Here is a 57,671-nt window from a genome sequence, read left to right as displayed (position 1 = left end):
ACCTGAGAGATATTGATAACAACAGGCGCATGAGCGAAGAAGGCAGGAGCTTGTGCCACTTTTTCTTTTAAAAATTCGATACTACTATTAATGTCACTGTCCGTAAGGTGTAACACTGACAGCGTAAAACTGCTACCTTTTAAATCAGGTGTATTTGACATTGAAAACTTATAACCTCGGCGCTTACAAATGGCATTGCCTGTGACTAGGGGTGTCATGTTATAGTCATGGAGTGCAGTCAGCAAGTTATCTTACTTTTAATTGACTGTTTTCTTCGCAAATTTACGCTAAATTTACGTTTTGTAACGGTATATTTAGCGATGTTTAAACTGTATTTTTTAAAAGGCGTATTATGCTTTGTTCTATTTACCGGAGTACCAGGAAAGAGGGTGCCTATTTGTATATCCTGAAGAGAGATGATTTCTCTCAGATTCCTGATGCATTGATGTCTATGTTTGGTAAGCCGGTTCTTGCTATGACAATGAATTTGGATAATAAAAAATTAGCAAGAGTTGACGTTCAGAAGGTGAAAGAGTCTCTCAGTGAACAAGGCTTTTTTTTGCAGTTACCGCCAGAGCCGGAAAATGTGTTAGAAGAATTTAAAAAAATAAACGCAAAGCAATAGAAGACGATTGATCAAACGATTGTTGAGTGTTTAGGAGGAATAATGAAAAAAATTATGTCAGTTGGTATCGGAATTCTTCTGAGCTTTTCATCTTATTCAAACCCGGTGAGTTTTGATGAGTATGTTCAGGGTCTGAAGCAAGAAGCGAAGGCTAAGGGGATTTCTGACCAAACACTCGATGCTGCGTTTGCAAATGTGGAATACAAACCAAGGGCGATTGTCGCAGATAAAAATCAGCCGGAAAAGAAACTGACTCTGGATGAGTATATTCCAAGAGCCGTACCGGACTGGAAAGTCGCGCAAGCAAAAAAACTCTATACGAAGTACCATAAAGAACTGACTCGTATCGGTGAACAGTATGGTGTTTCTCCCCGTTATATTTTGGCGCTTTGGGGAGTGGAAAGCAATTTCGGTAAGTTTACTGGTGGCTACAAGGTGATTAATGCTTTGAGCACTTTAGCTTATGATGGCCGAAGGGAGGCGTTTTTCCGTAAGGAGACGATGGCGGCGTTAAAAATTATCGATCAGGGACATATTTCTGCCAGTGAAATGAAGGGGTCTTGGGCTGGTGCGATGGGGCAGTGCCAGTTTATGCCCTCATCTTTTTTGTCATTTGCGGCGGATGGTAACGGTGACGGCAAAAAAGACATTTGGAATACCCCTTCTGATGTTTTTGCTTCTACCGCCAATTATCTGGCAACATCCGGGTGGGATCAGCATCATACGTGGGGTCGTCAGGTCCGGCTTCCAAAACATTTTGATATGACGTTGGAAGGGCGGAAAAAGGGCAAGCAAAGAACATTGACGCAGTGGAGTCAACTGGGAGTAACCCGGTATGATGGCCGAGCCTTACCGAAATTAAAAAAAGACATCGATGCCTGGTTGATCGCACCGGATGACGCCAGTGGACGTGTCTATCTGATATACAATAACTACAATGTGCTGATGAAGTGGAACCGTTCTTATTATTTCGCTCTTGCCGTGACGCATCTGGCGGATCGGATCATCTGGTAGACGCTAATGAATATGAAGTAAAAAGGACCGTAAGCCGGTCCTTTTTCGTTTTTGCTATAAGCACCGATTATTTTGTATGGTACTGTTCACAGGCAAATAACGTGTTTTCAATCAGAGTTGCAACAGTCATCGGGCCGACGCCGCCGGGAACCGGGGTAATAAAGCTTGCTTTTTCTTTTGCATTTGCGAAATCGACATCGCCGATTAATTTACCATTTTCCTGCCTGTTAATACCGACATCAATGACAACCGCCCCTTTTTTTATCCACTCTCCGGGGATGAAGTTTGCCTTACCAACAGCAACAACAACGATATCTGCCTGACGAACGTGAGATTCCAGCTCTTTGGTAAAACGGTGGCAGGTTGTTGTCGTACACCCGGCAAGCAGCAGTTCTAATGTCATAGGCCGTCCGACAATGTTTGATGCACCGACAATTACTGCGTGTTTGCCTTTGATATCAACATTGTAACGCTCCAGCAGAGTAATGATCCCTTTAGGGGTACAGGAGCGAAGTTTTGGGATACGTTGTGCGAGACGGCCGACGTTGTATGGATGGAAGCCGTCGACATCTTTTTCTGGATTGATGCGTTCAAGGATGAGTGTAGAGTCCAGCCCTTCAGGTAAGGGTAACTGAACCAGAATACCATCAATTTCAGGATCATTATTCAGCGTGTCAACCAATGACAGCAATTCATTTTGTGATGTTGTAACAGGAAGGTCATACGATTTAGAAACAAACCCTACTTCTTCACAAGCCCGGCGCTTGCTTCCGACATATACCTGTGATGCCGGATCTTCACCGACAAGAACAACAGCTAACCCGGGTGCTCTGAGACCAGATTCAACGCGGGATTTTACTTTCCCGGCAACTTCTGCACGGACAGTTTTGGAAATCAGAGTTCCATCAATGATTTGAGCAGTCATGACTTTCCTTTCGAAAAATAAGTAACGAAAATTTTTGAGCATTGTCGCAGATTCTACAGCTAACTTCTACAGGCAAACGTTTGCCTTGAGGTGTTTTTCGGCACTCAATTTTGTTTTGTTCCATTTTTAAGCATTTAAATCATAATATTATACAAATGGATTGATTTCGTTATTTTTACTCGTATAATTCATCCCCGTAGCGCGCTCTTAGCTCAGCTGGATAGAGCACCTGCCTTCTAAGCAGGTGGTCGCAGGTTCGAATCCTGCAGGGCGTGCCATTATTTCTGGCGTTAGCAAGTTAGTACTTGCTAACGCCTTTTTTGTATGTCTTAAAAGGATTGATTTAAGGGCTAGGTTAGGCTATTAGGTCATTCTTTTTATGAAGTAACACGAAAATGGTAAAAACATCCCGATTCAACGGGATGTTTTATCTATAAAATTTAGCTTAACAAGCGGCAACTTTTTTATTTGACATCAGGCTAAAGAGTGGGCCAATACATATCGCGGAAAACATAATTATCACGCCGGTTAATTGCTCAGGCGATACATTCTCACTGTTAACCAACCCAAATATCACTGCAAATACTAAATCCATATTTAGTATCAAGGCTGTTTGGATATTTCCCACTCTGTTTTGATATTTGATTTGGAGAAATAGGCAAAATGCTGACGATAAAACGCCAACAAATAAAATGGTAAGAAAGACAGGAGCCGACCCCAAAGATTGAATATCACCTCCGCTTAAGGAACAACTCAAAACAGCAGAACCAAAAAACAACTGATAGAAAACAAGGGTCACTCTGTTTACCTTTATATTTTCAGAAAGCTTGCCTGTTAATACAATTGAGCAGGCTATTGCTAAAGCTGATAATATTCCCCAGAAATATCCCGATGTCATTGAACTTGAATCATTTCCCAATATAACCCAGGTACCAATTAAAGCGAGTATGATAGCAATTGAGTCAACTTTACTGCTTTTTTTAATTCTAAATACAAATTGTACAACAGGAACGAAAGCAACATTCAAAGAGACACAGAAAGCGGTTGTCGCTGAGTTCAATGTTTTGAGTGCGATGGCTTGTGAAACCAAAGAGCCTGTACTTAGTAACCCAAGTATCAAACAGATAACGGCGGTATTACGATCTATTTTTGTCAAAAATCGCCATGTGAAAGGCAAAATGACGATCGTTGCAATCGCCATTCTTCCCCAAATATAAGCCAAAGGTGAGATATTGGAAACGATGTTGTGTGTCAGTGGAAAGCCAGCGCCCCAAAAAATAGGAATTAATAGAAGTGAGAGTAATGCTTTGATATCTAATGTCATAATTTTATAACCTCCTGTCTACAAAATCTGAACATTGAATTTGCCCATATGTGCAATAGAAATATCACTGGCATTAGTGCACAGAGAGCATTGTCTAAACTAACAATAATGGCTTTTATCTTTACCGAAAGAAGCTTTTCTCAAACCACGAAACATCAAGTAGTCAGGCATACAGGCTGATATATTCATTATGCAAATCTGGTAATATATCTGAACTTTCTGAAGAGACGCCTTTCCCACTACCATTGCCCGGTCTCATATTAGCAATAACTGTCCTGTTTCGTTCTTTAATATAAGGGAATGGTTTTTCGAGAAAGCACAATGTCATCATGTAGAATTCACTATAAAAGATCAATGTTTTATTTTTAATTTCAATGTCTTCCAGGGATATGACCGCGAATCTCATATTGACAGGGCACTCATGCATCTGTATAGGTATACAGTTGTATGGGTAACCAGCTTAATACCGGATAGGTGACGTATTATTATGACGATAAGATATTTGGAACAAGGGATCAGAGAACTGGTCGATGGCTTTATTTCGGCGGGTTGCCCTTCGGTAAGGGAACAGACGATTGCTGAGCGGCGTCAGGGATACCTGGACAGTGTTTATCTGGCCGGAGAAAAAGAGGCTGTTTTTCAAATTCAGGAAATCACCATTGATGGTATTACACTGAGAATTTATAAGCCATCGGATAAAAAAGGGCTTCCTGTTGCTGTTTATTTTCACGGTGGCTGCTTTGTTAGTGGTGGGTTTGATACTCACGACAGTCAGTTCAGGGCATTGGTAAATAAATCTGGTTGTATTCTTATTGCGGTAAAATACCGTTTAGCTCCGGAGAACATTTATCCTGCAGCCCATGATGATGCTTACCTTTCTACGCTACTGATACACAAACATTGCCAGGAATGGGGGGGCGACCCGGAGAATATCATCTTGGTTGGTGATAGTGCCGGAGGCCATTTGTGTCTTGTTACCTCTTTGCGGTTAAAAGAACGTTCCGGCTGGCTGCCGGCAAAACAGATTCTTATCTATCCGATGCTGGATGCTACTGCATCCGGTCAAAGTTACCGGGACAATGGTAGAGATTACATTATTACCAAAGATACGTTAATGACAGGTTATGAGATGTATTTTCAGGATACAGAAAAGACGCATCCGGAAGCCAGTCCGCTATTCAGAACGGATTTGGCGGGGCTTCCCGAAACTCATATTCTTACGGCGGAGTTTGATCCTTTGGTTGATGAGGGCGAACAGCTATACCGCCGTCTGATTAGTGCCGGAGTAAATGTCCAGTGTCGGAGATATTTAGGCGTCATTCATGGTTTTTTCCAACTGGCAGGGGTCAGTCAGGCCGCAAAAGAATCCATCACTCATGTAGCTGAAATTCTTAAGTTCAGATAATTACTGAAACCGGCAAAAGAGAGCTCTATTGATTATCTCAATATTCCGTGCTGAGTTTTTTTTGTATGAATTCAATGAAGACCCTGACTTTTTCCGGTAGGTGCTTTCTTTCCGGATAAACGGCATAGATCGCATGATCAGGCAGTGTATATTCAGGAAGCAGTGGTATCAGCGTTCCGTTAGCCAGATAATCTGAGACGATAAAGGTCGGCAGTTGTCCAATACCCAGTCCCTGAAGCAATACCTCAGCAATGGCATCGCTATTGTTAACGATAAAGTTTCCTTTCGGCTCAACCTTAAACGGCTTTCTATTTTTGTAGAATGTCCATTCTACGCCTGCCTGAAATAAGCTGTAATAGATGCAATTATGTTTCAATAGTTCTTCAGGATGAAGTGGTTTATTGTTTGTGGCAATATAGCTTGGTGAAGCACAGAGAACACTTTGACAGTCTGAGAGTTTTCTGGCGATAAGTGACGAATTTTTCAGTTCTCCTATTCGTATTCCAACATCAAATGCGCCTTCTATCATATCGACAATCGCATCGTTCATACTCAGAGAAATGTGAATATCCGGATAACTTTCAAGAAACTCCTTAATATGAGGAACAAGATGAAGGCGTGAGAATGTCATTGGCGCATTAATTTTTAATGTTCCTTTGGGTTTTCCCTGATATGCAGATAATTCGGAAAATCCGTCTTCGGCAAGGGTCAGTGCATTTCTTGCGTAATCTGAAAAGCGCTCACCGGGTTCGGTTAGGGTCAGTTTCCGGGTGGTACGGTTGAACAGCCGGACACTCAGGTTATCTTCCAAAGCCGATATTCGCTTACTGACCGCCGATTTTGTCATACCAAGCCGGATTGCAGCAGAAGAGAAACTGCCACATTCGACAACAGCGACAAAAACCGGAATGGCTGAAAAACAGTCTTTCATTGCCAATGTTTCATCTCTGAGGGAAATCTGAGGAAGATAGTATCACTGAATCATAAAATAACTGAAGAAATCAGAGAAACAGTTTCGGATGTTACAGGTACTGATTTTTCCTGGTAAATAGAAAGTGAATGGTATTAGACAGGCTGGTTTGATATTTCAGTTTGGTATATTCAATCACTTCAGAATTAACACTATGCTGTGTCATCAGCTTTGCGGCGATAAATAAGTCATTTGTATTTCCCAGTTTATTTTGTGCAGCTTTTAGTGTTTTTAGCCTAGTATTTTTCTTATTAAAAAGATGAGCTTCCAGTTCCAGAATGTAACGGTATTTTTTTAGTTTAACTCTGGTTTTATGGAAAGACTCAGGATGGGTGTTCAACCGATTCAACGATGCTTTTAGTTGTTTCCGTGTCTTTTTGTATTGCCGGTGAATTTCCTCAACCAGATATTCTCTTTTGAATTTGTAGGATTTTAGCGATTGTTTTAGTGCTGTAATTGCAGGAACTATGGGTTGCTGATTTATCGTATTAATAAGATGCCCGGTCAGAGTTCGTTCCTCGTTACGTAGTTTGTCAATATAAAGAGTGATATCTGGTTGTCGATGGTCTAGATTCGTCTGAATTGATTGTGCTAGCCTTATCTGAACCTCAAGGTCTCTGGGGTGCGAAAGTGTTTCAAATAAGTGCTTTGAAATCTTCTGATAGTTTTTGAGTATTTCTTTATTTTTTTCTGAAATATCGGTTTTATACAATATACATCTGGTTGCATTAAGGTGACGTATGGAAACCCTGATTTGATGAATTGTTTCGGAATCTGACTGGTGATTGCATAAGTTGCAATATTGCAGATGTACGATATCCAGATGCCCATTAATGAACCGCTTGATTGATTTCATTCTCATTTGTGCTATCAATTGTTAACAGTAATAGTGTAGTTTATCTTTTCACTCAGTCTTTATATTTAGGTGCCGGAGGCGGGAACGAAACATTTCGGGCAAAAAAAACCCTAATTAGTAGATGGAGTAATTAGGGTTATTAGTACGTTATAGCAAAGATCGAGGGGAAAACTCTTTTATTGCATAACGAAAAGTTATGTTTCATGCTGTAGGTTCTGAGTTTTCATTGCTTTTAAAGAAAATATTCAGAACCTTAAGGAGATATATTAGCTAATCTATAAACTCCACGAGAAGAGGTTAAAAAACAAACGTATTAAATTCCGTGATTAAATTCTCATTTACTTATATATGCTGTCCAACTGGATAATTAATTTTTTAAATTGTGGACGAATTCATATTTAAGTTGTTTTCCGTGTCGATCTGTTATTTTTCTCTGCTCAGAAGTGGTTTTACTTTTTTTTGGGTCAAAATTGCGATAAAAGTTCCTGTGCCCATACCAATCAGATTGATAATAATATCTTGTATTTCGAGATGATGATGATGTCCCCATATTTCGCATATTTCATGTGCCACCGGGATCATTGTGATAATGGAATAAAGTAAGTAGAACGCGAGTTCAGATAATGTCCAGTAAGTAATAACGCCAACAATTGCGTATGTCAGAAAATGAATTTCAATATGCCAGGGGGCCGCTTTTACACCGATAGCAGGTACGAAAGCGGCACTGAATAATATGGCAATGACAATCAGAAAAAGGGTCATTTTCCAGCGTTGAGGCAATAAATATGAGGTCAAAACTGTTTTTACCCGTATGTTAATTACTGTTCTGACTATAACATCTGGTGGAGTAATATTACAGATTCTTCATATTTCTCATTGTTTCTGAGCAATAACCTGTACTACGTGGCTTGGACCATTGTGTTTTATGCCTTCCTGAATATATCGTTCTTTTTCCATAAGCAATCGGAAGTGTAATGCAGGGAGCTCCTGCTTAATGATTTTGGATGAAATCATCATATTGATATTTGCGGGGCCACCTGTTTTAAAATTCAACTGTTTAGGTGTGTAAGCTTCAGCCAGATAGATACCATTTGGTTTTAAAGACTGTTCTATTCTTTGATGAAGAGATGAGCGTATTGTTTCCGGAAGATGACAAAAGATCGAAACAATGGCATCCCAACGGCTTTTACCTAAGTTGAAGTCCTGTAAGTCAGCCTGAATGAATTCAATATTAACATGATTTTCATCGGCTAGCTTTTGGGCTTTCTTGATGGCAACTGCGGAGAGTTCGACTGCAGTAACATGGTATCCCTGCTTTGCCAGAAAAACAGAATTTCGGCCCTCACCATCTGCCAGACAAAGTATATTCCCTTTTGGTATCATGTTGATATTATTTCGCAAAAAATCATTTGCACACCGGCCATATACGTATTCGTCAACGTCGTAAATATTATCCCACATTTGTCTGCACTCTATTGTTTTAGTTTTTTCTAATATATATTTTAAACGTTGTTGTATCAATCATTTCAGTTTTTGTACCATTCAGTTGGTCGGTTAACTTATCCGAATGAGTGAGAGGCTCAGTGTTTATTTCTTCGATATTCTTCACACTAAGTCTGATTAAGTTGAGGTAGAGTTAGCTTGTGTCGAGTGTATAAAAATTTAAAGCAGTGTTAGCTGCGCCACATGTTCTACCTATAATATCAATAATATATAAACTATCTTTTTTGACGCGACAATATAAATCTACGGCAACTTAGTGTTGTCATTCTGTTTGCCTGAGGTTTCCCCGGGGTAGAGTTGCGATAATTTTTCTATGCCATCATTTGAACCAGACTCGTCTTATTGAACCCCAAACGCTAAACAATGTTAACGGAGCACATCTATATGACGTTACCAGTCTCAGAAATAAGAGAACTGATTTTGAATGGTCAGGCTACTTTAGGAATTGAGCTTGGATCTACACGGATAAAATCCGTACTTCTTGATACCCAGAATAATCCAATAGCGACTGGTGGACATAGCTGGTCAAGTGAATATCACGATGGTGTCTGGACTTACTCCCTAAATAATGTCTGGAATGGAATCCGGGAAAGTTACAGGACAATGGTTGATGATGTTAAAGCAAAATACGATGTTGAGATAACGAAGCTGTCTGCTTTAGGAATCAGTGCGATGATGCATGGATATCTGGCTTTCAGCAAAGAGGGGCAATTACTGGTCCCATTTCGTACATGGCGCAATAATTTCACATTTGATGCCACTCAAATTTTAATGGAAACATTTGACTATCCGATCCCGCAACGCTGGAGTATTGCTCATTTGTATCAGGCCATATTGAATAACGAGTCACATGTTAATGAACTTAATTTTATGACGACGTTATCCGGATATGTTCACTGGCAGCTTACCGGTAAAAAGGTGCTTGGTGTCGGAGACGCATCGGGAATGTTTCCTGTTGATATCGAGATTAAAGATTTTAACCGGAATATGCAGACACGGTTTAATGAACTGATTAAAGAACATGGCTATCCCTGGGCAATCGAAGAGGTTCTGCCAGAGGTGTTATTAGCGGGGGATGAAGCCGGATATTTAACGGATGAAGGTGCAAAATTGCTTGATCCGGATGGTCGGTTAGAATCAGGATGTGTTTTGTGTCCTCCGGAAGGCGATGCCGGAACTGGGATGGTAGCGACAAATAGTGTTGCAGAAAGAACCGGTAATGTGTCTGCCGGAACATCCATTTTTGCAATGGTAGTACTGGAGAGAGAATTATCAAAAGTTCATCAGGAGCTGGATTTAGTTACGACTCCAACCGGAAAGTTGGTTGCCATGGCGCATTCGAATAATTGCTCTTCAAATATTGATTCATGGATTAAAGTGTTTAAAGAAGCGGTAGAATCTTTGGGTTTTAATGTTGAAATGGATACGCTTTACAGCACTTTGTATAATAAAGCACTGGAAGGTGATAAAGATTGTGGTGGACTTCTGGCGTATGGTTATCTTTCGGGTGAGCATATGACGCATTTTGAAGAAGGAAGGCCATTGTTTACCCGAACAGCTGAAAGTAATTTTAATTTGGCAAATTTTATCCGGGTTAATCTGCAGACATCACTTGGCGCAATGAAAATGGGTATGGATATTTTGCTAAAAGAAGAGCAGGTTAAGTTGGATAAAATGCTGGGTCATGGCGGGCTGTTCAAAACCAAAGGTGTCGGACAGCGATTTATGGCTGCGGCAGTGAATGCGCCGGTCGCAGTGATGGATACCGCCGGTGAAGGCGGCGCCTGGGGCATTGCTTTGTTGGCAAGGTATGCCATTGATAAAGACAAAGGACAAAGTCTGGAAGATTATCTGAATCAGAATGTTTTCCATAACAGTAATGAGTCCGTTATTGAGCCGGATTTGGCAGATGTCGACGGATTTGAAGTCTTTATGGAACGTTACAAAGCCGGTTTGCCCATTGAGCGTGCCGCGGTTGATCATTTAAATTAAAAATGCCGCAGAGCGGTTTGTAAGTTCAGTGCGACCAAAAGAGAAATGATTCTGATACTTCTTTTTTGGTTGCCTGATTGTGATTTCTGTGACTCAATTTCCTGACTCCTGACTCCTGACTCCTGACTCCTGACTCCTGACTCCTGACTCCTGACTCCTGACTCCTGACTCCTGACTCCTGACTCCTGACTCCTGACCCTTGACCGGTTTCTCTGTGGTGAGGCGCGGTAAACTTTGATCAAATGTTTAATAACCTAGTAAACTACTATGGTATTTGGTAATGTTTTACTCTGCACTCTTAGTTCGTGAGAAAAATTCTGGTTATGTCATTTGATCAAGTTATTTCCCATCGTCGATATGCGTCACTTCCCGAGTCTTTTTATACACGACAGTCGGTTAAGCCTCTTTTAAATCAGAACTGGATTGTCTGGAATCGCTCTCTTGCCCGGACGTTGCGCTTCCCTGAACAGCCGGATCATGTTTTATTAGAGAAACTGACAGGGATAACAGCAAAGGAGAACTTTTCTCCTTTGGCAATGAAATATGCAGGTCATCAGTTTGGTTTTTATAATCCGGATCTAGGCGATGGGCGAGGGCTTCTGCTCACGGAAATTGAAGACATCGCTGGAGACATATGGGACTTACACCTTAAAGGCGCTGGAACGACGCCTTATTCCCGGATGGGAGACGGACGGGCCGTATTACGCTCTACTATTAGGGAGTACTTGTGTAGTGAAGCTCTGCATTTTTTAGGAATCCCAACCACCCGATCTCTGGGGATGATTGGTAGCGATACGACAGTTTACCGGGAAACGGCTGAAACCGGCGCATTCCTGTTACGCATCGCCAAAACGCATGTCAGATTCGGTCATTTTGAGCATTTGTTTTATACGCAGAAATATGATGATTTGCGTCTTCTTACCGATAAAGTTATGAATTGGTATTTTCCCCAATGCCAACATCAGGAAAACCCCTATCTGAACATGTTTGGGGAAGTTATCAGACGAACTGCATCAATGATTGCGTTTTGGCAGGCGTATGGCTTTTGTCATGGTGTAATGAATACTGACAATATGTCTATTGTGGGTGAAACCTTTGATTTCGGACCGTATGCTTTTATGGATGAATATCATTCCGGTTTCATTTGTAATCATTCTGATTATGAAGGACGGTATGCATTCAATCGTCAGCCTCAGATCGCTCTCTGGAATCTTACTGCACTTGCTCATGCTCTATCACCACTTATTGATAGCGGTGAACTGGAAGAAAGTCTGGCTTCCTATGAGCACATATTGAATGAGAAATACAGTCAGTTAATGAGACGAAAGTTTGGATTAATGATGAGCATGAAAGGTGACAGCGGCCTATTTCAACATGCTCTGGAATTGCTGGAGAGTAACCGTGTTGACTATTGCGTTTTTTTTCGAACGCTTTCATCATTGGATTGTCAACCTATTGATAAAGTTATTGACTTATTTGTGGATCGTATCAGTGCAGAGCAATGGATAAAAAGGTATATTCTGCGCTGTGAGCAAGAAGTTGATTCCAATGGGTTCGTTGTTTCTGCTGAGTTAAGATGTCAGCAAATGAGGAGTGTGAACCCTAAGTATATTCTGAGAAACTATCTTGCCCAACAAGCCATTCAGGCAGCCGAACAGGGTGATTACACAGAAATTCATAATCTGCTCAAGGTATTGTCTCATCCTTATGATGAACAGCCTGAGTTTGAAGATTATGCCAAACTTCCTCCTGAGTGGGGAAAGCATCTTGAGATCAGTTGTTCGTCATAGCCGTACTGGCAGATGTGTACGTAACAAAAAGCAAAGGGTTTCAGATGGTGTTAAATGCTCGGGTTCTGGTTGTTGATGATGATCCTGATATATGTGAATTATTACAAGAGTATCTGACTCAGGCCGGTTTTTTTGTTGATGTTGTAGCTGACGGGAAGTCGCTGTTTCATTATTTAGAGCATAATGAAGAGCCGAATTTAGTGTTGCTTGATGTTATGTTACCGGACTCAAATGGTTTTCATTTGTGCAAGAAAATCAGAGAAAACTCATTGGTTCCCATTATTATGCTGACTGCTGTGTCGGATGAGGCGGATCAAATTGAAGGGTTGGAAATAGGGGCAGATGATTACATTGCTAAACCGTTTAATCCAAGGCAGTTAATTGCCAGAATGACGGCGGTGTTGCGCCGGGTTCAGTTAATGAGTGACAAGCGTGAGATTGAACTGCCGAAGCAGATTATTTTTGGTGACTGGGTATTAGATACACTGTCACAAGTTATTACTCATAGCGTATCAAAAGAAAGTTATTCGTTATCAGGCGGTGAGTTTTCACTGCTTATTCTGTTTCTTACGCATCCTAAAGAAGTATTGGATAAAAATACCATATCCTATACAACCCGGGGTCGGGAAGCACTACCGACTGAGCGTGGTATTGATGTCCAGATTAGCCGGTTGAGACAACGGTTGGGTAACAGTAAGGACTTCCCTGTTTACATAAAGACGATGAGAGGCAGCGGCTATATTCTGGCGGTTCCTGTGAGTTATGAACGATAACGATGCTTTCTAAATTTAAGATACTGCACGTCTTTAACCCTAATTTTTTGGTTAACCGAACTTTGTTGTTAACTCTGGCTGCGGTAATCTGTGCTCAGGGTATTGTTATGACCGTAATGTACCGGGATGCAAAACTTCAGCAGGTTGAAGGTATTCAGTCTGTTTCTTCAAATATGGCCGGAATGTTTGCCTCAACGGTAACGTTCTTTCAGTCACTTCCTGTCCGGTACCGGCATATTATCCTTGATCAGGTGAGAAACATGGGGGGAACCCGTTTTTTCGTTTCGATTAATAAAGAAAAACTGATTGTAGAACCAGTACCGGATTCTTCGCTTAAGAGGGCTTCTGTTCACACCGTAAAGGATGTTCTGAAACATAAACTGAATAATGTTCAATCAATACATGTGGATTTTTCTAAGCCGGAGCGGCTACGTTTAATAAAAAATGATATTTTTCTTTCTGATCTGCCAAAGTCATGGGCTTATCAGACATTGACGTTAGAACCACTGAATCCTCCTGTTCTGGTTGTGCAGATTGAGCTTAAACCGGATGAATGGATCTATATTGCGTCTTTATTACCTTCTCCTTATATCAATCTGAATATTCCGTTTATTAATAAAGAGCAGCTTTTCTCTTTGATTATGTCTACCATTCTTCTGTTGATGCTGACTTTCTTCCTGATGAGAAAACAGGTCCGGCCGTTGAATAACCTTGCCCGGGCAGCTAATGAAATGAGCATGGTTGATGAACCAAAATTGTTAGTGGAAGAAGGCGCAGAGGAAGTTGTCATTGCAACACGGGCGTTTAACCGGATGCAGTTACGAATTCGACGTTATATTTCTGATCGAGAACAGCTGTTTTCGTCCATCTCTCATGATTTGAAAACCCCTATCACAAGGTTAAGATTAAGGGCTGAATTGCTTGATGATGATACGAAAAGAACCAAGTTTAACCATGACTTAGATGATCTTGAAATGATGGTCAAAGGCGCATTACAGTGTCTCAGAGATACGGACCTGCATGAAAACGATGCCCCGATTGATTTGGTGAGTGAAATTCAGTCGATTGCCGACGCTTATAATATCGACGCCCAAAGAGTTTTCTTTTACTGCGATACAGAAGTAAGCATCATTGGAAAACCACTCGCGATCCGGCGGGCTTGCGCGAATTTGATAGAAAATGGTGTCAAATATGGTGAGCACGTAGATATTCTGTTGGGAAAAGATGAGGATTGGGTTTATCTTTCATTTGCTGATAAAGGCCCGGGAATTGAAAATTCAAAGCTGGAATCAGTATTCGAGCCTTATTACCGTATTGCAAAAGACGATTCCGGGCATGGGCTAGGGTTAGGTATTTGTCGCAGTATCATTCATGGCCATGGTGGCAGTATTGAACTGTCTAATCTTGAATCAGGCGGTCTTAAAGTAATGATTAAGCTGCCGAACATGTCGTAATAATGGAAAGAAATAATGAGGCCATTTAAGCGCATAATTTATCTGATTGTATTGAGCATTCTCTTATTCGGTCGTGCACAGGCAGGAGAAGTCGAAGTGCTTCACTGGTGGACGTCCGGAAGTGAAGGAAAAGCAATAGATGTGCTTAAAGCCAAGTTAAAACAACAGGGATATATCTGGAAAGATTTTGCCATTGAAGGGGGGGGAGGTGAAAGTGCGATGACGGTATTGGCTACCCGTGCCATATCCGGGAATCCGCCTTCTGCTGCACAAATTAAAGGTCCGGACATTCAGGAATGGGCAAGTCTCGGATTGCTGGCAAATATGAATTCTGTCGCCAGCAGGGAGCATTGGGATCACATATTACCGCCTCTGATTTCCAATACCATGAAATGGAAAGGCCAGTATGTTGCTGTTCCGTTTAATATTCACCGGGTTAACTGGATGTGGGTAAACACTAAAATTTTCAAAAAGTATCACCTCACGGTTCCCCGTACACTAAAACAGTTTTTTGAAGTGGCAGATGTTCTGAAGGCCAAAGGTATTATACCTCTTGCTCACGGCGGGGAACCCTGGCAGGATGCCACTTTGTTTGAGGTGGTCGCTTTAGATATTTTAGGTGTGAAAGACTACCAAAAGGCTTTTGTAGACCTCGACTTATCATTATTAAATAGTCCCGAAATGGTTGAGGTCTTTCGCCAGTTTAAACGGCTTTCTCACTATGTGGATTTAAATTCCCGGGGAAGAAACTGGAATCGGACATCATCACTGATAGCCAGTGGTCAGGCCGCGATGCAGGTTATGGGTGACTGGGTAAAAGGCGAGCTTTCTTCCTTCAATAAGAAAGTGGGAACGGATTATGGTTGTACGCCAGCGTTTGGGACGGCTGGCGCTTATATTTATAACGTAGATAGTTTTATCTTTTTTCAGCTTGAAAATCCGGATGATATTGATGCCCAGAAAGCACTGGCAGCAACAGTTCTGACCCCGGACTTTCAACGTATATTTAACCTTAACAAAGGGTCAATTCCCGTCCGAACTGATGTCAGTCTGAAAGGCTTTGATCAGTGTGCTTTGCAGTCTCATAAGGATTTTATTCAGGCAGCAAAATTGCATACCCTGGTACCAAGTATGGCCCATGGTATGGCAACCACAAGCTATGTCGAACGAGCGATGTACGATGTGATTTCCAGTTACTTCCATGATCCGGATTCCAAACCGGAATTGGGGGCATATCGCTTGGCGAAAGCAGTTCAGGCGGCCATGTAGTTACCCCGTTCTTTAAATTGATGGGATGATGAAAATAAGAGCCAGATCTCTTTTTCAGATTACAGGTAAAAAAATAGCTCGATCATCTTGAAAAAATCGATAATGTCCCCATTTGCTATCAATATGAGTTTTTATTTCCTGTATATTTCGACTTTTTGAGTAATATCGCTTATAGATTCGCCTCAGAGCCGCCTTATGCTCGACAGGTGGGTTATTGGTCGTTAGAATGTCGCGTCTGGAAATTTGTCTGAAGACGATTTGTCATCGTTCGCAAGCGTAATTGTAATCGAAATTGAATTGCATTTTATGTTTTGAGGGCGAGTTAAAAAATCATAATTGAGTACCTTATGGTACACACATGGATGAGGCTTTAGTTAAGTGATGACTAAGGCTCATGATGCTCACATTTATATGAGCGAGTTTTGAGGTTTATATACAATGCAAGTTACTGTTGAAACGCTAGAAGGCTTAGAGCGCCGTCTGAATATTACTGTTCCTGCTGCTAACATCGAAGATGCTGTAACAGCTGAACTACGCAACATCGCAAAAAACCGTCGTTTCGATGGTTTCCGTAAAGGTAAAGTACCTTTGAAAATGGTTGCGAAAATGTATGGTAAATCTGTACGTCAGGACGTTCTGGGCGAAGTAATGCAACGTCACTTTATCGAATCTATCGTTAAAGAAAAAATCAATCCGGCAGGCGCGCCAACTTTTGCTCCTGTAGAAAGCGAAGAAGGTAAAGACCTTGTTTTCACAGCAACGTTTGAAGTATATCCGGAAGTTGAACTGAAAGGTCTGGAAAATATTGTTGTTGAGAAACCAGCAGTGACAGTAAAAGACGAAGATGTGGAAGAAATGCTGGAAACACTTCGTAAACAACAGGCAACCTGGAAAGACGCAGAACAGGCTGCTGAAAATGGCACTCGTGTAAATATTGATTTCCTTGGCCGTATTGATGGCGAAGAGTTCGAAGGCGGAAAAGCTGAAAACTTCAACCTGGAAATGGGTCAGGGCCGTATGATCCCTGGCTTTGAAGATGGAATTGCAGGAAAAGAAGCGGGTGCTGAATTCGATATTGATGTGAATTTCCCGGAAGATTATCACGCTGAAAACCTGAAAGGTAAATCTGCAACGTTCTCAATTAAAGTGAATAAAGTTGAAGTTCAGGAGCTACCGGAAATCAATGATGAGTTTGTTGCTCGTTTCGGCGTTTCTGAAGGTGGTGTTGAGGCTCTTAAAGCTGAAGTTCGTAAAAATATGGAACGCGAACTAACTCAGGCTGTGAAACAGAATATCAAGACTCAGGCTATTGACGGTTTAGTAAAAGAAAACGAAATAGATGTTCCTGCTGCTCTTGTTGAACAAGAAATTGATACTCTTCGTCAGCAGGCTGCACAACGTTTTGGTGGAAATCCTGAAGCGGCTGCTCAGCTACCAAACGAATTGTTTGAAGAGCAGGCAAAACGTCGTGTTGTTGTTGGTCTTCTTCTTGGTGAAGTGATCAAGTCTGAAGAAATCAAAGCCGATGACGAAAAAGTAAAAGCATTAATTGAAGACATGGCGTCTGCTTATGAAGACCCATCTGAAGTGGTTGCTTATTACGAGCAAAACAAACAGTTAATGGAAAACATGCGTAACGTTGCTCTGGAAGAACAGGCTGTTGATGCCCTTCTGGAAAAAGCAAAAGTATCAGAAAAAGAGATGAAGTTTAACGACTTAATGAATTCTCAACCTGCGGCATAATAAGCAATATGTAGCGTAGAAGGTTGACTTTAAGTCACTTATTCTGCTAACAATGGTCCGTATGATACCCATCATCCGGGCCATTTATTTTAGGGACATAAGAATATGAGCTACCAAGAAAAAAATGCGATGTCACCAATTATCGATGCTTTAGTGCCAATGGTGGTAGAGCAAACCTCACGCGGTGAGCGTTCTTACGATATTTATTCTCGATTATTAAAAGAGCGAGTTATTTTTCTTACCGGTCAGGTAGAAGATCATATGGCTAATCTGGTGACTGCCCAGTTACTTTTCCTTGAATCTGAAAATCCAGATAAAGATATTTTCCTGTACATTAACTCTCCTGGTGGAAGTGTCACAGCAGGCATGTCAATTTATGATACTATGCAGTATATCAAACCTGATGTTAGTACAGTGTGTATGGGGCAGGCGTGTTCTATGGGGGCGTTTTTATTAGCAGGTGGTGCTGCGGGTAAACGTTTCTCATTACCGAATTCCCGGGTAATGATTCACCAGCCACTGGGTGGATTTCAGGGACAGGCATCTGATATTCAGATTCATGCTCAGGAAATACTGAGCATTAAGCAAAAGCTGAATAAATTGCTCGCAGAGCATACAGGTCAGCCATTGGAAGTTATTGAACGTGATACTGATCGTGATAACTTTATGTCAGCACAAGAAGCAGCTGATTATGGTTTGGTTGATGCTGTTTTAACTCATAGAGATGATAAATAGATTTGAAATAGAGTGACGCAATTTAGTTTGAATTGTTATAAACTCAGTGTATGAGTGTAAGCTAAGAGGTTAGCGGATGACAGATAAAAGCAAAGAGAACGGTAGTAGTAAACTGTTGTACTGTTCTTTCTGTGGCAAAAGCCAGCACGAAGTTCGCAAACTGATCGCAGGGCCATCAGTCTATATTTGTGACGAATGTGTCGATTTGTGTAATGACATCATTCGGGAAGAAATCAAAGATGTACTTCCTAAGAAAGAATCAACAGCGTTACCAACGCCAAGAGAGATTCGGGAGCATCTGGACGATTATGTGATTGGCCAAGATCATGCGAAAAAAGTGCTCGCAGTTGCTGTTTATAATCACTATAAGCGGTTGCGGAATGGAGATAAAACGAGTGACGGAGTAGAGCTGGGTAAAAGTAATATTTTGCTTATTGGTCCTACTGGTAGTGGTAAAACGCTGCTTGCAGAGACTCTTGCCCGTTTTCTTGATGTCCCGTTTACCATGGCCGATGCGACAACATTAACAGAAGCGGGTTATGTTGGTGAAGATGTTGAGAATATCATTCAGAAACTTCTTCAGAAGTGTGATTACGATGTTGCAAAAGCGGAACGTGGTATCGTCTATATTGATGAAATAGATAAGATTTCTCGCAAATCAGAGAATCCTTCTATTACACGAGATGTGTCTGGTGAAGGTGTTCAGCAGGCGTTGCTTAAATTAATTGAAGGAACGGTTGCCTCTGTTCCGCCGCAAGGTGGTCGTAAGCACCCACAACAAGAATTCTTACAGGTCGATACGTCTAAGATATTGTTTGTTTGTGGTGGGGCGTTTGCCGGTCTGGACAAAGTGATTGATCAACGTGTTGCAACTGGTACAGGTATTGGCTTCGGTGCGGAGGTTCGGTCCAGAGCAGAATCAAAGACTATCGGTGAACTCTTTAGTAAGGTAGAACCGGAAGACTTGGTGAAATATGGATTAATCCCAGAATTCATTGGGCGTTTACCGGTAACGGCAACGTTAACGGAACTGGATCAAGATGCTTTAATTCAGATTTTGTGTGAGCCAAAAAATGCGTTGACGAAACAGTATGCGGCATTATTTGAGCTTGAAGATGCAGAATTAGAATTCAGAGAAGATGCGCTAAAAGCCATTGCTCAAAAAGCCATGGAACGGAAAACCGGTGCACGGGGGCTACGTTCCATTCTGGAAGGTGTTCTTCTTGAAACTATGTATGAGTTGCCTTCTGTTGAAAACGTAAGCAAAGTGGTCATTGATGAAACCGTTATCAATGGTGAATCAAAACCACTTCTTATATACTCAGGCAATGAAAGTCAGGCCGCTGGTGCTGAATAGTTGTACAAAAATTTATTAAGGAGGAATTAATTTCCTCCTTTTTTCATTCTTTCATTGAATCCAGTTAGTTAGCCCCCATATACTTCGATATATACTTAAAGCGGATGAGAGAAGCATATGAACTTGGAACGTTCCGAGCGTATAGAGATTCCCGTATTACCTTTGCGCGATGTAGTGGTTTACCCACACATGGTTATTCCGTTGTTTGTAGGTAGAGAAAAATCCATTCAATGCCTTGAGGCGGCGATGGAAGAAAATAAACAAATCTTATTAGTCGCTCAGAAGCAGGCTGATACAGATGAACCCATAATGGACGATTTATACGATGTGGGTACGATTGCTACTATCTTACAGCTACTGAAATTACCGGATGGCACCGTAAAAGTATTAGTAGAGGGTCAACAGCGCGCCAAAATTGAATCGTTTATTGAAAATGATTTCTTCCTTGCAAATGCACAGTATCTTGTTACTCCCGAGTTGGATGAAAAGGAACAGGAAGTTATTGTTCGCAGCGCCATCAGTCAGTTTGAAGGGTTTATCAAGCTTAATAAAAAGATCCCTCCAGAAGTTTTGACTTCTTTAAATGGGATCGACGAAGCTGCCCGTCTGGCGGACACGATTGCAGCTCACATGCCACTCAAATTGGTCGATAAGCAGAAAGTATTGGAAATTACTGATGTTACTGAACGTTTAGAGTTTCTGATGGGTCAGATGGAATCTGAGATTGATCTGCTGCAAGTTGAAAAACGCATTCGTAATCGTGTTAAAAAACAGATGGAAAAGTCTCAACGCGAGTACTATCTGAATGAACAGATGAAAGCGATTCAGAAAGAATTGGGTGAGATGGATGATGCACCTGATGAATTTGAAGCGTTAAAACAGAAGATTGAAGCTTCTAAGATGCCTAAAGAAGCGAAAGAAAAGACCGAGCAGGAATTGCAAAAGCTGAAAATGATGTCGCCGATGTCAGCGGAAGCGACGGTTGTTCGTGGATATATTGACTGGATGGTTAATGTGCCATGGTACAAACGGTCTAAAGTTAAAAAAGATTTGACTAAGGCTGAGGATATTCTAAATGCCGATCACTATGGCCTTGAGCGGGTTAAAGAGCGTATTTTGGAATATCTCGCGGTTCAAACCCGGATCAGTAAACTAAAAGGGCCTATTTTGTGTTTAGTTGGTCCCCCAGGGGTTGGTAAGACATCACTGGGTCGTTCTATCGCCGCTGCTACGGGGCGACAATACACCCGTATGGCATTGGGTGGGGTACGTGACGAAGCTGAAATCCGTGGTCACAGACGAACTTATATAGGTTCCATGCCTGGTAAGCTTATCCAGAAAATGTCTAAAGTCGGGGTGAAAAACCCATTATTCCTGCTGGATGAGATCGATAAGATGTCATCGGATATGAGAGGCGATCCGGCATCCGCATTGTTGGAGGTTCTTGACCCTGAGCAGAATAATTCATTTAACGACCATTATCTGGAAGTTGACTATGATTTATCCGATGTGATGTTTGTAGCGACATCAAATTCGATGAATATACCTGGTCCGCTTCTTGACCGTATGGAAGTGATTCGTTTGTCTGGGTATACCGAAGATGAAAAACTGAATATAGCCAAACGACATCTTGTGACAAAACAAATTAAGCGTAATGGATTAAAAGAGTCTGAAATTGAAATTGAAGATTCTGCGATAGTCGGCATTATCCGTTATTACACAAGGGAAGCTGGTGTTCGTGGATTGGAACGGGAAATTTCTAAAATGTGCCGTAAAGCAGTGAAGAAAATCCTGCTTAATAAAGGTAAAGAAAATCAGGTTGTTGTGATAAATCAGGATAATCTGAAAGAATTTCTTGGTGTTCAGCGTTTTGATTATGGTAAAGCTGAAGACAGTAATCGTATTGGTCAGGTTACCGGTCTGGCCTGGACAGAAGTCGGTGGTGATTTACTGACGATTGAAACTCAGTCCATGTTTGGTAAAGGTAAGCTCATTCAGACGGGCTCATTAGGTGATGTCATGCAAGAGTCTATTCAGGCTGCAATGACGGTGGTTCGTTCCCGTGCCGGAAAACTTGGTATTAATGAAGATTTCCACGAAAAACGTGATATACACGTTCACGTACCGGAAGGTGCCACTCCGAAAGATGGACCAAGTGCCGGTATTGCGATGTGTACGGCTTTAGTTTCTAGCCTGACAGGAAATCCGGTTAAAGCTGAAGTGGCTATGACCGGTGAAATTACGCTTCGTGGTGAAGTATTACCGATTGGTGGACTGAAAGAAAAATTACTTGCTGCTCATCGTGGTGGCGTAAAAACGGTATTGATACCAAAAGATAATGAGAGAGATTTAGAAGAGATCCCTCAGAATGTTATCGCTGACCTGGATGTGATACCGGTTCAATGGATTGACGACGTTTTGAAAATAGCGCTGGAGAGAGATCCATCAGGAATTGAGTTTGCATCTCAAAAATAGTGATTTACAGCAAAAATAACCAAAACTTTACGCTGATTAGTCGAAAAAGGCTTGTCAGCGTTTTTTTTGGACGCTAACTTTAGCGACTGCGGTTGAAAGCTTGTTATGGCAGGCTTTGAGCTCATATTTAATACATTAATGGAACTATTAGGCACCTTAAAAAATAATAACAGGTTGCCAAAGGGGTATAACAGTGAATAAAACACAATTAGTAGAACAAATTGCAGAAAATGCAGATATTTCTAAAGCTTCAGCTGGCCGAGCTCTTGATGCATTTATTGAAGCTGTTGGTGGTGCACTTCAGGCTGATGATCAGGTTGCGCTTGTTGGTTTCGGTACTTTTAGTGTACGTACCAGAGCTGCTCGTACCGGGCGTAATCCCAAAACGGGTGAAGAGATTCAAATTGCGGAAGCAAAAGTACCTGCATTCAAAGCTGGTAAAGCGTTGAAAGATGCATGTAATCAATAATTCGCTAAAAATTGGATAAATTTATATCGAACCATTTGAAAAAATGCGCATCTTGGTGATGCGCATTTCTTTTTTCTGTTATTATCCTTTACCTTAATCACTTTAATATCGCTTTCAGTTCGGAGAGTAGTCAAATTATGATGGATCGGTTACGCGAGGGCGCTAATAGCATCGCGATAAAAATTATCTTGGGAATCATTATCCTGTCGTTTGTGTTTGCTGGTGTAAGTAGTTACTTAGTCAGTGGTAGTAATAACGCAGCGGCAAAAGTGGGTGGGGTAAAAATCAGTCGAACTGAATTTGAGCAAGCATACCAAAATGAAAGAAATCGTATGCAAACTCAGCTTGGAGATTATTTTTCGAACCGTCTTGCCGATCCCGGTTACGTCGCTTCGTTACGTCAGTCTGTATTAAACCGAATGATTAACGACGTTCTGATAGAACAACATGCTAATTCTCTCGGGTTGAGGGTCAGTGATGCTCAGGTAAGCAAGGAGATACTGGATATCCCTCAATTTCAGTCAAAAGGTAAGTTTGATCAAGATATTTATAAAAATGCACTAGCGAGAGCCGGTTTTACACCAGACTCTTTTGCATCCTATATCCGTAATAACTTGCTGCGTGATCAGCTGTTACAAGCGGTTCAGCGTAGTGAGTTTGCATTGAAAAATGAATCTGAGTCGCAGGCGGCGTTAATTGCCCAGAAGAGAACGATTAGGACGATTACATTGGATGTAAACGAATTTGCGAAAAAAGTGGTGTTGAATGAGGATGAAATTAAGACGTTTTATAACCAGCATAAAGAGGACTTTACCCGTCCTGAACAGTTAAAACTGTCTTACATTGAGCTTTCTGCGGCCAAATTAAAAAATAGTATTGCTGTTAGCGATAAAACTGCCAAAGATTATTATCAACAGCATCTTGATCAGTACTCAACAAAAGATCAGCGTGAAGTAAGCCATATTCTTATCAAAGGTGATGATAAGAAAACAGCAGAAGCTGTACTGAAAGAAATTCAGGATGGTGCGAACTTTGCGGATGTCGCAAAAAAACGCTCTCAGGATCCTGCCAGCGCCAGCAAAGGTGGTAATCTGGGTTGGATCGAAAAAGGGGTTATGGACCCGGCTTTTGAGAAAGGTGCGTTTAGTTTGAAACACGTTGGTGATATGACAGGCTTAGTGAAATCCAGTTTTGGCTATCATATTATCAAACTGGATGCGCTTAAAAAGGCCCAGGCAAAACCGTTTGCACAGGTCAAAGACGAAGTCGTTGAGAGTATTAAACAGGAAAAAGCGGTTGATAAGTTCTACTCTTTGCAGAATGAGCTGGAAAAGGTAGCGTTTGAAAGTCCGGACTCTCTTGACCCATCCGCTGAAAAAATTCATGGTAAGGTGATTCATACCGATTACGTTTCTTTGGACAATCTGCCAAAAATTTTATCGTCGGCTTCTGTGAAAGAGGCAATCAATCACGATGAAGTGAAAAGTGAAGGGTTGAACTCATCTGTTATTGAGGTTGCACCGGAAGATGTTGTGGTTGTTCGTGTGGACGATGTTCGCCCTGAAGCGGTTTTACCACTTGGTGACGTCAAGGATAGCGTGAAAACTAAATTAGCACAGGATAAAGCACAGGATCAGGCGAAAGCTCTGGCAGAGAAAGTGATAAAATCACTTAGCAAAGGAGATACATCAGTTCTCAAAGGAAATAATCTCGATTTTAGTGCTAAAGAAGTTGTGGATAGAAATTCACCTCTGGCTAATGCAGTTTTTGAAATGAAAAAACCAGAGAAAAATAAAGTCATATACCGTCAGACTTCTGATCAAAAAGGCGATGTTGTTATTGTCGAATTGAGCAAAGTTGAATCTCATCCTCAGGAAAGCCTGGTTCATCAGGTCAGGATTCAACTAAACAGACTAAATCAGCAACAGGACTTATCTGGCATTCTTAGCGTTTTACGTAGTAATGCTAAAATAGAGTCTTATATTGCGACAAAGTAAGCAGTTTTCTGAAATAGTACTGTTTATTCCTGCGGGCCGTTTTTACGGTCCGTTGTCTTTTCTGTATCACATTAGTTTTTTTTAGCTTCGATCCTGTTTAATACCTCTGTCCAATTGTTATAGGAGGTATTTCATGTCTTTGAAAAAATTGATTGTAATGGTTCTTTTCTCACTATTCACAGCGGTGTCGGTCCAGGCGACTGAATCACCGGTAAAAAGTGAATCCATTTCTAAATCAGAGTCTGTTCAGAAAAGTATTGAAAGTGTCAATATTAATAAGGCGAGTGCAGAAGAAATGTCCGATAAGTTAAAAGGTATCGGTCAGGCAAAAGCCAAAGCTATAGTTGATTATAGAAATATAAATGGTGCTTTTTCATCTGCTGAAGAGCTAACAAAGGTGAAAGGGATTGGTAAAGCGATATTAGAAAAGAATAAGGGCCGGATTTTATTGTAAAAGATCAGTGATAACAGTCTGATCTCATTTATTTTTGCAGAAATTGAGCGTGATGTTCAATTTCTGTTATTACCCTGTCTTAAATTCCCCCTTCGCTTAATATCAAGTGGTTCAATTGTCCTTATGCGATTATAATTCAGCGTTGAATCTTGTCGGAAATGATTTTCGAAAAATCAAAAAGTGGAGCGAGAAATGTCCTCGAGTACACCTGTTGTTACAGTAGATGGACCTAGTGGTGCCGGTAAAGGTACCCTTTGTATGTTATTAGCTAAGCAACTGGATTTCCAGTTGCTTGATTCTGGTGCGCTTTATCGGGTTTTAGCATTAGCGGCATTACATCATGGTGTCGATATTGAATCTGAAGATGCTTTGGTTCCATTGGCAACACATTTGGATGTCGAATTTATCGCAGAAGGTGAGTTGGTCAGAGTTATCTTAGAAGGTGAAGACGTTTCACTGGAACTAAGAAAAGAAAAAACGGGAATGGCCGCGTCAAAAGTTGCTGCGCTTCCAAGAGTGAGAGAAGCGTTGCTACGCCGTCAACGTTCCTTTGCCAAAGAAAAAGGACTGGTCGCAGATGGACGGGATATGGGAACGGTTGTTTTCCCTGAAGCTCAGGTAAAAATTTTTCTGGATGCCAGTGCTGAAGAAAGGGCAATCCGTCGTCTCAAACAGTTGCAAAATAAAGGGTTAGATGTTACCTTTGACGACCTTTTAAGCGAAATACAAGAACGAGATGATCGGGACCGAAATCGTCCTGTGGCGCCGCTAAGACCAGCTCAAGATGCGCTTGTCTTAGATTCGACACATCTATCAATCGACGAAGTTCTTGAAAGTGCGCTAAAATATACGAAATCAAGGCTTGCCGGTAAGTGAACCTGTAAGTTTGGAGCGTTAGCCGCAAGGATGATGGCTGGCGAAATTCATAACCCCACGTGGTAGGATGCCCGTGGTTGTTTATATATATTGTGAAGATTAATTAAATGACTGAATCTTTTGCTCAACTCTTTGAAGAGTTTCTAAATGAGACTGAATTCCAGGCTGGTACTATTGTTAAAGGTACTGTAGTTGCAATCGAGAACGGCTTTGTTCTTGTTGACGCTGGTCTAAAATCTGAATCTGCAATCCCTGCTGAGCAGTTCAAGAACGCTGCAGGCGAACTTGAAGTTGAAGTTGGTTCTGAAGTAGACGTAGCGTTAGACGCAGTAGAAGACGGTTTTGGTGAAACTCAGCTTTCTCGTGAGAAAGCAAAACGTCACGAAGCTTGGATCGTTCTTGAGAAAGCATACGAGGAAGCTGAAACTGTTGTTGGTATCATCAATGGTAAAGTTAAAGGCGGTTTCACTGTTGAACTAAACGGTATCCGTGCATTCCTTCCTGGTTCTCTGGTAGACGTACGTCCTATCCGTGATACAGCTCATCTGGAAAACAAAGAGCTAGAGTTCAAAGTTATCAAGCTAGACCAAAAACGTAACAACGTTGTTGTTTCTCGTCGTGCAGTTATCGAGTCTGAAAACAGTGTTGAACGTGATGAGCTTCTTGAAACACTACAAGAAGGTACTGAAGTTAAAGGTATCGTTAAGAACCTTACTGATTATGGTGCGTTCGTTGATCTTGGTGGTGTTGATGGTCTTCTGCACATCCCTGATATGGCTTGGAAACGTGTTAAACATCCATCTGAGATCGTTAACGTTGGTGATGAAATCCTGGTTAAAGTTCTTAAATTCGACCGTGAGCGTACTCGTGTATCTCTGGGTCTGAAACAGTTGGGTGAAGATCCATGGGTAGCTATTGCTAAACGTTACCCTGAAGGTCACAAACTAACAGGTCGTGTAACTAACCTGACTGACTACGGCTGCTTCGTTGAAATCGAAGAAGGTGTTGAAGGTCTTGTTCACGTTTCAGAAATGGATTGGACTAACAAGAACATCCACCCATCTAAAGTTGTTAATGTTGGCGACGAAGTTGAGGTTATGGTTCTTGATATTGACGAAGAACGTCGTCGTATTTCTCTGGGTCTGAAACAGTGTAAAGCTAACCCATGGCAAGAATTCGCTGAAGCGCAAGCGAAAGGCGATAAAGTAACAGGTAAGATCAAGTCTATTACTGACTTCGGTATCTTCATCGGCCTTGAAGGTGGAATCGACGGTCTTGTTCACTTATCTGATATCTCTTGGAATGTACCTGGAGAAGAAGCGGTTCGTGAATACAAGAAAGGCGACGAAATCTCTGCTGTTGTTCTTGCTGTTGATGCAGAGCGTGAGCGTATTTCTCTTGGCGTTAAGCAAATGGAAAACGACCCATTCAATGCATATGTTGCTGATAACAAAAAAGGTGCTCTAGTTAACGGTACTGTTACTGCAGTTGATGCGAAAGGTGCTACAATTGAACTAGTAGATGGTGTTGAAGGTTACATTCGTGCATCTGAAGTATCTCGTGACCGTGTTGAAGACGCATCTCTGATCCTGAGTGAAGGTGATAAAGTTGAAGCGAAATTTACTGGTGTTGACCGTAAGAATCGCGTAATCAACCTATCAATTAAAGCTAAGGATGAAGCTGAAGAGCAAGAAGCAATGGCTTCGCTGAACAAGCAAGATGAAGGCGCGTTCGGTAATGCTATGGCTGATGCATTCAAGGCTGCTAAAGGCGAGTAATTACAATCGCTGGAAAGGGAGCCGTCAGGCTCCTTTTTTTTCGCGGAGATACCAATATCGATATTTTAATTGATGAGAGGGAAACTATGACTAAATCCGAACTAATCGAGAGATTGTGTGCTGAGCAGACTCATCTGTCAGCAAAAGAGATCGAAGATGCAGTGAAAGATATTCTTGAACATATGGCTTCTTCTTTAGAAAGTGGAGACAGAATAGAGATTCGTGGTTTTGGTAGTTTCTCTTTGCATTTTCGTGAGCCTCGTGTTGGACGTAACCCAAAAACAGGTGAAAAGGTGGAGCTTGAAGGTAAGTATGTTCCTCATTTTAAACCTGGAAAAGAATTACGGGAACGTGTAAATAGCGAAATTTAATGTCTTATTGGTTTTTAAAAAGGCGGCTAATCTAATTTGATTGCCGCCTTTTTAGCTATACATTATTTAATTTTAAGCATGGTTTCGAACGTTATTTTACTGCATAATCAATGGAGCCAATAACTACAAGGGTTTTCTACACATGAAAGCAATAAAAATTATTCTCCTATTGATTTTATTCGTTATCGCTTTAGCACTTGGAGCCCAAAACCAGGTGTCTGTTGAATTTAATTATCTAATAGCAAAGGGTGAGTTTCATCTGGCTTGGTTATTAGGAAGCGTGTTTGTTTTAGGATTTGTTATATCGTGGCTTATCTTTGGTAGTTTGCACATAAAAGCGAATCTTAAAGCTCGCCGTTTGACAAAAAAACTAAAGCAATATGAAAGTACTACCGTTGCTAAAGCATAAATAGAAGAGTCAGTCGTCTACTAGGTCAATTAGTTAATGTTAGAAATTTTATTCCTGTTGTTACCTATTGCAGCCGCATATGGTTGGTACATGGGGAACAGAAGTGCACAACAGGATAAACAAAAGCAGTCTCATCAACTGTCGCGTCAATACGTGGCTGGTTTAAATATGCTGCTTTCGGATCAATCTGATAAGGCTGTTGACCATTTCATTGAGTTACTCCAGGTCGATAACGAAACCATTGATACTCATCTTGCTTTGGGGAATCTGTTTCGTTCCCGTGGCGAAGTTGATCGGGCCATTCGGATTCACCAAAACCTTATATCCCGGACAGGTCAGAGCGTAGAACAAAAATGCTTAGCTCTGCAGCAGTTAGCGAAAGATTATATGGTTGCCGGTTTTCTGGATCGGGCCGAAAAAATTTTTGAACAACTGATGGATGAGCCTGACTTAAGAGAATCTGCCTTAACGCAACTTGTTATTATTTACCAGCAAACCAGAGAATGGACAAAAGCCATCGAATGTGCTCAGTCTTTGGTTCGTCTGGGCAAGAAAAAAATGCGTTCTACTATCGCTCATTTCTACTGTGAACTGGCTGCCGATGCTAATTCTGTTAGGGAAGAAAGTCGCGCAATTAATTTGTATAAGAAAGCACTGTCTGAAGACAATGCCTGTGTCAGGGCAAGTATTGAGTTAGGTAAACTGTATTTGGAAAAATCGGACTATAAGCAAACAATCAAATATTTGACAGCCGTTTTACAACAGGATGTTGATTTTATATCAGAAGTTCTGCCGACGTTGGCCGATTGTTACTATCATCTGGGACAGGAGCAGGAACTGGTCGATTTTTTAAGAGAATGCATTCAGCACAAAGCGGGTGCTACCGCCGAGTTGATGCTTTCCAATATGGTTGCAAAGCATGAAAATACAGGAGAAGCTTTGGAGCTTATGACCCGGCAGCTGATAAAAAACCCAACAATGAAAGGCTTTTATCGGTTAATGGATTATCACTTATCAGAAGCAGAAGACGGGCAGGCAAAGGAAAGTTTAACCGCCCTTCAGGTTTTGGTTGGTGAACAGTTAAAAGTAAAACCTCACTATCGTTGCAGGCAGTGTGGTTTTTCTACTCATTCGCTTTATTGGCATTGTCCTTCCTGTAAAGGGTGGGGAACGATTAAACCCATCAGAGGGCTTGATGGCGAATAATAATGACAGAAAATTATTAGTTTATTAAAAATTTGGGATTTATCAGGAGTAATAATGAACGACCCAAAAGTGATCGTTGCGCTGGACTACGATAATCAGGAAGAAGCATTGGCATTTGTTGATCGTATCGAGCCATCCTCATGCCGTTTGAAAGTTGGAAAAGAGATGTTTACTCTGTTTGGTCCTGAATTTGTCCGTTCTCTTCATCATCGGGGGTTTGAAGTATTTCTGGATCTTAAGTTTCATGACATTCCAAATACATGCGCTAAAGCGGTAAAAGCTGCTGCAGAGCTTGGCGTCTGGATGGTGAATGTGCACGCCAGTGGCGGCTCACGTATGATGCAGGCTGCGAGAGAAATCCTTGAGCCTTATGGTGATAGTAAACCAGTCTTAATTGGTGTGACAGTTTTAACCAGTATGGAAAAAACGGATTTATCAGGTATTGGTATTGATGATGAACCCCAAAATCAGGTGAAAAAATTGGCTTCTCTGACAAAAGATTCCGGGTTGGATGGCGTGGTGTGTTCTGCTCAGGAGGCAACAATATTAAAAGAAATGTTGGGCAAAGAATTCAAACTCATTACTCCAGGGATTCGCCCGGCAGGTTCAGATGCAGGGGATCAGAGGAGGATTATGACGCCAATTGAAGCCGTAAAGGCTGGTGCTGATTATTTAGTTATAGGTCGTCCAATTACTCAGGCTTCGGACCCTGAAGCAGTACTTAAACGTATTAATCAGTCTCTGCAAGATTAATAAAGTAACCGCATTTTCAGATGCGGTTACTTAATCCTAACAGCAATTTACCATTTTTTCTTCTCGCCAAAGAGCGCTTCCATATCGCTGTCCCTTTCATTTTCGGCTTTAATGTGCTCTTTTTGATCGCCTTCAGCTTTCGCTTGTCTTTTCTTCTCTAGGTCATCGAACATTTCTTGGAGTTTCCCCCGAGCCTGATTTGAATAAGCGTCGTTTTTACTGCTTAACACTTCGATGCCTCTTTTTAGTAGCTGAATTGCCGTTCCCGGTTGTCCTTTACTGATAGATTCGTTAGCACGTTTAATGACATTCTCTATGTTAATCCGAATCTGAATACCTTCCAGTCGGGCATTTTCGGCAACATAACTCTGGGTCTCAAAGCGGCCTTTGTTGTGTTCGCTTCTGATGGTATCTCTGAGTCGCTTGACCAATTTTAGCATCACAATCGCTTGTTTATCATTGGTCGGTGACTTGAACGTTGTGCTTTCGTTGTCGCTCGCTTTTTTTAGAGAGGCAACCTGATTGGACACATCTTCAATTCGTTGGGTCAGAGATTTATTTTTGGGGTCAAGAGAATACATATTTTGTAATGCGTCAAGTATTCGGGTATTTAAGCAGACTAACAGACTTTTGCTAAACGGAATATGATGAGCATTTCCGATTAGGTCTTCTGTTGCATCAATGATAGCAACATATTTGGCGATTTCTTGTTTTTTTGCTGCGTCTGATTTTGCTTTAGACTGCAGCATTATATTGTAGCCCAGTACTAAAACAAGGAGTATGGCTATTAACGCAATTATTAACCCAATATTCATATCAACAATATCTAAATCCTAACTGAATTCATTATGTACATTGTACACATGACCATTTTCAATAAACTAATAAAAATCAAAGTAAAACTAAAACTGATTGTGGCATAGTTTCACGACAAAACGACATTTAAATGCAAAAAAACCATCTAAAGTTAAATAACCTTCACAACTTGGCGACTTTGGGGCTTTGATTAAGCATTACTAGGTTTTATAAGTAATACATGATAATTCATCTGAAGCTATCTTACTAATGCCAATTAGCAAATGAGGTAAATAATGAAATTACAGCAGTTACGATACGTGGTTGAGGTAGTCAATCATCGTTTAAATGTCTCTGCAACTGCCGATAGTTTATATACGTCTCAGCCAGGAATAAGCAAACAGATTAGAATGCTGGAGGATGAATTAGGTGTGCAGATTTTTGAGCGAAGCGGTAAGCATTTGACCCAGTTAACCGAAGCGGGACAAGATATTGTGAATATTGCACATGATGTGCTGACCCGCACGGAAAGTATTAAATCGGTAGCTGAAGAACATATTCATCCGGAAGTGGGAAAATTATCAATATCAACAACACATACTCAAGCCAGATATGCGTTGCCCCAGACGATTAAAAGCTTTACGGAACGCTACCCAAAAGTGTCGCTTCATATGTATCAGGGTACCCCTAAGCAGATGTCTGAAGCAGTATCAAAAGGCATTGCTGATTTTGCGATTGCAACGGAAGACCTCCATCTGTATCAGGATGCTGTTATGTTACCCTGCTATCATTGGAATCGATCCATTGTTGTTCCTCATGGTCATCCGTTGACCCTTAGGGGAAAAATAACCATAGAAGATTTGGCATCTTATCCGTTAGTTACTTATGTATTTGGATTTACCGGCCGGTCTGAGTTGGAGAAAGCGTTTAGGCAAGTTGGATTGAATCCACGGGTCGCTTTTACAGCAACAGATGCCGATGTTATTAAAACCTATGTTAAACTTGGTATGGGAGTCGGTGTTATCTCCAGTATGGCAGTGGATCCGCTTGCTGATAAGGAATTGGTAGTGATAGATGCCAGTCATATTTTTGGTTCCAGTACAACTTGTATAGGTTTTCGGAGAGGCATTTTTTTAAGGTCTTATATGTATGATTTTATAGAGAAATTTGCACCTCATCTGACAAAGGCTGTTATAGAAGAAGCGATGTCTCTAAAATCCGGGACTGAAATAGAAGAAATGTTCAATGATATTGTTTTGCCTTTGCGATAGGCATATGGCATATAGACCGGCCCTAGTGATCTATTTTCCTATTTTTCTCCGGTGTAAATGTCTGGTCAAATAGAGTTTTCTGCTATAAATTAATAACATTATTGCTAATAGTGGTAAGTTACCCATATTATCTGTTACAGTTTCTGTAGCTATTAGATAGCTTTACTCTTGATTCATTGGTTAGTTTGTGGAAAATCAGGAGATGGATGTTGATAATTCACGATTATCTGTCCTTTTTAAGTAAGCTCATTCAACAGCCTAAGGTTATTTTACCTTTACAATCATTGTCTGCTTGCGCTTGTTTGTGTTTTGCAGTGGATAGGATTAACGGATGTACCCGAGGTGATTGTTCATCGTTTTACTTTGGATTATTCCCATTATCATCCTGACTCCTTTGTTTTTTTGGTTGTATTCACTGGATGTTTGGATAAGATAACGAATATATAACTGTAGTAATAATCTTGTAACTTGAGCTGATGTTACTAACAAGTTGTAATTGGATTTTGCAAGGAAGTAATAGTAATAAGGTGGAATAAAATGGCAGACAATTATAAAAAGCCGTCCAAGGATTTAGACCGTATTGACCGTAATATCTTAAATGAATTACAGAAAGATGGTCGGATTTCTAATGTTGAGTTATCAAAGCGCGTGGGGCTTTCTCCAACGCCATGTCTGGAGCGAGTTCGGCGTTTAGAGCGTCAGAATTATATTACTGGGTATACAGCATTGCTGAACCCTCAGTATTTAGACGCTTCTTTATTGGTCTTTGTTGAAATAACACTTAATCGTGGCGCGCCTGATGTATTTGAACAATTTAATACGGCAGTGCAAAAGTTAGATGATATTCAGGAATGTCATTTGGTATCGGGAGATTTTGATTATTTGTTGAAAACCCGGGTATCCGATATGAGTGCATACCGGAAATTATTGGGTGATACATTATTACGTCTGCCGGGAGTGAATGACACCCGGACTTACGTCGTCATGGAAGAAGTCAAACAAACCAACCAGCTGGTAATTAAAACCCGTTAAATGCTGGTTCGCTTTTTATTTGTGCTGCAGAACTTTTTCCTGATTCTGACGTAAGCCAATTGGGTTTTTCTGACCAATGTGGTTAAATTCTAAATATGATTCCGAGCGGCTATAGCCGCTCGGACTATTTTTACCCGACTTAGTGATAAAATAATAAAAACTAAGCCCAAATCAGGAACGTAAAAGTTGGTTATGTTCAAAGAGAACGAAAATAAGTTAGTTAATACGATTATCAAAACAAAACCTCAAGCAGACAACGTCTCTCGCCTTAATGGTATTCAAAGGTTACGTGAATGTGGCTTCATCTTCACAGTCTTAATATCTATCTTCTTTGCTATTTCTTTATTTACTTTTAGTCCGGCAGATCCGTCCTGGTCTCAGACTGCCTGGGGGGGACAGCTTCATAATGCCGGTGGGTTTATCGGAGCCTGGATTGGCGATACCTTATTTTTTTCATTTGGATTACTGGCATATCCTCTGCCTTTTTTAATTGTGCTGGGTGGATGGATTCTGCTCAGAAGTCGGTCTGAAGAAGAATTTATAGACTTTATGCTTTGGGGAACCCGGTTACTAGGTCTGTTTATTTTATTACTGACCAGCTGTGGTTTAGCCGATATCAATTTCGATGATCTCTGGTATTTTTCTTCTGGTGGTGTTGTTGGAGATGTCATTACCAGTCTTGCACTACCCACGTTTAACTTACTGGGATCAACGTTGATTTTACTTTTTTTCTGGGGGGCTGGTTTTACATTATTAACAGGTATTTCCTGGCTGAAGATTGTGGATGCTCTTGGTGAACAGGCAATAAAGCTGGTTTCTTTGTTGGTTAAAAAAATCCGGGGTCGGCGGGATGAAGATTTGTATTTACAAATTGATACTAGTCAGGCTGATTTATCGTTAGAGGAAAAAATTGCGGAAAAAGCTTCAGCAATGCAGCTTGAGAAAGAGAACGAAAAGGAAGTGGAAGATCTGCCGAGCAGCTTTGAGACAGAAGTGCAGAATGAACAGAGACGGTTTAGCATTCATATGCCGGACTTTACAAAATCTGATGAAGCGCTGACAGAATCTCGTTCTAAACAGCTTGATGTGACAATTGAAGAGCTGGAACAACATGCGATTGAAGAGGATGATTATGCTGAGCAGTTACCTTCAGTTAATAATATTGACGAAGCCAGCTCTGTAGCTGAGTATACAGGCACTGAAACTGAACCGGATTCTTCGGTAATTGATATTGATGATGAGGCTTATCCGACAATGTCCTCACTACCGGATGTTGATGATGAGACTGACGACAACGAAGAAGATAAAGATGTTGTCGCATTTCAGAATATTGTTGAAGAAGCTCAGCAAGCTAGTGTAGCTCAGCAGAACCCATTTCTCATCAGACCAACGGAGAGTTTACCAAAACCGACAGAGCCAATGCCAACGTTGGAGCTTCTTTATTCTCCTGAAACAAGAGAAAACTTTATTGATAAGCAGGCTCTTGAAGATATTGCCCGACTTGTTGAAGCCAAACTGGCGGACTACAAAATCCATGCAGAAGTGGTTGGTATTTATCCTGGCCCTGTTATTACCCGGTTTGAACTGGATCTTGCTCCCGGAGTGAAAGTCAGCCGGATTTCCGGCTTGTCCATGGATCTGGCTCGTTCGTTGTCCGCGGCTGCCGTTAGGGTTGTGGAAGTAATTCCGGGTAAACCTTATGTTGGTCTTGAATTACCGAATACAAGCCGACAGACCGTGTATTTATCGGATGTAATAAGCAGTGAGAAGTTTGTGAAATCCAAATCGCCGACAACGGTGGTTTTGGGGGAAGACATTGCAGGCGAAGCCGTTGTCGCCGATTTAGCTAAAATGCCTCACGTACTGGTTGCTGGTACAACCGGTTCTGGTAAATCAGTTGGTGTGAATGTCATGATTTTAAGTATGTTGTATAAATCAACGCCTGAAGACGTTCGTTTTATCATGATTGATCCTAAAATGTTAGAACTTTCTATATATGAGGGCATTCCTCATTTATTGTCAGAAGTTGTGACAGATATGAAGGATGCTTCCAATGCTTTACGTTGGTGTGTTGCTGAAATGGAGCGCCGCTATAAACTGATGTCGGTTGTTGGCGTTCGTAATGTCAAAGGCTTTAATGAAAAATTAAAAATGGCGGCTGAGGCGGGTCATCCAATTCATGATCCTCTCTGGAAAGAAGGGGATAGTATGGATGCTGAGCCACCGTTATTGGAAAAGCTGCCTTATATAGTGGTCATTGTCGATGAGTTTGCAGATTTGATGATGGTCGTGGGTAAGAAAGTGGAAGAGCTTATTGCCCGGTTAGCGCAAAAAGCCCGTGCGGCAGGAATACATTTGGTACTGGCAACGCAGAGGCCTTCTGTGGATGTCATTACCGGTTTGATTAAAGCGAATATTCCGACAAGGGTAGCATTTACTGTTTCTACAAAAACGGACTCGCGAACCATTCTTGATCAGGGTGGTGCAGAATCTCTGTTAGGGATGGGAGATATGTTGTATCTTCCTCCCGGCTCCAGTCATACAATTCGGGTACATGGTGCATTTGCCTCTGATGATGATGTGCATGCCGTTGTGAATAACTGGAAAGCGCGTGGTAAACCCAATTATATTAGTGAAATCACAAATGGAGATCAGGGGCCGGATGCACTTCTTCCCGGTGAAAAAATGGAAGAAGATGAAGATGTGGACCCACTATTTGATCAGGTTGTCGAATATATTGTTGAGAGCCGGCGGGGGTCTGTTTCTGGGGTTCAGAGGCGGTTTAAAATCGGTTACAACCGGGCTGCCAGAATTGTCGAGCAGTTGGAGGTTCAGGGTATTGTCAGTGCGCCCGGACATAATGGTAACCGGGAGGTTCTTGCTCCAGAACCTAACCGGCATAATAATTAGTGTCTAAACGAATAACTCATACTTGAAAGAATAGCCAACATCTTGTTGGCTATTCTTTTATCGGGATTTTACGAATTGCACTAAAATAAAAATCGCGGACAGAGTAATGTTCGCGGCAAAGACGACAACCAACCACTGAGGCATAGAGAGCGTCAGGAACTTCCATACAATATCACTGCAGTCCCCATAGGCCTCAAACATGGCAGGTACCCACTTGTTAAGAGGAGCCCAGGAAGGGAACTGGACAAATACATCACAGGTGAAAAAAGGAGATGGATGCATTTGAAATTCGACATGCTGCAAAGTTAACATTAGCCCTTTGAATGACGCTGCCAGCCACACTAATAGCCCGGCCCACCTGAAAATACCCCATCTCGGTGCAATATAGCCAATCAGGCCTGCAAGGACGATTCCCCACATTGCCATTCGTTCGTAAATACACATCACACAGGGTTTAAGTCCCATAATATGCTGAAAATATAATGCGATAACTTCGAATGAAACGGCTGAAATAAGCAGCAGCCCCCAGGAAAAGCGACTTAGTGAAAATTGTTTAATAACTGAAAGCATATAAAGTTATTCCTAAAAAAAAGCTCTGATTACTCAGAGCTTTTTATATCGAATAAGTTCATTTATCAACACATATTAGTGCCCTATTGCGGAGGCGGTGTGTTGCAATGTGTCTCCTGTCGGTATTGTTAACCAGCCAAGGTCATAAAAAGCATGGGTTGCCGGACTGATAAAAAACATAATTCCAGCTAATCCGACCAGAGTCAGAACCAAAGTGTATGGTAATGCCATGATAATCATACGACCATAAGATAGCCGGATTAAAGGTGCCAGCGCGGATGTCAGAAGGAACAAAAATGCGGCCTGGCCATTTGGTGTTGCAACGGATGGCAAGTTTGTCCCGGTATTGATAGCGACAGCCAACAGGTCAAACTGTTGCCGGTTAATAATGCCTTCCATCAGAGCTGTTTTGACTTCATTGATGTATACCGTGCCAACGAATACGTTATCAGAAACCATCGACAGTATTCCGTTCGCGACGTAGAAGAGGGCCAACTGTAAATCGGCATTTTCGACATGTAGTACCGCGTCAATGACGGGTTTGAAAAGGTGTTGGTCAATAATGACGGCAACCACGGAGAAAAAGACGGCAAGAAGAGCGGTAAATGGCAGCGCTTCTTCAAAGGCTTTTCCCAGAGCATGTTCTTCGGTGATACCTGTAAAGGATGTTGCAAAGATAATAACGGATAAGCCAATCAGACCTACTGCTGCCAGGTGGAAAGCCAAACCAAGGATCAACCAGACGGCAATAATACCCTGAACCCATAGTTTAGCGACATCCAAATTCGTCCGTTCTGTACGGGACTCATTATCATAATCGACCAGAATGGTTCTGACTCGTTGTGGCAGTTCTGCTCCATAACCAAACCATTTCATTTTTTCAACAATGATACAGGTCAGAATTCCACAAATGAAAACGGGAATCGTCACTGGAGACATACGAATAATGAATTCACCAAAATGCCAGCCAGCCTGATCGGCAATAATGAGGTTCTGAGGTTCCCCAACCATGGTCATGACGCCGCCGATAGCGGTACCGATACCGGCATGCATAAGCAAAGAGCGCAAAAAAGCACGGTATTGATCCAAATCTTCTCTTGTCAAATCGGATAGGTGTTCATCAGTCGTATGGTCGTGGCTGGACGATGACCCTTTACCAGACGCCACTTTGTGATAGATAGCATAGAAACCGACAGAAACGCTGATAATGACAGCGATAACCGTCAAAGCATCCAGGAAAGCAGATAAAAAAGCAGCAGAAATACAGAATGCTAGAGACAGAGCTATCTTTGAGCGTATTTCGAGGAGTATCTTTGTGAAAATGAACAGCAATAGCTGTTTCATGAAGTAAATACCGGCAACCATAAAAATAAGAAGCATCAGAACTTCTAAATTGTTTGCCAGCTCATGCTTAACCTGCTCTGCTGAAGTCATGCCTATGGCAATAGCTTCAATTGCCAGTAAACCTCCGGGTTGAAGAGGATAACATTTCAGAGCCATTGCCAGAGTGAAAATGAATTCAACGACAAGTGACCATCCGGCAACGAATGGGCTAATGGTATAAAAAATAATTGGGTTAATAATAAGAAAAGCGATGATCGCCAGTTTATACCAGTCTGGCGCCTTACCTAGGAAATTTTTGATAAATGCATTTCTCAGAGAGATCGGCATGTTTATTACTCTTTCGTTGACTTGAATAAACATCAGCGTATTTGCTAATGGTTTCTAGCTAAAAACTTATTCAAGTTGTTCATTGCTGGTAGTGACATTGTTAGTATTAATATTTTCACTACACCCATAAATTATTCCTATTGAAAATGTCGGCTGATTACTGACTTCATTGGACCATTTTATGATCCATTTATTATTATGTTTGAAACAAACATTCGTATCAGCCTAACAAATGTAACTCAGCACGTAAAATTTCAACTATTTTTAAGTTTTTAGCGCTATTACCGAAAAGAAAATGGTCCCCTCTGTTTAATAAAATTCATAATAATGTCGTAACTTAACATGAAATAACCAGTAAATAGCAGAGTTCTTGCCTGTTACTATTAATGAGTTTATTGAGTTTCTGGAAAAACATTTTTGGTCTAAATCAATTTTTTGGCCGCTATTTGTTGAAATATTAATCGAACGGAATGTCAAAAATGAGATCTGACACATTGTATTCACAAGTTTACGATATAGAAAAACTAGTGGTATGATGAGTGCCATTCAAACAGAGAGACTATCTGGAATACGATTTAATGGTTATTAAGGCAAAGAGCCCAGCAGGATTTGCTGAAAAATATATTATTGAAAGCATTTGGAATGGTCGATTCCCCCCCGGTTCGATTCTCCCTGCCGAACGAGAGTTATCTGAGCTAATTGGCGTTACAAGAACAACATTACGGGAAGTATTACAGAGGCTTGCCAGAGATGGATGGTTAACGATTCAGCATGGTAAACCTACTAAAGTTAATCAGTTTATGGAGACATCAGGGCTTCACATTCTGGATACATTGATGACGCTTGATGCTAATAATGCGACAACGATAGTAGAGGATTTACTGGCAGCCAGAAGTAACATTAGTCCTATTTTTATGCGGTATGCTTTTAAAGCCAATCCGGAAAAATCTGAAGAAGTTATTATTCGTGTCATTGATTCCTGTAAGGCTCTTCTGGCAGCAGATTCCTGGGATTACTTCATTGAACAATCTCCTTATTCTGAGAAAATTTTAGAACAGGTTAAAGACGATTTTGCTAAGGATTCAGAGGAAAGGGAGGTATCGTTGATTGCAAAAACGTTTAATTATTACGATTATATGCTATTTCAACGTCTTGCATTTCATTCTGGTAATCAAATTTACGGTTTGATCTTTAATGGACTTAAAAAGTTATACGGACGAGTTGGAAATTACTATTTTTCTAACCCACAGGCCCGGGAACTTGCCCTTGTTTTCTATAATAATTTATTACGTATCTGTCAGAATAAGAAGAAAGACATTAAAGACGAACTGGCATTGACGATTCGTCAATATGGACGGGAAAGTGCTCTAATCTGGCAAAGTATGAAAGTTGATTTGCCGACAAGCTTTACTGAGGATGAACACTAAATCTTAGTGTAAGTGGGATTATCCGAAAAATGGCAGCAGGCTGACTATCGGTTTTAAAGACGCAGATAGTCAGCTTTTTGCTTTGGGATTAGATTTCCCGGCCTCCGGCTTCTGTGAACCATTTTTTTAAGTGGACTTTCAGATCTTTAAGTTCATCCGGACCTATGAGTGCAAGACCCAGATCCTGAGCTCTGGTAATATCATTTTGTCTTAGTGGCCTGAAGCTGACCAACATTGCCCGTGCCTGTAACCCGCCAAGGAGATCCCGCAGGGATTCTAATTTATAGAGTGTATCGTCTCCATCATCTCTCATGCCTTTTGTTTTGCATTCGATAATATGAAGTTTATTGTTTACAACTGTGGCCACGTCCAGCTCGTTGCGAACTTCCCGTTCTCCAAGTTGACGATAAACCTGAACATTTAAAGAACGATCCTGGATTGTTGGCAAATCGCTTTGCAGTTGTTTTACTGTGCTATGTACTAATGTTTCCAGCCATTCCCCATTGGAGAATCGTCTTGCATCTTCATTAGCAAAAGTCAGAATGCCATTTTTGTATGTTGCGATTTCCGCTTCGACAAGATCGGTTAAAAGGATATTGAGCTCCCGATATCCTTGTTGTTTCTCAGAGAGTTCAACATCGAGTTTCTGTTCTTTACGACAGGTTGTTGCAAGATAGTTTAATGTTGCCAGACCCGGTCCAAGTTCCAGTGCGTTACTTGCCCAACGCTCACCAAGTTTGTATAAGGTATCATCCAGAGTTGGAGCAATTTCGGATTCGAGAAATTCTCCTTTAGCACCGAAGATCGTTAAATAATCCGAAATAGTGATGCGATCTTGTACCTGAGTATCCTCAAAGTGGGCGGGGAATAGCCAGCATAATCGGTCAGAATTAGGCTCTACCACAAAGATAGGCCATTTGTAGGTTCGAAAGACTTCATAAACAGAAAGCAATCTGTGCCTTAAACCACAACTGGCGTTAAGACGAATTGTGTCCTCATCTTTTACCAGTTTTAATGCAAGATTTTCGACCGATTTTTTTATTGAAAGTATATTTGAGGTGCACGGGATTTCGTAAAATTCAGTGATAATATCCCTTTGATCCAGAACCCCTTTTATACGGAAGAAGACCGGTTTTTGAGACGCGTCGCCAATTAAAATGATTCGTTTTGCTGTACTCCGGTGGTCAAGCAATGGGGTTACCAAACGAACGGGATCCTGATCAATGATGCCAACATGGATGGTCATAGTATATCCTCACGTTTTGCTTGCCAGAAAAAGAAGGGTAAAAGTGAGCAAGCTTAAGGTAGATATAAAGATACTTACACTGAAAAACAAGGGTGAAGGAGATAAATAAGTAATTTAATCCAATGTTTTACGTTAAATTTACTATTGTCATACACTGTTTTTAACATTCTTTCTGTTTATTGGGGAACGTTTTCTTTGAAAAGAACGTCTTAATATTGAAAACCAGTTTAATAAAAAGCGCTGTTTTTCTTAAGACTTTTAGTTGAGCTTTTGTTTACCGTAGCGCATACTTCTGGCAACATTAAGTCCAATAAACTAAGTTAATTCTGAGGGTTGCTTACTTATTCCTTATTAATATCCGTTAAGCAACTTATCATCTCTGGAGATAGCTCATGGCAGAAGAAACGATTTTTAGTAAAATAATCCGAAAAGAAATTCCATCTGATATTCTTTATCAGGATGAACTGGTTACGGCTTTCAGGGACATTAGCCCCAGGGCTCCGACGCACGTTGTTATCATCCCCAATAAGGTGATTCCTACTGTTAATGATATTGAAGAAGATGATGAAGTTACTTTGGGTCGTCTGTTTACGGTGGCTAGGAAATTAGCAAAGCAAGAAGGTATCGCTGAAGATGGATATCGCCTTATTATGAATTGTAATTCTCATGGCGGTCAGGAAGTTTATCATATTCACATGCACCTTTTAGGCGGAAAACCATTGGGCCCTTTGCTGATGGGATAAATGCTATTATTTCTGGCTGATGATTAATCTTAATTTTTCGTTGTTTCCTTCTGTCAGAAACACATATCCTGGTATACGAATGAATAAAGAGCATTTATTTATATTTCGTCTGATACATCGCATATTTATTGTTGTTTTTTCTTTGTCTCTTTTCGGGTGTTCGAGCTTTACGGCTGGGAATTTTTTTAGTCATTACAGCGCCCAAAACGAAGAAATGCACCAGAGCCTTGTCCGTGGAGATTACTCTGACGCGCAATCCAGTCTGGATGCTGATGGTGCTGGTCCAATTTTATCTAATCTTGAAAAAGGGCGTTTAGCCCTTTTAAATAAAGAGACTGATGAAAGTCAGCGTTTTTTTGAGCAAGGTGATAATGCGTTAAAAGAGCAGCAGCAAAAAGCCGTTATTTCTCTCAGTGAAGAAGCGGGGTCTTTAGCTGCCTTATCTGTCAACGATAATCTGACTTCTTATGTCCCGGCCGATTATGAAGTGGGTTTTCTTCATTTATATATGGCGTTGAATTATCTTGATAAAAATAATTTTAACGATGCGCTTGTTGAACTTCGCCGGGCAAACATTGTCCAGAAGAAAGCTAAAGATATAAGAGAAGAGTCTTTAAAAAATGAACAGGAAACATTGAGTGAAAATGGTGTATCACCGAGTATTGGAAGTGTTTTAGCCAATTATCCCGGTTCTTCAAATACGCTGTCGGCGATACAAAATGGGTATTTGTTTTTTCTGTCCGGATTGATTTATGAAGCAACCCGAAACGTCAACGATGCATATATTGATTACAACAGGGCTCTGGCTGTTGCACCGGATAATCAGGTTGTAATTGATGCCGTTATTCGGTGTGCTGAGCAGCTTGATATGAAAGACGATTTAGTCTTATTGCGTAAAAAGTACAAAAATCGTTTCACTCATATTAAAAACAGTCATAAAGCCAGAGTTATTATCATAAGAGAGCAGGGGGTTGTAAAAGCAATGAAAAGCTGGAAGCAATCCTTACCTATAATTGACAGTCGTTCTCACTCGGTTATTTATTCTCTTGCTTTGCCTTATTACGATAATCTCGGAAATGATCATAATTCCGGTTACCCGGTTACGTTAAACTCTAAAGTCATTGATGAGAATGTAATTACCGACGTTAATCATATGGCGGCGTATGCTTTAAGAGAAAGAATTGTGTCCACCATTGTCAGACAGGTAATGCGGCTTGTTATAAAAGATCAGGTTCGTCGGGAATTGGCAAAAGATAATGAATTAGCGAGTATCATGGTGAGTGTATGGAATACGTTTACTGAGCAGCCAGATACCCGGAGTTGGTTATCGTTACCTGGTATGGTAACAACCGCTGAAAAAATGGTATCTCCCGGTGAACAGCATATTCAAATTGGTACGAGAAGCTATGATTTTAACGTTCAGGAAGGTCGTACAGTACTGGTATGGGTTTCACAGCAAGGCTCTGGTACTGTTATTTGGCATAAGAAATTAGGAAGGCTATGATGAAGAAGATATTGTTTGTCTTATTTTTTAGCAGTATCGCAATAATGGGATGCAGCAGTTCTAAAACGTCAGGTTTATCGGTTGATAGCGAGTATCAACGGGTATTGTTCGGGGACAGTTCAATGTCTTCCTATATCAGAGTTGACGATATTTCGACTCAGGAAGTGAGTGGACACACCCGGGGCGTTGTAAGACTGGAAAATTTGGATGACCACAGTCAGGCATTGGAATATCGTTTCTACTGGTATGATGAGAATGGTCTGGAAGTTAGTATGAAGCCCGGGGCCTGGAAGCGGGTTCTGATTGGTGGTAAAGAAATGGAGTCACTATCAGAAGTCTCTATTTCTCCTAAAGGGAAAAATTTTCGTTTACAGGTAAGGGCGTCAAAATAGCCTGACATTTAAGGAGAAAATAATGAAGAAAAGTGTGATTGTACTGTTGGGCGTTGCTTCTATATTGTCTGGTTGTGCTAATACCGTCTCTTATGGTGATGCTGACGCTGTTGAAACAAAAACCGTTGATTTTGGTTCAACAGATTTGCAAAAGATAGCTTCGGATATGGTCGATAGTATGATGATGTCGGGTTCTGTTGCTGCAATTACCAAGAACTCCAGACCGATTATTTTTGTCGATGGTATTAAGAATAAAACAAGTGAGCATATTGATACTGAATCTATCACTGATACCATCAGTACTAAGATGCTGAACTCCGGTAAATTCCGTTTTGTCGATATGGACAGAGTCGAGGATGTTCGTAAGCAACTTCAGTTCCAGAATAATGATGAGTTAGTGGATAAAGGTAGCTCAGTTAAATTTGGGAAAATGGTTGGTGCTCAGTATATGCTATACGGAAATTTATCCAGTATTGTGAAAGAAGAAGGCAGAGATAAAGACGTATATTATAAAATGACCATGCGTTTGATGGACATCAAATCGGGTTTAATTGAATGGGCCGATGAAACCCAAATTCGCAAAGAACAGTCTCGTAGTCTGTTTGGGTTATAGAATTTGCTTTTATGGCAAGAATTCCATGGGATGAAGCGTGTACTTTTGATTCAAGCCTTTCTGCTTTGGGGAAAGTGTGGGGTACATTACCATCTTATGCAGAAACGCTCTCTGGTGGTTTAACAAATCGTTGCTGGAAAATATACGGAGAAGATGGAAAACCGTATATATGGAGGCCGGTTACTGACCTCACCAGAGAGTTGTCGATATCAAGGCAGCAGGAATACCAGATTCTGTCGGCTTTGCAAAAAAATGCTCCTCACCTTGCTCCGAAACCAATTTCCCGTCAGCCTGAAGGTATTTTAGTTGAATGGATTGAAGGTGATGTTATTACTGAATTATCAGAAGTTGATATTGTTCGCCTGTTATCTGATATTCACAGGCAGGATTGCAATGCAATTCCTGTTTCTCCATTTAATTACACGGCAAGAATCGATCATTACTGGCTAATCCTTGAATCGGGCAATGAAAATGTAGCCCGGTTTGAATCTATTTATCATTCTCTGAGAGTAGTCCCGCCTGTCAGCCGTAGAGAAAGTGTCTTATGCCATTTTGATCTTGGTGTTCATAATATTATTCGTTCAAGGCAGGGGTTAAAGGTCATTGATTGGGAGTATGCTTCTATCGCTGATCCACGTATTGATATTGCTATGACGGTTTTTATGGAGAATGCCGATCTTGTCAAATTTGTTGCCCGGTATTGTAAAATGAATGGCCTGGAAAGTGTCAATGATTGGATAAATGGAGTAAAGGCCTGGATGCCACGAGTATATTTCATGGCCTTTTTGTGGTATCTGGTCGCGTATCATCATGGCTGCGGAGACGACTACCTGACGTGGGCCGAAGAACTTTTTCCTCTTATTTCTGACGGTTCTGGCAGAAATTAAATACACAGTACATCATACCCTTGTAAATTGTGTTAGATTTAAAACTGGCATTACATGGAGCAGGTATATGATTATTTATCTTCACGGATTTGATTCAACAAGTCCGGGCAATCACGAAAAAATCATGCAGCTACAGTTTATTGATGATGATGTAAGGTTCATCAGTTATAGCACTCTTCATCCAAAACACGATATGCAACATCTTCTGAAAGAAGTCACTAAAGCGCTGGCATCAACAAACGATCCGACTCCAATAATATGCGGAGTTGGTTTAGGGGGATACTGGTCGGAACGTATTGGTTTTTTGTGCGGTATTAAACAGGTGATATTTAATCCTAATTTATTTCCACAGGAAAATATGGATGGTCTGATTGACCGGCCTGAAGAATATGAGGATATTGCAACAAAATGTGTTGAAAACTTCAGACTGAAAAATCTTAACCGCTGCTTGGTCATTTTAGCTCAACAAGATGAACTTCTTGATACTCAGCGAATTTTTACCGAACTTGACCGTTACTATTCGGTTATCTGGGACGAAACACAGACACATAAGTTTAAGAAAATATCCCAACATCTTAAAGAAATTCAATCATTTAAAGAATCTAAGTGATGATTATATTTTATTAGAAAAAAGGTAGCAATGAAGCTGCCTTTTTTTATGTTTTTTTCGATTAATTTTTACATTTTATGGCTAATTCTTTGGTTGCACAGGTCGATTTGCTCTATATAATAGCTACAAAAAGAATAACTTGATATTCATCAATAAACCTTAAGTGAGTGGTTAACTCTCCATTATTATCATTTTGTTCATTGAATGCGCCTTAAAAATCGGTTTCTCTAAAAACTGAAAGTCATCATTAAATTCACAATGGACAGAGACAGAATTTGAACGGTTGGTTCTTGTGTACCGGCTGTAAGTTTTTTAATTTTTATTTTGAGGACTGTTTTGTGAGTCGTATTGTTGTTATTGGTGGTGGTGCCGGAGGTCTGGAGCTTGCCACAAAATTAGGTCGTACTCTGGGAAGAAAACAACGCGCCCACGTAACGTTGGTGGATAGAAAGGCCAGTCATTTATGGAAACCTTTGTTGCATGAAGTTGCGACTGGCTTTTTGGATGAAGGTGTCGATGGTTTAAGCTATCGTGCGCACGCAAAGAATTATTGTTTTGATTTCCAAATGGGGAGCCTGAAAGATATTGATCGTGACAGAAAAGTCATTATTTTAGATGATTTTTACGATGATGATGGCGATTTACTGGTTGCCAGTCGTGAAATCGAATATGACATCTTAGTGCTGGCAATTGGTTCTATTTCTAATGACTTTAATACACCGGGGGTCAGAGAGAATTGTATCTTCCTCGATAGTCCTGAACAGGCTCTTCGTTTCCGTACGGAAATGAACAATGAATTTTTGAAGCTGCACTCACGCAGAGGTGAAGGGACGGTTGGTATTGCGATTGTTGGTGCTGGTGCTACGGGTGTTGAATTATCCGCTGAACTTCACAATGCACTTGAGCAATTACAGACCTATGGCTTTGGTGATTTAGATTCCAGTAAATTAAATGTGAATTTAATTGAAGCCGGTGAGCGTATTTTACCGGCTCTTCCTCCCCGAATTTCCGGCTCTGCACATTCAGAATTATTGAAATTGGGTGTTAATGTCCGAACTTCAACCATGGTCACAAAAGCGGAAGAAGATGGCCTGACAACGAAAGATGGTGAAAAGATACATGCTCATATTATGGTTTGGGCTGCGGGTATCAAGGCACCGGATTTCATTAAAAATATTGCAGGTCTTGAAACGAACCGTATTAATCAGATTGTGGTGAAAGACACTCTACAGACGACAGTTGACGATAATATTTTTGTCATTGGTGATTTAGCTCAGTGTACTCAGGCTGACGGCCAGATTGTGCCTCCAAGAGCACAAGCTGCGCACCAGATGGCTTCGAGAACATTTGCAAATATCATTTCAATTTTAAACGGTCGTGAACTGAAATCTTATAAATATAAAGATCACGGCTCTTTAGTGTCCTTGAGCCGTTTTTCAACGGTGGGTAGTCTGATGGGAAGCCTGACTCGGGGGTCAATGATGGTTGAAGGCCGAATTGCCCGGGTTGTTTATGTTTCTTTATATCGAATGCATCAGATTGCGATTTATGGCGCATTTAAAACCGGATTAATGATGCTTGTCGGTCGGATTAACCGGGTTTTAAAACCAAAATTAAAACTTCATTAATTTATATAGAGACAAGTTCTTAGGATCATTTAAAGATACGGTCTTTCGATAGTAAATGAACTACCTTCTTCATAAGGTAGTTCATTTCGTTCACTCTATGTCAATTCTAGTGTTTAGTTTGTTTTTTGGATGCTTTAACTACATCGAATGTTTTGAGTTGAGCTGACTTATTCTAGAATAGCCCAGAAATAGATGTTGTTAACCCGTCAATAAGTGCAGGACGAGCTTCGTCAAAATCAAGATTAACTTTATTTGCATTTGAAACGATTCGAGTTTGATACCGTTTCTTATCAGTTGTTGTCTTATAATTAGTATTTGTCATGTTAGCATTACCATTTTGAAGGTTGCTTTTTGATACTACTGAAATTGATTGATCTGATTTTTCTACGATACGTACGTCGGTAATTAAGGAGTAATTAATGTCCTCTACCAGACTATCTCCGATGAAACCAACGGCACTACCAATTAAACCGCCAGCGATAATAGAGCCTGAATTACTAGTTGAAGACGCTACAGCCAGAGCACCCAAAGCTCCACCAGCCAAGCCTGCTCCATATCCACTTGATAAGAAATTATTAGCGTCTCTTAAATCCATCTTATCTGCTTTTAGTAGATTTGCTTGAATCCAATAATGAGCTTGCTTTGGATTATCCAGAACTTTATAGCCTTTTGCTTCTAATTTATTTTTTAGTTCGTCTGTAATTTTAAGGTTTTTATCTGTTGTATTTTTAACTTGTAAGAAGATGGTGTGTTCTTCTTGAGGTGTTGGGTCAAGCCAGATTGATTGGCTCATTTGCGTTTTTACTTCAAGATTTCTTTTTTTTACTGCGGTTTTCATAGCTGAACAACCTGTTAATGATATAGACATAATAGCTAAAGAGGTTATCAGCATTTTTGGGTATTTCATCTTTACACCTTTTTATATTTTATTGATTAATATATTCAATACTTTGTAGCAGCAATAATATCCTTATTGCCAAATTGAGATTATTAGTTTTGTTGAATTTCAATTTTGCATATCTACAGTTTTTTATATGTGACATAAAAATTTAAGATTACAAATCAAAAAGTTATTATGTACTTTATTGTGTTTTATGTTGCTTTGTTCATTAGTAGTGCTGATTAAATTTGGTTATTCTAATCAGAATACTATGGCTAAATTCATGGGAGAATCAGGTTATGAATTAGCAAAGAAAACATACTATTCAGCAGTGGTTCGAAGAAAGCAGCGGAAATGACTTTTTAGATAACAGTACATCTCTACCACGAATTGCAGATGCAATATGGGCAGGCTATCTTTAACTGTTGAATAGTGGGTTCGTCAGATTGAGGCAGTTAATACACTAGAAGAAATTATCAATGCGTATTAATCAAAAAGGCCTTAAGCTTTGAAACTTAAAACCTTTTATAACTTAGTTGTAGCCTAATTCAACTGATCAAAATCAAATAAGCCTCAACTGACAGTATTAGATGTGACCGAGACTTTTATTTTACTTTTCTTACCTGAATGATCATACCCATCAAAGGGTGATCAAAATAATGGGTTTCACCACTTTTCATACGGCGTTTTTGATCAAGCCGATAAGATTTCAGGAATGTCTCGGTTCTGACTTCCGGGCTTACGTTTTCCAGATGGCCGAATTTCGTTGTATCGTTTTGGTCTTCTGAAGTTTTGTCTTCCGTATTATCTGTCATATTGCCGGGTTGATTACTGATAAGAGAGATATCTCTGACGCTGGGTTCTTTCAGATCAAATTCTGCATCGGCATAAAGATAATGTTGGACATAGATTTGTAATTTTCCATCCAACTCATAAACCGGACTTGGCATACTGCTTTCTGTGACACCATCAATAGGGGAGATCTGGGTGTTATTTACAGAGGTTCCATTGGCATTAAACTGACCGGAGTAATTTTTCCCGGCAAGGATATGAAAAATCGGAGCATAATATTTACTCTGGTCCCCCTGACGCCAGGCAGTATGCAGAAGAACTTTGAATCCGGCATGGTTTCTCAGTCGCTGCTCCTGATCGTTCAGCTGATAGGAAGAGAGGGGTAAAAGTGTGACTCCTTTCTTTTCCAGATAAGCTTGAGAGGTAAGACTTCCTACCCGGCTGAAATCAATAGGTGGCAGAGTGTTGGGCCATGATTCATTGGTCTGTTCTGCCGATATGTTACGTTTAAAAATAATAACTTCTACGTCAAACTGGCGCTTTGCCATTACAGGCAAGGCAAAGATAAGAAGAAGTAACGGGACCAGTCGTTTCATTATTGCTCCATACATGCATGTCAGAATAAAAAGTGTTCAGGCAACTGCCAGACGATTATGGTTGAATTCATCTAACATGTTTGTGACAAAGTCGATACGTTCTGCTCTGTCAGGTAACGGAATACTAAACTTAAATTTAGTCGGTCCGTCTAAAGTAAACTGTTTTGGCTGAGACTGAAGTAGTTTAACTAAATAACCGGGGTCAATGTCAGCATTTGGATAGAACTCTATATAGCCACCTTTATTATGAGCTTCCACTTTCTTAATTTTTAAGTGCGCAGCGGCCAGTTTTAATTTAGTGACTGCTAATAAATTTAATGCAGCGTCAGGCAGTTTGCCAAATCTGTCAATGATTTCGCTCTTTAACTCATTTAGCTCATCAATACCGGGTACGCTGGCAATTTGCTTATACATAGAGAGACGGGTATTAATATCCGGGATAAAATCGTCAGGTAATAATGCCGGTAAACGCAGTTCTACTTCAGTTTGTTCCTTCAGTAAATCGTCCAAAGCCGGTTCTTTACCGGATTTTAGTGCTTCGACGGCCTGTTCCAGCATTTCCATATATAACGTAAACCCGACAGATTGAATCTGGCCACTTTGCTCATCGCCCAGTAATTCACCGGCACCACGAATTTCCAGATCATGAGTGGCAAGCGTGAAACCTGCTCCCAGATCTTCTAATGATGCCAGAGCTTCAAGACGTTTTACGGCATCTTTTGTCAGAGCCTTGGGTGGAGGGGTTAACAGATAAGCATAAGCCTGATGATGAGAACGGCCTACACGACCACGTAACTGATGTAACTGGGCTAACCCAAATTTATCCGCCCGGTCAATTATCATTGTATTGGCCGTCGGTACGTCAATACCTGTTTCGATGATCGTTGTACAGACAAGCAGGTTGAAGCGCTGATGATAAAAGTCATTCATGATGCGCTCTAATTCTCTTTCCCGCATCTGTCCGTGAGCAACGGTGATTCTGGCTTCCGGTATAAGTTCCGCAAGGTCTGACGCAACTTTCTCTATGGTCTCTACCTGATTATGCAGATAGTAAACCTGTCCGCCACGCATGATTTCCCGTAAGACGGCTTCTCTGGTTGTATTGCTGTCTTTAGGCCGGACAAATGTTTTTACTGCTAAACGTCTGGCTGGAGGAGTGGCAATAATCGACAGATCACGCATCCCACTCATTGCCATATTCAGTGTTCTTGGTATTGGTGTGGCGGTGAGTGTCAGGATATCAACATCCGCTCGCATTGCTTTGACTTTTTCTTTCTGGCGAACGCCGAACCGGTGTTCTTCATCGACAATGAGCAATCCCAGATCGTTGAAACGAATATCATTCGAGAGCAGTTTGTGAGTGCCAACTAATATATCGACTTTGCCATCCGCAACATCCTGAATAATTTTCTTTTGTTCTTTTGCTGTTTTAAAGCGGGACAAAACTTCCACCCGGATTGGCAGGTTTGCAAACCGATCCCGGAAATTTTCAAAATGTTGTTGTGCGAGAAGTGTCGTCGGCACCAGCATGGCCACCTGTTTGTTGTTATCTGTGCAAACGTTAGCAGCACGCATTGCCACTTCAGTTTTACCAAAACCTACGTCTCCACATACCAGGCGATCCATTGCTTTCGGCTGACACATATCCGATAAAACGGAGTTAATCGCTAAGGCCTGATCGTCTGTTTCCTCGAACGGGAAAGAAGATCGGAACGAATTGTATTGTTCTCTGTCCAGATGAAATTTAAATCCTGGTTTTAACTCTCGTTTAGCGTAAACATCCAAAAGTTCAGCTGCGACGTCTCTGACTTTTTCTGCTGCTTTTCTACGGGCCTTGGACCAGCTGTCTCCGCCTAATTTGTGCAGCGGGGCACTTTCTTCTGCTCCGCCTGAGTAGCGGCTTATTAGATTTAATGATGAAACGGGAACATAAAGTTTTGCTTCATTCTGGTACTCCAGCGTCACGTATTCAGTGGTAATTCCGCCAGCTTCAAGGGTTTGCAGACCGATATAGCGGCCAATTCCATGATCAATATGTACTACTGGTTGGCCGGGTTTTAATTCGGCCAGATTCCGGATAACTGCATCACTGTTTATATTACGCTTATCTTTGCGCCGGCGTTGAATAACGCGATCACCAAGGATGTCTGACTCACAAATCAATGCAATATTTTTATCAGGGAAAATAAACCCTTTTTCGGCCTGACTCAAAATCAAGCCGAATTTTGATTTTTCGTTAAGAGCATCATTTAACGTTGAAGATTCAGATAAACTGATTTTTACGGGAGTCAGGAGTTCTTTAAGTGCTTCCCTGCGACCTTCTGATTCAACTGAAAATACAATTTTTCCGGGGAAGGCTTCACAAAACCGGCGTAAGTCCGCTAGTGGTTCTTTTGTATTATGTCTAGCTTTTATTTCGGGTAGTGAAATCGCGGGGATATTGACCCTTCCGGCTTTTTCTTCTATTCGTTCCTGACTGAAGTGAGTCTGAGGGAATGTATTGAGCAAGCCAAAAAGCTGATCTTTTTTTAACCACAGTTCATCGGGTGGTAACAAAGGTCGTAGCGGGTCGACTTTTCTCTGTTCATACCGGGTGCTAACGTCCGCCAGAAAGGTATCGATTGCAGGTTCCAGTTGTCCTGCAATCAAAATTTGTGAATCGTCAGGTAAATAATCGAATAATGTTTCGGTTTTCTCAAAAAAAAGCGGTTGCCAGTACTCAATTCCGGCGGGCCAGGTGCCTTTTGTAATTTGCATATATACCGATTCAGGTTCTCTTCTTGCTTCAAAACGTTGACGCCAGCGGGATCTGAATTCTTCAATGGCGGATTCACTGGTTGGGAACTCGTGAGCAGGCAATAAATTAATATTTTCTATTTCTTCGATTGAACGCTGATTTTCCGGGTCAAACGTTCGGATTGTATCAATTTCGTCATCAAAAAAATCGATACGGTAGGGAAGGTGGCTTCCCATTGGAAACAGATCAAGAATGGATCCCCGGCTTGCGTATTCGCCCGGACCGAAGACCTGATCAGTATGCCGGTATCCAGATTGTTCTAACTGGCCTCGTAATTTATCTAAAGAAAAAAGGTCCCCGCGTTTTACCATTAGGGTATGTTGCAACAAAAAATCCCGGGGAGATTGTCTTTGCAGAAGGGTACTGATCGGAGTAATGGTTATGCCTTCAGCCAGTGATGAAAGCTGATACAGTCTGGCTATTCGTTCAGAAATGATTTCCTGATGCGGAGAAAAACTGTCATAAGGCAAGGTTTCCCAGTCTGGAAATAATGTGACATCACCTTTTGCAAACTGACGGATTTCATTTTGTAGTCTGACGGCTGTCTGAGTATCAGGAACAACAACCAGTGTATGGCTGGTTGACTGGTTGGATGATTCTGCTATCGCCAGTGACAAACTGGCACCAATAAGATTACCATTATATTTCTTATCGCCAGATTTAGTTGCGTTTAAAAAAGGCAGTGTCTGATTTTTTTTCATCTTAATTATGAGTGTCTTACTTATTTCGTTCTAATGATCGCTGACGCAATAATTTCTGTTGGCGGAATAAAGCGGCTTTAATGAGTATGTCCTGATCGTTTTCTCTCATCAGATCGTATTTTACGGTTACCTGGTACTGCTGTTCTGTCAATTCGCAGTTACTGACATGACCATAAAAATAGATGGCAGAAGCGGGAGATTCAATAAATAGCTTTACTCTTAACTTATCTTTTTCTGCAAAGACATTCCCGGTAAGAAAAGTAAACTGGCTTGCGCCAAAAGAAGTTGTTGTGTACCGGGTATTGATGTCATCTTGTTGTGCCAGCATGAAGTTCAGTAACAGATTGAGTTTACTGTTCTGAGCATCTAAAAGTTGGACGACGTGCTTTAGATCCCGTTCTCTTAGTTCTTGTTTTGCCAGGTCGTTCATAGAATCCAGTTGACTGAATTCATTAGCAATAATAAAAGGGGTTGGGATTTCGGCTTCAAAAGCGGATTCTTCCGGAAACGTAAAATCAGGATCCAGTTTTTCAATATTTACTTTGAGAGCGTGCTGTACCGTGAAATATTCCTGATCAATCATGGATGTGTCCCTTTGAGGCTTTTTACTGATTATCAATAAAAAGTATAACTTATCAAGAAATCTCGAAGAATTAACAAGGAATTGCCAAATTAACACTATATCCGACAAACTTTTATCGTTAAAGTACACGTCATCTAACTTAAGTTATGTAATGCGATGTATCATCCTCTAGCAATATTTATTGGCTTACGCTATTTAAAAGGACAGTCATCAGATAAATTCAGTCGTTTTGTTTCTTATATGTCGACGGCAGGCATTATTATTGGTGTTCTTTCGCTGGTGACAGTACTGTCCGTCATGAACGGGTTTGAAGCTCAGTTAAAGCAACGTATTTTAGGCGTGCTGCCTCAGGCCGTGGTTTCACAACAAGACGGAAAAACTGACTATTCCGGCAAACCCCCACAGCAGTTTGTTCGTTGGTCTGTTGCAAAGCAACCGACGCCGATTGTCAGAAGTGAAGCGGTTATTCAAAGTAAAACGGAGTTGTCTGCCGGATACATGTTAGGGATACTTCCTCAGTTAGATGATTCCGTTCGTCCTTACATGATTGGCGGTTCCGTTCGTCGGCTGGTGTCAGGGAAATACAACATTATCCTTGGTTATCGACTTGCCAGAGAACTCAATGTTTCTATTGGCGACACTGTAAGGTTGATGGTAACTGAGGCCAGTGTGTTTACGCCGCTGGGCCGAATCCCCAGTCAACGAAATTTTACGGTAGCAGGGCTGTTCAATACTGGTTCGGATGTTGATGGACAAGTCATGTTCATTAACATGACAGATGCTCAAAAATTACTTCGGTACAGGAAAAGCCAAATTTCCGGGTGGCGGTTGTATTTTCATGATCCGTTTGATATCACTTCTTCGGCATTCACGTCGTTGCCTGATGGCTGGCACTGGTCAGACTGGCGGGAACAACGAGGTGAACTGTTTCAGGCGGTAAGCATGGAAAAAAATATGATGGGCTTAATGCTTGGGCTCATTATTGCCATCGCTGCATTCAATATTATTTCTGCCTTAATTATGGTGGTGATGGAAAAACAGTCTGAGGTGGCCATTTTGAAAACTCAGGGGATGTCAAATTTTCAGGTACTGTCGATCTTTATCGTTCAGGGGGCAAGCAGTGGTGTGGTCGGTGCGCTTATTGGTGGCGTTGCCGGTGTGCTGACGGCATCGAATCTGAATCATATTTTAATGTTTGTTGGGGCTGATTTATTGAGTTTTGGCGGCGAGTTGCCCATTTTAATTAAGCCGACTCAAATCGTTGTCGTTGAAGTATTAACGATCTTCCTCAGCATTATTGCAACACTGTATCCGTCCTACCGGGCATCCAGAATTAAACCAGCAGAGGCATTACGTTATGAGTAACCTTCTTTACTGTTCCGATGTAGTGAAAAACTATCAAGAGGGAAATCAGACGACAAATGTGCTGAAAGGTGTCAATTTTTCACTGGAAAAGAATGAACTGGTTTCTATTGTCGGGAGTTCAGGGTCAGGAAAAAGTACACTATTACATATTTTAGGGGCTCTGGACTCCCCGACCAGTGGTGATGTGTCTTTTATGGGGCGCTCTCTGACCACCATGAAGTCTGGTCAGCAGGCAAGAGTGAGAAATCGGCATATCGGTTTTATTTATCAGTTTCATCATTTGCTGGCGGACTTTTCTGCTGTTGAAAATGTTGCGATGCCAATGTTAATTGCCGGGAAACCGGCCCGTGAAGCCAGAAAGGAAGCTGTGTCTTTACTGGACATGGTGGGGTTATCTCACCGCATCGATCACCGGCCGAGCGAACTTTCCGGTGGCGAACGTCAACGGGTCGCCATTGCCCGTTCCATTATTAACCGTCCTGAAATTGTGTTAGCCGATGAACCGACAGGGAACCTTGACTACAAAACGGCGTTGTCTGTTTATGATTTGATGCGTGATCTGAATCAGGCACATGGTACGGCTTTTCTTATCGTGACTCATGATAACGAACTTGCCGACAAAATGGACCGCAAGGTTTTAATGCAAGATGGTGAGTTAGTGTAAGAGGCCTGTATGTTTGATTCTTTAGCGTTGACAATCGGGCGCCGTTTCAGTCGATCAAGAAAACGCAATAAGCTTGTGTCGTTCATTTCCATTTCATCGATATTGGGGATTGCCTTTGGCGTTGCGGTGATCATTATCGGTTTATCGGCGATGAACGGCTTTCAGTCCGAGTTGGAAAGAAGGGTGTTGTCCGTCATACCTCAGGGGGAATTTGAAGGTGTTCAGGGCGCTATTCGTGACTGGCAGGACATTACTGAGAAAGCCAGTCAGGATCCTCGGGTGGTAGCTAGTGCCCCTTATGTTAGCTTTACCGGTTTAGCGGAACGGGGGACCCATCTGAAAGCGATAGAAGTCCGGGGTGTGGATCAGAAAACGGGTCGGGCCGTCTCGGATTTGTATAAGTTTATCAGTGATGATGGCTGGTCGAAGTTGGTTCCCGGCAGGCATTCTATTGTTGTCGGTAAAGGCGTTGCGGATAAACTGGGCGTTAACGTCGGGGATTACCTGACACTGATGGTGCCGCAGGAAGGTTCGTCGACGCGGTTACAGTCACCCCGCCGAATCAGGCTTAAAGTGGTTGGTTTGTTGGTTCTGAGTGGTCAGATTGATCATAATATTGCCTTGCTTCCGTTACAGGATGCCCAGAGTTATACCCGGATAGGGAATGCGGTCACCGGTGTTGAAATTAGGGTGAATGATGTTTTTCACGCGGCTTCGGTAGTCAGAGAATTGGGTAATCAATTAGAAACTTATGTTTATCTGAAAAACTGGCAGCAGCAATATGGCTATCTTTACCATGATATCCAGATGGTTCGCACCATTTTGTATCTCGTGATGTTTCTTGTGATTGGTGTGGCCAGCTTTAATATTGTTTCGACTCTGATGATGGCGGTAAAAGATCGGGCATCAGAGATCGCCATTTTGCGGACAATGGGGGCGACCGACGCTTTGGTTAAGAAAATCTTCATCTGGCAGGGAGTGATGTCCGGTGTGATAGGGTCCGTCTCCGGTACGTTTATCGGCGTTTTGTTTGCCGCGAATCTGACGGTTTTGATTAAGGGATTAGAGAAAATCGTAGGGCATCATTTTTTATCCGGGGATATTTACTTTGTCGATTTTCTTCCTTCTGAAATTCACGTTATTGATATTCTGATAGTTTCAGGAACTGCATTATTACTCAGCACCGTAGCGACCATTTACCCGGCATCAAAAGCCAGCCGACTCGAACCTGCCAGAGTTTTATCCAGCAAATAAAGTGGTTGTTGTGCCACATTATGGTTTTGCGACATATGGCACAACAAATCACACTTTGTATTTTTTGTTACTTCGATATTTATGAAGATGCCGCTAAGACGAAATATCGGTTTAGGTCTTTTGACTTTTGTTCATTACTCTAGCGTAGCTGACGTTTTTGCCAGCTTCTGACTACGGAGTAACGCCACAAACCATGAATACCAAAATATCCAATCAC

51 protein-coding genes and 1 tRNA gene (2 of these 52 cut by a window edge) are annotated in these 57,671 nt (G+C 41.2%); 36 read left to right on the top strand and 16 right to left on the bottom strand.

The genetic code is table 11. From position 1 onward, the window contains the following. Nucleotides 1-161, bottom strand: partial view of a septum site-determining protein MinC gene (gene minC, locus LRQ06_RS02770; protein ID WP_232764914.1) — the beginning only. Its footprint begins 529 nt before the window's first position; 161 of the gene's 690 nt are visible here — the first part of the coding sequence; it begins with the start codon at nt 159-161; its stop codon lies beyond the left edge, outside the window. A 191-nt stretch (nt 162-352) separates the two neighbouring features. Here minC and LRQ06_RS02765 point away from each other — a divergent pair, with 191 nt between their 5' ends. Together LRQ06_RS02765 and LRQ06_RS02760 are read left to right on the top strand one after the other, a co-directional pair. After that, on the top strand, nt 353-625 hold the full coding sequence (locus tag LRQ06_RS02765) for a YcgL domain-containing protein (protein WP_232764913.1): 273 nt from the start codon (nt 353-355) through the stop codon (nt 623-625). Nucleotides 626-667: 42 nt separating this feature from the next. Continuing rightward, nucleotides 668-1,639, top strand: coding sequence for a lytic murein transglycosylase (locus LRQ06_RS02760; protein ID WP_232764912.1), 972 nt, complete (start codon nt 668-670; stop codon nt 1,637-1,639). Nucleotides 1,640-1,706: 67 nt separating this feature from the next. Here the strand turns inward: LRQ06_RS02760 and folD are convergent, their stop codons facing one another. Then, complete coding sequence (gene folD, locus LRQ06_RS02755) at nt 1,707-2,564, bottom strand: bifunctional methylenetetrahydrofolate dehydrogenase/methenyltetrahydrofolate cyclohydrolase FolD (RefSeq protein WP_232764911.1); 858 nt, start codon at nt 2,562-2,564, stop codon at nt 1,707-1,709. Between the two features lie 201 nt (nt 2,565-2,765). Between folD and LRQ06_RS02750 the strand changes: the two genes are divergently transcribed. Then, nucleotides 2,766-2,842, top strand: a tRNA-Arg gene (locus LRQ06_RS02750). Nucleotides 2,843-3,009: 167 nt separating this feature from the next. Here LRQ06_RS02750 and LRQ06_RS02745 read toward each other — a convergent pair. After that, the gene (locus LRQ06_RS02745; protein WP_232764910.1) at nt 3,010-3,888 is read right to left on the bottom strand and encodes a DMT family transporter; all 879 of its coding nucleotides are present in this window, start codon (nt 3,886-3,888) and stop codon (nt 3,010-3,012) included. A gap of 487 nt (nt 3,889-4,375) precedes the next feature. Between LRQ06_RS02745 and LRQ06_RS02740 the strand changes: the two genes are divergently transcribed. Continuing rightward, the gene (locus tag LRQ06_RS02740; RefSeq protein WP_232764909.1) at nt 4,376-5,293 is read left to right on the top strand and encodes an alpha/beta hydrolase; all 918 of its coding nucleotides are present in this window, start codon (nt 4,376-4,378) and stop codon (nt 5,291-5,293) included. A 37-nt stretch (nt 5,294-5,330) separates the two neighbouring features. Here the strand turns inward: LRQ06_RS02740 and LRQ06_RS02735 are convergent, their stop codons facing one another. The 4 genes from LRQ06_RS02735 to LRQ06_RS02720 all read right to left on the bottom strand — a co-directional run bounded on the left by LRQ06_RS02735 (nt 5,331) and on the right by LRQ06_RS02720 (nt 8,580). Continuing rightward, on the bottom strand, nt 5,331-6,224 hold the full coding sequence (locus tag LRQ06_RS02735; protein WP_232764908.1) for a LysR family transcriptional regulator: 894 nt from the start codon (nt 6,222-6,224) through the stop codon (nt 5,331-5,333). A 91-nt stretch (nt 6,225-6,315) separates the two neighbouring features. After that, nucleotides 6,316-7,119: a CHAD domain-containing protein gene (locus LRQ06_RS02730; protein ID WP_232764907.1), complete on the bottom strand. Its 804-nt coding sequence runs from the start codon at nt 7,117-7,119 to the stop codon at nt 6,316-6,318. 423 nt (nt 7,120-7,542) lie between these two features. After that, nucleotides 7,543-7,914 carry a hypothetical protein gene (locus LRQ06_RS02725; RefSeq protein WP_232764906.1) on the bottom strand — a complete coding sequence of 124 codons (372 nt, stop codon included), beginning with the start codon at nt 7,912-7,914 and terminating at the stop codon, nt 7,543-7,545. Between the two features lie 78 nt (nt 7,915-7,992). Continuing rightward, nucleotides 7,993-8,580 carry a class I SAM-dependent methyltransferase gene (locus LRQ06_RS02720; RefSeq protein ID WP_232764905.1) on the bottom strand — a complete coding sequence of 196 codons (588 nt, stop codon included), beginning with the start codon at nt 8,578-8,580 and terminating at the stop codon, nt 7,993-7,995. Nucleotides 8,581-9,006: 426 nt separating this feature from the next. Here LRQ06_RS02720 and LRQ06_RS02715 point away from each other — a divergent pair, with 426 nt between their 5' ends. The 18 genes from LRQ06_RS02715 to pyrF all read left to right on the top strand — a co-directional run bounded on the left by LRQ06_RS02715 (nt 9,007) and on the right by pyrF (nt 30,523). Beyond that, nucleotides 9,007-10,614, top strand: coding sequence for a xylulokinase (locus LRQ06_RS02715; protein ID WP_232764904.1), 1,608 nt, complete (start codon nt 9,007-9,009; stop codon nt 10,612-10,614). A gap of 323 nt (nt 10,615-10,937) precedes the next feature. Next, a complete protein-coding gene (locus tag LRQ06_RS02710; protein WP_232764903.1) occupies nt 10,938-12,404 on the top strand; it encodes a protein adenylyltransferase SelO in 1,467 nt (488 codons plus the stop codon). A gap of 44 nt (nt 12,405-12,448) precedes the next feature. Then, nucleotides 12,449-13,177 (top strand): response regulator, encoded by a 729-nt coding sequence (locus tag LRQ06_RS02705; protein WP_232764902.1) that lies wholly within the window; start codon nt 12,449-12,451, stop codon nt 13,175-13,177. Nucleotides 13,178-13,179: 2 nt separating this feature from the next. Beyond that, nucleotides 13,180-14,631, top strand: coding sequence for an ATP-binding protein (locus LRQ06_RS02700; RefSeq protein ID WP_232764901.1), 1,452 nt, complete (start codon nt 13,180-13,182; stop codon nt 14,629-14,631). A gap of 15 nt (nt 14,632-14,646) precedes the next feature. Then, nucleotides 14,647-15,900, top strand: a complete 1,254-nt coding sequence (locus LRQ06_RS02695; protein ID WP_232764900.1) for an ABC transporter substrate-binding protein — start codon at nt 14,647-14,649, stop codon at nt 15,898-15,900. Between the two features lie 438 nt (nt 15,901-16,338). Then, nucleotides 16,339-17,643, top strand: a complete 1,305-nt coding sequence (tig, locus tag LRQ06_RS02690) for a trigger factor (RefSeq protein ID WP_232764899.1) — start codon at nt 16,339-16,341, stop codon at nt 17,641-17,643. 105 nt (nt 17,644-17,748) lie between these two features. Next, nucleotides 17,749-18,378, top strand: a complete 630-nt coding sequence (clpP, locus tag LRQ06_RS02685; protein WP_232764898.1) for an ATP-dependent Clp endopeptidase proteolytic subunit ClpP — start codon at nt 17,749-17,751, stop codon at nt 18,376-18,378. Between the two features lie 76 nt (nt 18,379-18,454). Continuing rightward, entirely contained in the window at nt 18,455-19,735 is a 1,281-nt protein-coding gene (gene clpX, locus LRQ06_RS02680; RefSeq protein ID WP_232764897.1) for an ATP-dependent protease ATP-binding subunit ClpX, read from the top strand. Between the two features lie 117 nt (nt 19,736-19,852). After that, nucleotides 19,853-22,210 (top strand): endopeptidase La, encoded by a 2,358-nt coding sequence (gene lon, locus LRQ06_RS02675; protein WP_232764896.1) that lies wholly within the window; start codon nt 19,853-19,855, stop codon nt 22,208-22,210. A 193-nt stretch (nt 22,211-22,403) separates the two neighbouring features. Next, nucleotides 22,404-22,679 (top strand): non-specific DNA-binding protein Hbs, encoded by a 276-nt coding sequence (gene hbs, locus LRQ06_RS02670; RefSeq protein WP_232764895.1) that lies wholly within the window; start codon nt 22,404-22,406, stop codon nt 22,677-22,679. A 137-nt stretch (nt 22,680-22,816) separates the two neighbouring features. After that, the gene (gene ppiD / locus LRQ06_RS02665) at nt 22,817-24,676 is read left to right on the top strand and encodes a peptidylprolyl isomerase (protein WP_232764894.1); all 1,860 of its coding nucleotides are present in this window, start codon (nt 22,817-22,819) and stop codon (nt 24,674-24,676) included. A 133-nt stretch (nt 24,677-24,809) separates the two neighbouring features. Next, a complete protein-coding gene (locus LRQ06_RS02660; protein WP_232764893.1) occupies nt 24,810-25,130 on the top strand; it encodes a ComEA family DNA-binding protein in 321 nt (106 codons plus the stop codon). Between the two features lie 192 nt (nt 25,131-25,322). After that, nucleotides 25,323-26,006 (top strand): (d)CMP kinase, encoded by a 684-nt coding sequence (cmk, locus tag LRQ06_RS02655; RefSeq protein WP_232764892.1) that lies wholly within the window; start codon nt 25,323-25,325, stop codon nt 26,004-26,006. A 107-nt stretch (nt 26,007-26,113) separates the two neighbouring features. Further along, the gene (rpsA, locus tag LRQ06_RS02650) at nt 26,114-27,784 is read left to right on the top strand and encodes a 30S ribosomal protein S1 (protein WP_232764891.1); all 1,671 of its coding nucleotides are present in this window, start codon (nt 26,114-26,116) and stop codon (nt 27,782-27,784) included. Nucleotides 27,785-27,852: 68 nt separating this feature from the next. After that, entirely contained in the window at nt 27,853-28,155 is a 303-nt protein-coding gene (gene ihfB / locus LRQ06_RS02645) for an integration host factor subunit beta (RefSeq protein ID WP_308218817.1), read from the top strand. Nucleotides 28,156-28,297: 142 nt separating this feature from the next. Further along, nucleotides 28,298-28,564, top strand: coding sequence for a LapA family protein (locus LRQ06_RS02640; RefSeq protein WP_232764889.1), 267 nt, complete (start codon nt 28,298-28,300; stop codon nt 28,562-28,564). A gap of 36 nt (nt 28,565-28,600) precedes the next feature. Continuing rightward, complete coding sequence (gene lapB / locus LRQ06_RS02635; protein WP_232764888.1) at nt 28,601-29,770, top strand: lipopolysaccharide assembly protein LapB; 1,170 nt, start codon at nt 28,601-28,603, stop codon at nt 29,768-29,770. 54 nt (nt 29,771-29,824) lie between these two features. After that, nucleotides 29,825-30,523 (top strand): orotidine-5'-phosphate decarboxylase, encoded by a 699-nt coding sequence (gene pyrF / locus LRQ06_RS02630; RefSeq protein ID WP_232764887.1) that lies wholly within the window; start codon nt 29,825-29,827, stop codon nt 30,521-30,523. A gap of 47 nt (nt 30,524-30,570) precedes the next feature. Here the strand turns inward: pyrF and LRQ06_RS02625 are convergent, their stop codons facing one another. Then, the gene (locus LRQ06_RS02625; protein WP_232764886.1) at nt 30,571-31,338 is read right to left on the bottom strand and encodes a DNA repair protein; all 768 of its coding nucleotides are present in this window, start codon (nt 31,336-31,338) and stop codon (nt 30,571-30,573) included. A 276-nt stretch (nt 31,339-31,614) separates the two neighbouring features. Between LRQ06_RS02625 and cysB the strand changes: the two genes are divergently transcribed. From cysB to LRQ06_RS02610, 3 genes are all read left to right on the top strand, one after another. After that, the gene (gene cysB, locus LRQ06_RS02620) at nt 31,615-32,589 is read left to right on the top strand and encodes an HTH-type transcriptional regulator CysB (RefSeq protein WP_232764885.1); all 975 of its coding nucleotides are present in this window, start codon (nt 31,615-31,617) and stop codon (nt 32,587-32,589) included. A 537-nt stretch (nt 32,590-33,126) separates the two neighbouring features. After that, nucleotides 33,127-33,621 (top strand): leucine-responsive transcriptional regulator Lrp, encoded by a 495-nt coding sequence (gene lrp, locus LRQ06_RS02615; RefSeq protein WP_232764884.1) that lies wholly within the window; start codon nt 33,127-33,129, stop codon nt 33,619-33,621. A 192-nt stretch (nt 33,622-33,813) separates the two neighbouring features. Then, entirely contained in the window at nt 33,814-36,531 is a 2,718-nt protein-coding gene (locus tag LRQ06_RS02610; RefSeq protein ID WP_232764883.1) for a DNA translocase FtsK 4TM domain-containing protein, read from the top strand. Between the two features lie 57 nt (nt 36,532-36,588). On the opposite strand, the gene dsbB is transcribed toward LRQ06_RS02610, so the two are convergent. Together dsbB and nhaB are read right to left on the bottom strand one after the other, a co-directional pair. Next, nucleotides 36,589-37,101 (bottom strand): disulfide bond formation protein DsbB, encoded by a 513-nt coding sequence (gene dsbB, locus LRQ06_RS02605; RefSeq protein ID WP_232764882.1) that lies wholly within the window; start codon nt 37,099-37,101, stop codon nt 36,589-36,591. A 75-nt stretch (nt 37,102-37,176) separates the two neighbouring features. Next, nucleotides 37,177-38,772 (bottom strand): Na(+)/H(+) antiporter NhaB, encoded by a 1,596-nt coding sequence (nhaB, locus tag LRQ06_RS02600; protein WP_232764881.1) that lies wholly within the window; start codon nt 38,770-38,772, stop codon nt 37,177-37,179. A gap of 578 nt (nt 38,773-39,350) precedes the next feature. Here nhaB and fadR point away from each other — a divergent pair. Next, nucleotides 39,351-40,199, top strand: coding sequence for a fatty acid metabolism transcriptional regulator FadR (fadR, locus tag LRQ06_RS02595; RefSeq protein ID WP_232765460.1), 849 nt, complete (start codon nt 39,351-39,353; stop codon nt 40,197-40,199). 88 nt (nt 40,200-40,287) lie between these two features. On the opposite strand, the gene LRQ06_RS02590 is transcribed toward fadR, so the two are convergent. Then, nucleotides 40,288-41,445, bottom strand: coding sequence for a Card1-like endonuclease domain-containing protein (locus LRQ06_RS02590; protein ID WP_232764880.1), 1,158 nt, complete (start codon nt 41,443-41,445; stop codon nt 40,288-40,290). 392 nt (nt 41,446-41,837) lie between these two features. Between LRQ06_RS02590 and hinT the strand changes: the two genes are divergently transcribed. From hinT to LRQ06_RS02555, 7 genes are all read left to right on the top strand, one after another. Then, entirely contained in the window at nt 41,838-42,188 is a 351-nt protein-coding gene (gene hinT, locus LRQ06_RS02585; protein ID WP_232764879.1) for a purine nucleoside phosphoramidase, read from the top strand. A gap of 79 nt (nt 42,189-42,267) precedes the next feature. Continuing rightward, nucleotides 42,268-43,692 (top strand): COG3014 family protein, encoded by a 1,425-nt coding sequence (locus tag LRQ06_RS02580; RefSeq protein WP_232764878.1) that lies wholly within the window; start codon nt 42,268-42,270, stop codon nt 43,690-43,692. Then, complete coding sequence (locus LRQ06_RS02575) at nt 43,689-44,084, top strand: YcfL family putative periplasmic lipoprotein (protein ID WP_232764877.1); 396 nt, start codon at nt 43,689-43,691, stop codon at nt 44,082-44,084. Before LRQ06_RS02580 ends, LRQ06_RS02575 begins: the two co-directional genes overlap by 4 nt. Before the next feature lie 22 nt (nt 44,085-44,106). Continuing rightward, on the top strand, nt 44,107-44,697 hold the full coding sequence (lpoB, locus tag LRQ06_RS02570) for a penicillin-binding protein activator LpoB (protein ID WP_232764876.1): 591 nt from the start codon (nt 44,107-44,109) through the stop codon (nt 44,695-44,697). An 11-nt stretch (nt 44,698-44,708) separates the two neighbouring features. Next, nucleotides 44,709-45,584 carry a phosphotransferase gene (locus tag LRQ06_RS02565; protein WP_232764875.1) on the top strand — a complete coding sequence of 292 codons (876 nt, stop codon included), beginning with the start codon at nt 44,709-44,711 and terminating at the stop codon, nt 45,582-45,584. Nucleotides 45,585-45,651: 67 nt separating this feature from the next. After that, nucleotides 45,652-46,194 (top strand): alpha/beta hydrolase YcfP, encoded by a 543-nt coding sequence (gene ycfP / locus LRQ06_RS02560; RefSeq protein WP_232764874.1) that lies wholly within the window; start codon nt 45,652-45,654, stop codon nt 46,192-46,194. A gap of 338 nt (nt 46,195-46,532) precedes the next feature. Next, nucleotides 46,533-47,822, top strand: a complete 1,290-nt coding sequence (locus LRQ06_RS02555; RefSeq protein WP_232764873.1) for an NAD(P)/FAD-dependent oxidoreductase — start codon at nt 46,533-46,535, stop codon at nt 47,820-47,822. 172 nt (nt 47,823-47,994) lie between these two features. Here LRQ06_RS02555 and LRQ06_RS02550 read toward each other — a convergent pair whose 3' ends face one another. From LRQ06_RS02550 to LRQ06_RS02535, 4 genes are all read right to left on the bottom strand, one after another. Continuing rightward, nucleotides 47,995-48,729 (bottom strand): complement resistance protein TraT, encoded by a 735-nt coding sequence (locus tag LRQ06_RS02550; RefSeq protein ID WP_232764872.1) that lies wholly within the window; start codon nt 48,727-48,729, stop codon nt 47,995-47,997. 578 nt (nt 48,730-49,307) lie between these two features. Beyond that, the gene (locus LRQ06_RS02545) at nt 49,308-50,090 is read right to left on the bottom strand and encodes a peptidoglycan binding protein CsiV (RefSeq protein ID WP_232764871.1); all 783 of its coding nucleotides are present in this window, start codon (nt 50,088-50,090) and stop codon (nt 49,308-49,310) included. Nucleotides 50,091-50,126: 36 nt separating this feature from the next. Beyond that, on the bottom strand, nt 50,127-53,588 hold the full coding sequence (mfd, locus tag LRQ06_RS02540) for a transcription-repair coupling factor (protein ID WP_232764870.1): 3,462 nt from the start codon (nt 53,586-53,588) through the stop codon (nt 50,127-50,129). A 16-nt stretch (nt 53,589-53,604) separates the two neighbouring features. After that, entirely contained in the window at nt 53,605-54,171 is a 567-nt protein-coding gene (locus LRQ06_RS02535) for a PilZ domain-containing protein (protein WP_232764869.1), read from the bottom strand. 156 nt (nt 54,172-54,327) lie between these two features. Between LRQ06_RS02535 and lolC the strand changes: the two genes are divergently transcribed. The 3 genes from lolC to lolE are packed head-to-tail and all read left to right on the top strand — an operon-like array spanning nt 54,328 to nt 57,454. Next, complete coding sequence (lolC, locus tag LRQ06_RS02530) at nt 54,328-55,536, top strand: lipoprotein-releasing ABC transporter permease subunit LolC (protein ID WP_232764868.1); 1,209 nt, start codon at nt 54,328-54,330, stop codon at nt 55,534-55,536. After that, a complete protein-coding gene (lolD, locus tag LRQ06_RS02525; RefSeq protein WP_232764867.1) occupies nt 55,529-56,200 on the top strand; it encodes a lipoprotein-releasing ABC transporter ATP-binding protein LolD in 672 nt (223 codons plus the stop codon). Before lolC ends, lolD begins: the two co-directional genes overlap by 8 nt. Before the next feature lie 9 nt (nt 56,201-56,209). After that, a complete protein-coding gene (lolE, locus tag LRQ06_RS02520) occupies nt 56,210-57,454 on the top strand; it encodes a lipoprotein-releasing ABC transporter permease subunit LolE (protein WP_232764866.1) in 1,245 nt (414 codons plus the stop codon). Between the two features lie 139 nt (nt 57,455-57,593). On the opposite strand, the gene LRQ06_RS02515 is transcribed toward lolE, so the two are convergent. Then, a protein-coding gene (locus tag LRQ06_RS02515) for a DUF2062 domain-containing protein (protein WP_232764865.1) crosses the window boundary here: on the bottom strand, nt 57,594-57,671 show its 3' end. It continues 432 nt past the right edge of the window; the window shows 78 of its 510 coding nt (coding positions 433-510); its start codon lies off the right edge, out of view — the gene reads right to left on this strand; it ends in the stop codon at nt 57,594-57,596.

It is taken from the genome of Vibrio salinus (assembly GCF_021272385.1).
Lineage (GTDB): Bacteria > Pseudomonadota > Gammaproteobacteria > Enterobacterales > Vibrionaceae > Vibrio > Vibrio salinus.
This window is presented reverse-complemented; position numbering and strand designations above follow the sequence as displayed.

Bases quoted from the DNA above. Each gene is read 5' to 3' on its own strand.
- LRQ06_RS02765 (WP_232764913.1), top strand. From the start codon at position 353: ATGCTTTGTTCTATTTACCGGAGTACCAGGAAAGAGGGTGCCTATTTG.
- LRQ06_RS02760 (WP_232764912.1), top strand. From the start codon at position 668: ATGAAAAAAATTATGTCAGTTGGTATCGGAATTCTTCTGAGCTTTTCA.
- folD (WP_232764911.1), bottom strand. From the start codon at position 2,564: ATGACTGCTCAAATCATTGATGGAACTCTGATTTCCAAAACTGTCCGT.
- LRQ06_RS02745 (WP_232764910.1), bottom strand. From the start codon at position 3,888: ATGACATTAGATATCAAAGCATTACTCTCACTTCTATTAATTCCTATT.
- LRQ06_RS02740 (WP_232764909.1), top strand. From the start codon at position 4,376: ATGACGATAAGATATTTGGAACAAGGGATCAGAGAACTGGTCGATGGC.
- LRQ06_RS02735 (WP_232764908.1), bottom strand. From the start codon at position 6,224: ATGAAAGACTGTTTTTCAGCCATTCCGGTTTTTGTCGCTGTTGTCGAA.
- LRQ06_RS02730 (WP_232764907.1), bottom strand. From the start codon at position 7,119: ATGAAATCAATCAAGCGGTTCATTAATGGGCATCTGGATATCGTACAT.
- LRQ06_RS02720 (WP_232764905.1), bottom strand. From the start codon at position 8,580: ATGTGGGATAATATTTACGACGTTGACGAATACGTATATGGCCGGTGT.
- LRQ06_RS02715 (WP_232764904.1), top strand. From the start codon at position 9,007: ATGACGTTACCAGTCTCAGAAATAAGAGAACTGATTTTGAATGGTCAG.
- LRQ06_RS02710 (WP_232764903.1), top strand. From the start codon at position 10,938: ATGTCATTTGATCAAGTTATTTCCCATCGTCGATATGCGTCACTTCCC.
- LRQ06_RS02705 (WP_232764902.1), top strand. From the start codon at position 12,449: ATGGTGTTAAATGCTCGGGTTCTGGTTGTTGATGATGATCCTGATATA.
- LRQ06_RS02700 (WP_232764901.1), top strand. From the start codon at position 13,180: ATGCTTTCTAAATTTAAGATACTGCACGTCTTTAACCCTAATTTTTTG.
- LRQ06_RS02695 (WP_232764900.1), top strand. From the start codon at position 14,647: ATGAGGCCATTTAAGCGCATAATTTATCTGATTGTATTGAGCATTCTC.
- tig (WP_232764899.1), top strand. From the start codon at position 16,339: ATGCAAGTTACTGTTGAAACGCTAGAAGGCTTAGAGCGCCGTCTGAAT.
- clpP (WP_232764898.1), top strand. From the start codon at position 17,749: ATGAGCTACCAAGAAAAAAATGCGATGTCACCAATTATCGATGCTTTA.
- clpX (WP_232764897.1), top strand. From the start codon at position 18,455: ATGACAGATAAAAGCAAAGAGAACGGTAGTAGTAAACTGTTGTACTGT.
- lon (WP_232764896.1), top strand. From the start codon at position 19,853: ATGAACTTGGAACGTTCCGAGCGTATAGAGATTCCCGTATTACCTTTG.
- ppiD (WP_232764894.1), top strand. From the start codon at position 22,817: ATGATGGATCGGTTACGCGAGGGCGCTAATAGCATCGCGATAAAAATT.
- LRQ06_RS02660 (WP_232764893.1), top strand. From the start codon at position 24,810: ATGTCTTTGAAAAAATTGATTGTAATGGTTCTTTTCTCACTATTCACA.
- cmk (WP_232764892.1), top strand. From the start codon at position 25,323: ATGTCCTCGAGTACACCTGTTGTTACAGTAGATGGACCTAGTGGTGCC.
- rpsA (WP_232764891.1), top strand. From the start codon at position 26,114: ATGACTGAATCTTTTGCTCAACTCTTTGAAGAGTTTCTAAATGAGACT.
- LRQ06_RS02640 (WP_232764889.1), top strand. From the start codon at position 28,298: ATGAAAGCAATAAAAATTATTCTCCTATTGATTTTATTCGTTATCGCT.
- lapB (WP_232764888.1), top strand. From the start codon at position 28,601: ATGTTAGAAATTTTATTCCTGTTGTTACCTATTGCAGCCGCATATGGT.
- pyrF (WP_232764887.1), top strand. From the start codon at position 29,825: ATGAACGACCCAAAAGTGATCGTTGCGCTGGACTACGATAATCAGGAA.
- LRQ06_RS02625 (WP_232764886.1), bottom strand. From the start codon at position 31,338: ATGAATATTGGGTTAATAATTGCGTTAATAGCCATACTCCTTGTTTTA.
- cysB (WP_232764885.1), top strand. From the start codon at position 31,615: ATGAAATTACAGCAGTTACGATACGTGGTTGAGGTAGTCAATCATCGT.
- lrp (WP_232764884.1), top strand. From the start codon at position 33,127: ATGGCAGACAATTATAAAAAGCCGTCCAAGGATTTAGACCGTATTGAC.
- LRQ06_RS02610 (WP_232764883.1), top strand. From the start codon at position 33,814: ATGTTCAAAGAGAACGAAAATAAGTTAGTTAATACGATTATCAAAACA.
- dsbB (WP_232764882.1), bottom strand. From the start codon at position 37,101: ATGCTTTCAGTTATTAAACAATTTTCACTAAGTCGCTTTTCCTGGGGG.
- nhaB (WP_232764881.1), bottom strand. From the start codon at position 38,772: ATGCCGATCTCTCTGAGAAATGCATTTATCAAAAATTTCCTAGGTAAG.
- fadR (WP_232765460.1), top strand. From the start codon at position 39,351: ATGGTTATTAAGGCAAAGAGCCCAGCAGGATTTGCTGAAAAATATATT.
- LRQ06_RS02590 (WP_232764880.1), bottom strand. From the start codon at position 41,445: ATGACCATCCATGTTGGCATCATTGATCAGGATCCCGTTCGTTTGGTA.
- hinT (WP_232764879.1), top strand. From the start codon at position 41,838: ATGGCAGAAGAAACGATTTTTAGTAAAATAATCCGAAAAGAAATTCCA.
- LRQ06_RS02580 (WP_232764878.1), top strand. From the start codon at position 42,268: ATGAATAAAGAGCATTTATTTATATTTCGTCTGATACATCGCATATTT.
- LRQ06_RS02575 (WP_232764877.1), top strand. From the start codon at position 43,689: ATGATGAAGAAGATATTGTTTGTCTTATTTTTTAGCAGTATCGCAATA.
- lpoB (WP_232764876.1), top strand. From the start codon at position 44,107: ATGAAGAAAAGTGTGATTGTACTGTTGGGCGTTGCTTCTATATTGTCT.
- LRQ06_RS02565 (WP_232764875.1), top strand. From the start codon at position 44,709: ATGGCAAGAATTCCATGGGATGAAGCGTGTACTTTTGATTCAAGCCTT.
- ycfP (WP_232764874.1), top strand. From the start codon at position 45,652: ATGATTATTTATCTTCACGGATTTGATTCAACAAGTCCGGGCAATCAC.
- LRQ06_RS02550 (WP_232764872.1), bottom strand. From the start codon at position 48,729: ATGAAATACCCAAAAATGCTGATAACCTCTTTAGCTATTATGTCTATA.
- LRQ06_RS02545 (WP_232764871.1), bottom strand. From the start codon at position 50,090: ATGAAACGACTGGTCCCGTTACTTCTTCTTATCTTTGCCTTGCCTGTA.
- mfd (WP_232764870.1), bottom strand. From the start codon at position 53,588: ATGAAAAAAAATCAGACACTGCCTTTTTTAAACGCAACTAAATCTGGC.
- LRQ06_RS02535 (WP_232764869.1), bottom strand. From the start codon at position 54,171: ATGATTGATCAGGAATATTTCACGGTACAGCACGCTCTCAAAGTAAAT.
- lolC (WP_232764868.1), top strand. From the start codon at position 54,328: ATGTATCATCCTCTAGCAATATTTATTGGCTTACGCTATTTAAAAGGA.
- lolD (WP_232764867.1), top strand. From the start codon at position 55,529: ATGAGTAACCTTCTTTACTGTTCCGATGTAGTGAAAAACTATCAAGAG.
- lolE (WP_232764866.1), top strand. From the start codon at position 56,210: ATGTTTGATTCTTTAGCGTTGACAATCGGGCGCCGTTTCAGTCGATCA.